General features: G+C 63.9%; 52 protein-coding genes (1 of these 52 only partly in view). 30 read left to right on the forward strand and 22 right to left on the reverse strand.

From position 1 onward, the window contains the following. Positions 1–567: 567 nt before the first annotated feature. Together AB5Y68_RS05570 and AB5Y68_RS05575 are read right to left on the reverse strand one after the other, a co-directional pair. A complete protein-coding gene (locus AB5Y68_RS05570; RefSeq protein ID WP_039041313.1) occupies positions 568–1,614 on the reverse strand; it encodes a nitronate monooxygenase family protein in 1,047 nt (348 codons plus the stop codon). A 207-nt stretch (positions 1,615–1,821) separates the two neighbouring features. Next, complete coding sequence (locus AB5Y68_RS05575; RefSeq protein ID WP_039041312.1) at positions 1,822–2,463, reverse strand: ribonuclease; 642 nt, start codon at positions 2,461–2,463, stop codon at positions 1,822–1,824. Positions 2,464–2,684: 221 nt separating this feature from the next. Here AB5Y68_RS05575 and AB5Y68_RS05580 point away from each other — a divergent pair, with 221 nt between their 5' ends. The 3 genes from AB5Y68_RS05580 (at position 2,685) to AB5Y68_RS05590 (ending at position 4,097) form a co-directional block, all read left to right on the forward strand. Continuing rightward, positions 2,685–3,245, forward strand: coding sequence for a carbonate dehydratase (locus AB5Y68_RS05580; protein ID WP_010672952.1), 561 nt, complete (start codon positions 2,685–2,687; stop codon positions 3,243–3,245). 146 nt (positions 3,246–3,391) lie between these two features. Beyond that, the gene (locus tag AB5Y68_RS05585; RefSeq protein ID WP_039041311.1) at positions 3,392–3,685 is read left to right on the forward strand and encodes a hypothetical protein; all 294 of its coding nucleotides are present in this window, start codon (positions 3,392–3,394) and stop codon (positions 3,683–3,685) included. A gap of 1 nt (position 3,686) precedes the next feature. After that, complete coding sequence (locus AB5Y68_RS05590) at positions 3,687–4,097, forward strand: DUF6515 family protein (protein WP_039041310.1); 411 nt, start codon at positions 3,687–3,689, stop codon at positions 4,095–4,097. Between the two features lie 89 nt (positions 4,098–4,186). Here AB5Y68_RS05590 and AB5Y68_RS05595 read toward each other — a convergent pair whose 3' ends face one another. Together AB5Y68_RS05595 and AB5Y68_RS05600 are read right to left on the reverse strand one after the other, a co-directional pair. Then, positions 4,187–5,506 (reverse strand): ATP-binding protein, encoded by a 1,320-nt coding sequence (locus AB5Y68_RS05595; protein WP_234704050.1) that lies wholly within the window; start codon positions 5,504–5,506, stop codon positions 4,187–4,189. A 14-nt stretch (positions 5,507–5,520) separates the two neighbouring features. Further along, positions 5,521–6,201: a response regulator transcription factor gene (locus AB5Y68_RS05600; protein WP_039041308.1), complete on the reverse strand. Its 681-nt coding sequence runs from the start codon at positions 6,199–6,201 to the stop codon at positions 5,521–5,523. Between the two features lie 147 nt (positions 6,202–6,348). Here AB5Y68_RS05600 and AB5Y68_RS05605 point away from each other — a divergent pair, with 147 nt between their 5' ends. Next, the gene (locus AB5Y68_RS05605; RefSeq protein ID WP_039041307.1) at positions 6,349–7,509 is read left to right on the forward strand and encodes an efflux RND transporter periplasmic adaptor subunit; all 1,161 of its coding nucleotides are present in this window, start codon (positions 6,349–6,351) and stop codon (positions 7,507–7,509) included. A gap of 2 nt (positions 7,510–7,511) precedes the next feature. Beyond that, complete coding sequence (locus AB5Y68_RS05610; RefSeq protein ID WP_039041306.1) at positions 7,512–9,461, forward strand: MacB family efflux pump subunit; 1,950 nt, start codon at positions 7,512–7,514, stop codon at positions 9,459–9,461. Between the two features lie 219 nt (positions 9,462–9,680). Here the strand turns inward: AB5Y68_RS05610 and AB5Y68_RS05615 are convergent, their stop codons facing one another. Further along, positions 9,681–11,576 (reverse strand): PhoX family phosphatase, encoded by a 1,896-nt coding sequence (locus tag AB5Y68_RS05615; protein WP_039041305.1) that lies wholly within the window; start codon positions 11,574–11,576, stop codon positions 9,681–9,683. 270 nt (positions 11,577–11,846) lie between these two features. After that, a complete protein-coding gene (locus tag AB5Y68_RS05620; RefSeq protein WP_039041304.1) occupies positions 11,847–12,755 on the reverse strand; it encodes an S-adenosyl-l-methionine hydroxide adenosyltransferase family protein in 909 nt (302 codons plus the stop codon). A 150-nt stretch (positions 12,756–12,905) separates the two neighbouring features. On the opposite strand from AB5Y68_RS05620, the gene AB5Y68_RS05625 reads away from it, so the two are divergent. Further along, on the forward strand, positions 12,906–13,367 hold the full coding sequence (locus AB5Y68_RS05625; RefSeq protein WP_039041303.1) for a hypothetical protein: 462 nt from the start codon (positions 12,906–12,908) through the stop codon (positions 13,365–13,367). A gap of 7 nt (positions 13,368–13,374) precedes the next feature. On the opposite strand, the gene AB5Y68_RS05630 is transcribed toward AB5Y68_RS05625, so the two are convergent. Next, positions 13,375–14,601, reverse strand: a complete 1,227-nt coding sequence (locus AB5Y68_RS05630) for an MFS transporter (RefSeq protein ID WP_039041302.1) — start codon at positions 14,599–14,601, stop codon at positions 13,375–13,377. Between the two features lie 246 nt (positions 14,602–14,847). Between AB5Y68_RS05630 and AB5Y68_RS05635 the strand changes: the two genes are divergently transcribed. From AB5Y68_RS05635 to AB5Y68_RS05695, 13 genes are all read left to right on the forward strand, one after another. Next, positions 14,848–15,756 carry a LysR family transcriptional regulator gene (locus AB5Y68_RS05635; RefSeq protein ID WP_039041301.1) on the forward strand — a complete coding sequence of 303 codons (909 nt, stop codon included), beginning with the start codon at positions 14,848–14,850 and terminating at the stop codon, positions 15,754–15,756. An 89-nt stretch (positions 15,757–15,845) separates the two neighbouring features. Next, entirely contained in the window at positions 15,846–16,517 is a 672-nt protein-coding gene (locus tag AB5Y68_RS05640; protein ID WP_029313711.1) for a CsgG/HfaB family protein, read from the forward strand. An 11-nt stretch (positions 16,518–16,528) separates the two neighbouring features. Then, positions 16,529–16,888 (forward strand): DUF4810 domain-containing protein, encoded by a 360-nt coding sequence (locus AB5Y68_RS05645; RefSeq protein ID WP_010672939.1) that lies wholly within the window; start codon positions 16,529–16,531, stop codon positions 16,886–16,888. Further along, positions 16,885–17,538, forward strand: a complete 654-nt coding sequence (locus tag AB5Y68_RS05650; RefSeq protein ID WP_039041300.1) for a DUF799 domain-containing protein — start codon at positions 16,885–16,887, stop codon at positions 17,536–17,538. Before AB5Y68_RS05645 ends, AB5Y68_RS05650 begins: the two co-directional genes overlap by 4 nt. 218 nt (positions 17,539–17,756) lie before the next feature. Continuing rightward, positions 17,757–19,223 (forward strand): GGDEF domain-containing protein, encoded by a 1,467-nt coding sequence (locus AB5Y68_RS05655; protein ID WP_039041299.1) that lies wholly within the window; start codon positions 17,757–17,759, stop codon positions 19,221–19,223. 110 nt (positions 19,224–19,333) lie between these two features. After that, on the forward strand, positions 19,334–20,587 hold the full coding sequence (locus AB5Y68_RS05660; protein ID WP_039041298.1) for a DEAD/DEAH box helicase: 1,254 nt from the start codon (positions 19,334–19,336) through the stop codon (positions 20,585–20,587). A gap of 221 nt (positions 20,588–20,808) precedes the next feature. After that, entirely contained in the window at positions 20,809–22,122 is a 1,314-nt protein-coding gene (locus AB5Y68_RS05665; protein ID WP_039041297.1) for a ferric reductase-like transmembrane domain-containing protein, read from the forward strand. Positions 22,123–22,266: 144 nt separating this feature from the next. Further along, complete coding sequence (locus tag AB5Y68_RS05670) at positions 22,267–23,094, forward strand: AraC family transcriptional regulator (protein WP_039041296.1); 828 nt, start codon at positions 22,267–22,269, stop codon at positions 23,092–23,094. Positions 23,095–23,110: 16 nt separating this feature from the next. Then, a complete protein-coding gene (locus AB5Y68_RS05675) occupies positions 23,111–23,716 on the forward strand; it encodes a LysE family translocator (RefSeq protein ID WP_010672933.1) in 606 nt (201 codons plus the stop codon). Positions 23,717–23,884: 168 nt separating this feature from the next. After that, positions 23,885–24,394, forward strand: a complete 510-nt coding sequence (locus tag AB5Y68_RS05680; protein WP_052258941.1) for a hypothetical protein — start codon at positions 23,885–23,887, stop codon at positions 24,392–24,394. A gap of 235 nt (positions 24,395–24,629) precedes the next feature. After that, entirely contained in the window at positions 24,630–25,025 is a 396-nt protein-coding gene (locus tag AB5Y68_RS05685) for a hypothetical protein (protein WP_039041295.1), read from the forward strand. 627 nt (positions 25,026–25,652) lie between these two features. Next, positions 25,653–26,105: a Panacea domain-containing protein gene (locus AB5Y68_RS05690; protein WP_039041314.1), complete on the forward strand. Its 453-nt coding sequence runs from the start codon at positions 25,653–25,655 to the stop codon at positions 26,103–26,105. A gap of 3 nt (positions 26,106–26,108) precedes the next feature. Beyond that, positions 26,109–26,552 carry a hypothetical protein gene (locus AB5Y68_RS05695; protein ID WP_200886042.1) on the forward strand — a complete coding sequence of 148 codons (444 nt, stop codon included), beginning with the start codon at positions 26,109–26,111 and terminating at the stop codon, positions 26,550–26,552. A gap of 119 nt (positions 26,553–26,671) precedes the next feature. On the opposite strand, the gene AB5Y68_RS05700 is transcribed toward AB5Y68_RS05695, so the two are convergent. Together AB5Y68_RS05700 and aguA are read right to left on the reverse strand one after the other, a co-directional pair. Continuing rightward, positions 26,672–28,375 carry an amidase gene (locus tag AB5Y68_RS05700; RefSeq protein ID WP_039041293.1) on the reverse strand — a complete coding sequence of 568 codons (1,704 nt, stop codon included), beginning with the start codon at positions 28,373–28,375 and terminating at the stop codon, positions 26,672–26,674. A gap of 127 nt (positions 28,376–28,502) precedes the next feature. Further along, positions 28,503–29,600 carry an agmatine deiminase gene (gene aguA / locus AB5Y68_RS05705; protein ID WP_039041292.1) on the reverse strand — a complete coding sequence of 366 codons (1,098 nt, stop codon included), beginning with the start codon at positions 29,598–29,600 and terminating at the stop codon, positions 28,503–28,505. 145 nt (positions 29,601–29,745) lie between these two features. Between aguA and AB5Y68_RS05710 the strand changes: the two genes are divergently transcribed. After that, on the forward strand, positions 29,746–30,657 hold the full coding sequence (locus AB5Y68_RS05710) for a LysR family transcriptional regulator (RefSeq protein WP_039041291.1): 912 nt from the start codon (positions 29,746–29,748) through the stop codon (positions 30,655–30,657). Between the two features lie 155 nt (positions 30,658–30,812). Here AB5Y68_RS05710 and AB5Y68_RS05715 read toward each other — a convergent pair whose 3' ends face one another. After that, entirely contained in the window at positions 30,813–31,379 is a 567-nt protein-coding gene (locus tag AB5Y68_RS05715; protein ID WP_039039416.1) for a TetR/AcrR family transcriptional regulator, read from the reverse strand. Positions 31,380–31,546: 167 nt separating this feature from the next. Between AB5Y68_RS05715 and AB5Y68_RS05720 the strand changes: the two genes are divergently transcribed. The 3 genes from AB5Y68_RS05720 to AB5Y68_RS05730 all read left to right on the forward strand — a co-directional run bounded on the left by AB5Y68_RS05720 (position 31,547) and on the right by AB5Y68_RS05730 (position 34,161). Beyond that, on the forward strand, positions 31,547–32,584 hold the full coding sequence (locus tag AB5Y68_RS05720; RefSeq protein WP_039039415.1) for an alkene reductase: 1,038 nt from the start codon (positions 31,547–31,549) through the stop codon (positions 32,582–32,584). A gap of 192 nt (positions 32,585–32,776) precedes the next feature. Next, positions 32,777–33,703, forward strand: coding sequence for a bifunctional helix-turn-helix transcriptional regulator/GNAT family N-acetyltransferase (locus tag AB5Y68_RS05725; RefSeq protein ID WP_039039414.1), 927 nt, complete (start codon positions 32,777–32,779; stop codon positions 33,701–33,703). Further along, positions 33,700–34,161 (forward strand): acyltransferase, encoded by a 462-nt coding sequence (locus AB5Y68_RS05730; protein ID WP_039039413.1) that lies wholly within the window; start codon positions 33,700–33,702, stop codon positions 34,159–34,161. The genes AB5Y68_RS05725 and AB5Y68_RS05730 overlap by 4 nt, the downstream gene beginning before the upstream one ends. Before the next feature lie 179 nt (positions 34,162–34,340). Here the strand turns inward: AB5Y68_RS05730 and AB5Y68_RS05735 are convergent, their stop codons facing one another. The 4 genes from AB5Y68_RS05735 to AB5Y68_RS05750 all read right to left on the reverse strand — a co-directional run bounded on the left by AB5Y68_RS05735 (position 34,341) and on the right by AB5Y68_RS05750 (position 39,068). Continuing rightward, on the reverse strand, positions 34,341–34,790 hold the full coding sequence (locus tag AB5Y68_RS05735; RefSeq protein ID WP_010672919.1) for an N-acetyltransferase: 450 nt from the start codon (positions 34,788–34,790) through the stop codon (positions 34,341–34,343). A gap of 73 nt (positions 34,791–34,863) precedes the next feature. Continuing rightward, positions 34,864–35,202 carry a nuclear transport factor 2 family protein gene (locus tag AB5Y68_RS05740; RefSeq protein WP_039039412.1) on the reverse strand — a complete coding sequence of 113 codons (339 nt, stop codon included), beginning with the start codon at positions 35,200–35,202 and terminating at the stop codon, positions 34,864–34,866. A 169-nt stretch (positions 35,203–35,371) separates the two neighbouring features. Next, complete coding sequence (prfC, locus tag AB5Y68_RS05745) at positions 35,372–36,961, reverse strand: peptide chain release factor 3 (RefSeq protein WP_089503670.1); 1,590 nt, start codon at positions 36,959–36,961, stop codon at positions 35,372–35,374. A gap of 244 nt (positions 36,962–37,205) precedes the next feature. After that, entirely contained in the window at positions 37,206–39,068 is a 1,863-nt protein-coding gene (locus AB5Y68_RS05750) for a diguanylate cyclase (RefSeq protein ID WP_039039410.1), read from the reverse strand. 195 nt (positions 39,069–39,263) lie between these two features. Here AB5Y68_RS05750 and AB5Y68_RS05755 point away from each other — a divergent pair, with 195 nt between their 5' ends. After that, on the forward strand, positions 39,264–40,268 hold the full coding sequence (locus AB5Y68_RS05755; protein ID WP_039039409.1) for a sensor domain-containing diguanylate cyclase: 1,005 nt from the start codon (positions 39,264–39,266) through the stop codon (positions 40,266–40,268). Between the two features lie 12 nt (positions 40,269–40,280). Here the strand turns inward: AB5Y68_RS05755 and viaA are convergent, their stop codons facing one another. Further along, on the reverse strand, positions 40,281–41,735 hold the full coding sequence (gene viaA, locus AB5Y68_RS05760) for an ATPase RavA stimulator ViaA (RefSeq protein ID WP_029313704.1): 1,455 nt from the start codon (positions 41,733–41,735) through the stop codon (positions 40,281–40,283). A 95-nt stretch (positions 41,736–41,830) separates the two neighbouring features. Next, the gene (locus tag AB5Y68_RS05765; protein ID WP_039039408.1) at positions 41,831–43,444 is read right to left on the reverse strand and encodes an ATPase RavA domain-containing protein; all 1,614 of its coding nucleotides are present in this window, start codon (positions 43,442–43,444) and stop codon (positions 41,831–41,833) included. 215 nt (positions 43,445–43,659) lie between these two features. Between AB5Y68_RS05765 and AB5Y68_RS05770 the strand changes: the two genes are divergently transcribed. Beyond that, on the forward strand, positions 43,660–44,097 hold the full coding sequence (locus AB5Y68_RS05770) for a DNA polymerase III subunit psi (RefSeq protein WP_049635924.1): 438 nt from the start codon (positions 43,660–43,662) through the stop codon (positions 44,095–44,097). A 74-nt stretch (positions 44,098–44,171) separates the two neighbouring features. Then, positions 44,172–44,621 carry a ribosomal protein S18-alanine N-acetyltransferase gene (gene rimI / locus AB5Y68_RS05775; RefSeq protein WP_103255305.1) on the forward strand — a complete coding sequence of 150 codons (450 nt, stop codon included), beginning with the start codon at positions 44,172–44,174 and terminating at the stop codon, positions 44,619–44,621. A 72-nt stretch (positions 44,622–44,693) separates the two neighbouring features. Here the strand turns inward: rimI and AB5Y68_RS05780 are convergent, their stop codons facing one another. After that, the gene (locus tag AB5Y68_RS05780) at positions 44,694–45,236 is read right to left on the reverse strand and encodes a hypothetical protein (RefSeq protein ID WP_039039406.1); all 543 of its coding nucleotides are present in this window, start codon (positions 45,234–45,236) and stop codon (positions 44,694–44,696) included. 181 nt (positions 45,237–45,417) lie between these two features. Here AB5Y68_RS05780 and AB5Y68_RS05785 point away from each other — a divergent pair, with 181 nt between their 5' ends. After that, entirely contained in the window at positions 45,418–47,208 is a 1,791-nt protein-coding gene (locus tag AB5Y68_RS05785) for a long-chain fatty acid--CoA ligase (RefSeq protein ID WP_039039405.1), read from the forward strand. 60 nt (positions 47,209–47,268) lie between these two features. On the opposite strand, the gene AB5Y68_RS05790 is transcribed toward AB5Y68_RS05785, so the two are convergent. From AB5Y68_RS05790 to AB5Y68_RS05805, 4 genes are all read right to left on the reverse strand, one after another. After that, a complete protein-coding gene (locus AB5Y68_RS05790) occupies positions 47,269–48,483 on the reverse strand; it encodes an aldose 1-epimerase family protein (protein ID WP_039039404.1) in 1,215 nt (404 codons plus the stop codon). Between the two features lie 216 nt (positions 48,484–48,699). Beyond that, the gene (locus AB5Y68_RS05795; protein ID WP_039039403.1) at positions 48,700–49,392 is read right to left on the reverse strand and encodes an aspartate/glutamate racemase family protein; all 693 of its coding nucleotides are present in this window, start codon (positions 49,390–49,392) and stop codon (positions 48,700–48,702) included. 135 nt (positions 49,393–49,527) lie between these two features. Then, complete coding sequence (locus tag AB5Y68_RS05800; RefSeq protein ID WP_010672906.1) at positions 49,528–50,118, reverse strand: LysE family translocator; 591 nt, start codon at positions 50,116–50,118, stop codon at positions 49,528–49,530. A 102-nt stretch (positions 50,119–50,220) separates the two neighbouring features. Beyond that, on the reverse strand, positions 50,221–50,817 hold the full coding sequence (locus tag AB5Y68_RS05805; RefSeq protein WP_039039402.1) for a LysE family translocator: 597 nt from the start codon (positions 50,815–50,817) through the stop codon (positions 50,221–50,223). Positions 50,818–50,933: 116 nt separating this feature from the next. Here AB5Y68_RS05805 and AB5Y68_RS05810 point away from each other — a divergent pair, with 116 nt between their 5' ends. The 3 genes from AB5Y68_RS05810 (at position 50,934) to AB5Y68_RS05820 (ending at position 54,581) form a co-directional block, all read left to right on the forward strand. Beyond that, the gene (locus tag AB5Y68_RS05810; RefSeq protein ID WP_039039401.1) at positions 50,934–52,307 is read left to right on the forward strand and encodes a PLP-dependent aminotransferase family protein; all 1,374 of its coding nucleotides are present in this window, start codon (positions 50,934–50,936) and stop codon (positions 52,305–52,307) included. Positions 52,308–52,336: 29 nt separating this feature from the next. Next, positions 52,337–52,801 carry a hypothetical protein gene (locus tag AB5Y68_RS05815; protein ID WP_039039400.1) on the forward strand — a complete coding sequence of 155 codons (465 nt, stop codon included), beginning with the start codon at positions 52,337–52,339 and terminating at the stop codon, positions 52,799–52,801. Positions 52,802–52,943: 142 nt separating this feature from the next. Then, positions 52,944–54,581, forward strand: a complete 1,638-nt coding sequence (locus AB5Y68_RS05820; protein ID WP_039039399.1) for a hypothetical protein — start codon at positions 52,944–52,946, stop codon at positions 54,579–54,581. 36 nt (positions 54,582–54,617) lie between these two features. On the opposite strand, the gene AB5Y68_RS05825 is transcribed toward AB5Y68_RS05820, so the two are convergent. Then, positions 54,618–55,875 carry the 3' portion of a sodium-dependent transporter gene (locus AB5Y68_RS05825; RefSeq protein ID WP_039039398.1) on the reverse strand. The gene runs 56 nt beyond the window's last position, so 1,258 of the gene's 1,314 nt are visible here — the last part of the coding sequence; its start codon lies beyond the right edge, outside the window — the gene reads right to left on this strand; its stop codon occupies positions 54,618–54,620.

The following is a 55,875-nucleotide window of genomic DNA, read 5'->3' on the forward strand; positions in this document are numbered from 1 at the left end:
CGTTCAATCTGAGCCATGATCAAACTCTTCAATTTAAGTTTGGTTGCTTCGAAAAGCGGCTCAATGAATTGCTGAATTAACTGCTGCAACTAAAAGTTGCTTTGGTCACTTCATCAGACATTGATATCAAAAATTGTTTTTGATGCTCGATGCTGTGAGTGCCCACACAGATTGCTTGATTCAAATTGTTAAAGAGCGGCGCAGCTTTTGGCTGCTGCGGGAGTGGCATTCTACTCAACCGCCTTCTCGAGTCAAGCCTTATTTTCAAAGGCTTTTCGAGGCTACCGACCGGCTTGTTTGCGTTGCCGCTTGCCCTGTCGATGGAGGCGCATTATAGAGACATAGATCACATTGGCAAGCTCTCATCGCAATAAAATTGCAAAAAAATGCCAATTCTTAGTTATTCATATCAAAACACAGTTTTTATACAGACTTACCCACAGGGCAAACCCAGAAAGGGCTCATTCTGCACCCTGTTACCTCCCGTTCCTCTCTGCCCGTCTCCTCTTCGAAGGGTTGCTGACCATATCAATCCACATATAAAGGAAGAGAATCGCAAAGTGACGCTCAGACCAGTCCTGCCTCAGCAACCCAGGCAGCGATCAGCTCGGCTGCCGCCATGGAGCGGCAACCCGATATGTTCTGCCCGGCCCAGAGTGGCGAGAAACCGCTGTCACCCGCCTTTTCGGCTGCGGCACGCAACGGAGCCAATGCGCCGCTGGCATACGGGAAGTCTGGCGGCAGCACCGAAAGGGGGCCGAGTTCCCGCATCAAGCGGTTGACTATCCCCCGCGCCGGACGGCCGCTGAACAGATTGGTCAGTGCGGTGTGTTGGCCATGCCTCCCCTGCAGCGCCGCACGGTGCAGGGGCGAGGTCGTCGCCTCGTGGCAACAGAGGAACGCCGTTCCCACCTGGACTGCGCTGGCCCCCAGTGCCAAGGCAACCTTGATCCCCTTGCCGTCGACTATGCCCCCGGCGGCGATGACAGGCAGATCCACTGCCGCCACTACCTGTGGCAGAAGGGTAAAGGTGCCCTGCTGCAAGCTGAGATCCTCACTCAGGAAGTGGCCGCGATGGCCACCCGCCTCCAGCCCCTGGGCGATGACGGCATCGGCTCCGTGGTCAGCAAGCCACTGCGCTTCTGCCACCGTGGTGGCGCTGGCAAACACTTTTGCGCCTGTGGCTTTTACCTGGGCAAGCAATTCGGGCTCGGGCAAGCCGAAGTGGAAACTGACCACGGCAGGCCTGAACTCTGCAAGCAGGGCCGCATGCTCGTCATTGAAGGGGGCCCGAGAGGGGGCTCGCGACGGCGCAGCGGCATCCACCCCGAACTCGGCGTAATAGGGTAACAGTACCTGGCGCCAGCGCTGCTCCGCTGCCGGTTCCGGCTCATGCTGCCGATGGCAAAAGAAGTTGATGTTGTATGGGCCCGGCCCGCTGGCGGCGAGACGGCTCAGCTCCTGGCGCAGATCGGCACCACTCAGCATGGCGGCAGGCAGGGAGCCCAGTGCCCCCGCACTGGTCGCCGCCATCGCCAGGGCGCTGTCCTGCACGCCCGCCATGGGGGCCTGAATGACGGGATAGCGCATCCCCAGTTCGGCAAAGAGCGTCATATGATGGTTTCCTGTTTCTGATGGTGAGTCTGCCTGTGCGCCAGAGGAGAGTTGAGTCGGCAGAGCGCACCTGACGTGCTGACACGTCGTCTGGCGATATCGCCTGTCCAGTTCCCGGCCAGACATCCTGTCTTCGCTTTCATCCATCAGGCCCCTTGAGGTTCATTGCACATCGGGCCCGCGAAGGGCCTGATGAAGATAACGAGCTCAGCGCACGCTGCGCAGCAGGAAGTCCGGCTGGCCACAGGAGCGGCGCTCCCGCTTCTGCATCTCGTCGGAGCAGGGGACGGCATCCGTTCCCTGCTTGTTGATGCAGATGTAGATCTCCCGCAGGAAGCGGCCCCCATCAGCGCAGGCCACCGTGATGTTATCGGGGGCCAGCCACTCGTTGGCGCTCGCCAGATCAGCCTTGAGCTGGAAGCTGTTTTTTCTCAGCGGCTCTTCCGGCGATTGATAGGCGGCCGGGATCTTCACCTTCTGGCGCAGATCGCTGGCCAATTGGTGAAATGCCTCCTGGCTCAGCCCGGAACAGGTGCCGTGCTTCTCCCATTCATGGCGATAGAGGAAGCGGCTGGGGTAGAGCCCGGCAAACTGCTGCTCCATGTCCACATCCAGCCGCTCGCGGGTGCAGCTGGCGGGGTAGCCGCGCTGATACTGGGGCCAGAGACCGTGCAGCACGAACCCCAGCTTGCGGGCGCACTGCTCCCGATCCCCTGGCTTGATGGCGCAGTGCTCGGGCGACCAGGAGAGTGCCATGGCGTAATAGTCAAACTCCCCCGCATGGCCCTTGCCCTGTGCGGCGGAGATCCACAACAGCGACCCCACCAGCCATACCATGACTTGCTTCATCTCTCGTTCCCCCTCATCTCTTTGCACCCGGTGGCGCCCCATTTTGCGCCCTCATGCTCCCATAACAGGGAGTCAAAGAACAATCGCTCAAAATGGCCTTACTCACTGTGGGTCAGACCAGTAAAAGGTTTCCCCTGCCGGATCAGAGGCGTAAGCTGGCTCTCCGGCGGGCCTTCATGACGCGCCACGTTTCCCCGATTTCATCAGCAACAGGACGTAACATGATCCGCAAGAATCCCTCAGGTCACCTGCCCGTTATCGACGAATCCGCCTATATCGACAAGACCGCCATCATCTGTGGCAAGGTGATCATCAAGGAGAACGTGTTTGTCGGCCCCTATGCCGTGATCCGCGCAGACGAAGTGGACGAGAGCGGTGACATGGAACCCATCGTCATCGGCGCCAACTCCAACATTCAGGATGGCGTCGTCATCCACTCCAAATCCGGCGCTGCCGTCACCATCGGCGAGTTCAGCTCCATCGCCCACCGCAGCATCGTCCACGGCCCCTGCGAAGTGGGTAACCGGGTCTTCATCGGCTTCAACAGCGTGCTGTTCAACTGCCACATCGGCGAAGGGTCCGTGGTGCGCCACAACTCCGTGGTCGATGGCTGCGATATTCCCCCCGGCTTCTATGTTCCCTCCACCACCCGCATCAACCAGCAGAGCGATCTGGCGCAGATCCCGCGCGTCACCGTGGACGCCACCGAGTTCTCCGAGGATGTGGCTCACACCAACATCGACCTGGTCAGGGGTTACAAGGCGCTCTCCAACGAGTTTTGATCCGGCGAGCGGTTCACGACACACAACGGGCGCCACGGCGCCCGTTGTCACAACTGTAAAGAGGGCGAAAAGAGGGTGTAAAGGTGGTTGAGCCGGGCGCACGCGTCGCGTTTGATGGGGGCGTTCCCATCAATGGAGTCATCATCATGTCACGCTATCCTGTCGCCCTTGCCCTGCTGCTGGGCACCACGCTCCTTCATGCCGGCGAGATGCCGCCCCCGATGGGCGCCCGCCAGGGAGGTCCCATGACACCGCCCTCCTCCGTGCTCTATCACGCCAGCAAGCAGGGGGCGGATCCCCAGGCCCTGATCCAGGCGCTGTCCAAAAACATTGATGCCGCCAAGCCGGATACCCGCTACGAGGTCACGGTCAGCGTGCACGAACTGCCGCCCCAGCCACTCAAACCCCAGCCCGCCGGTGCGCCGCTCAAAGGGCAGTGAGATGAGTCTGCACCGCCCTTCACTCTGGCTGCTTGCCATGGCCATCGCCCTGCCCACCATGGCGGGTCCGGGGAACATGGGCAGACCGGGCGGATGGGAGAGCCCTGCCCCGCAGTACGGCCATGGGGCTGGCCCCGGCTTCGGCCACCGCGTCGACAAGCTGCCGGGAGGGGTGGAAACCTTGCTGCTGGCCGGGCTCACCTACTATGTGCTCGACGGCATTTTCTACCGCCGGCAGGAGAACCACTATGTGGTGGTCTCCCCGCCTCCTCAGGTCCTGGTGGTGGCAGATCCAGGGCTCATCCCTCTTGATCTGGATGGCCGCCGCTATTACGTCAGGGAGGGTCACTACTACCTGCGAGAAATAGACGGGCGCTACACCGAGGTGCCGCCGCCAGCGGCACTGCGCTGAATCGCACGGAGGAACAGATACGAGCAGGGGGCCTTGGCCCCCTCTTTCATTACAGGGGTTTTACCCCACTCGGGCCCGAGCCGCGTACCTCAGGACGGGTCATGCAGGGGCAGCGTCATGGTCACTCTCAGCCCCCCCTGTGCACGATTGCGCGCCTGGATGGTGCCCCCCTGCAGAATCACCGCCTTGCGGGCGATGGCGAGCCCGAGCCCGTAGCCCTTGCCCATGCGGGGTGAGCCGATGCGCACGAAGGGGTCGAAGATCCCCGCCAGCTTCCCCTCCTCCACCCCGGGCCCCCGATCGGCGATGGAGAGCTGCACCTCCTGGCCCAGGCGCAGCAGGCGAACACTCACCATCTGGCCCGACTGCGAGAAACGCAGGGCGTTGCGCACCACGTTCTCCACGGCGCGGCGCACCAGCTCCGCATGCCCCAGCAGGAGGCAACCCTCCCCCAGCGCCTGCTCGAGCCCTATCTCGACCCCGGATTGCTGGGCTTCGAACCTGGCATCCTGGACGACGGTCTCTACCAGCGCCAGCAGGTCGTAGTGGCTCTGCTCAAGCCCGTGGCCCTGCTCGGCACGGGAGAGGGTCAGCAGCTCCCCTATCATCCTGTCCATGCGCTCCGTCTCGAGCCGGATCCGCGCCAGGGCGTCGCTTGCCTTCTCCGGGCGCTGCTCTGCCAGACCGATGGCCATCTGGATGCGGGCCAGGGGGGATCGCAGCTCGTGGGAGACGTCGTGAAGCAGTTGCTCGCGCCCCTCGACCAGTTGCTGCAACCGCTCCACCATGAGATCGAACTCCTTCGCCACCTCCGTCAGCTCGTCCCGGCGCCAGCGCAGAGCGGGCCAGAGTCTGACCCCCAGATCCCCCCTGGCTACCCGATCGAAGCTGCGCCGCAGGGCGTTCATGGGCCGGGTCAGGTGCCAGGCGAACAGAATGCTGAACAAGAGTCCCCCCAGGCCGCCAATCCAGAGCATGGGCGGGGGAATGTTGAGCCAGGAGAGGGGGCCGGGGGCCGGCCCGCCGGGGAGGACGCGCTGGTCCGCTCTGGTCTGCAGCAGATAGGTCTGCCCGTCGCTGGCAATCACGGTGCGTGTCAGCACGGTGCCCGGGCCAGGTTCCCCGGAGGCTGGCAGCCTGGATGCCCGGGGCGCTGGCCGGGGAGGCGCATCGGCGGCATCGAGGAGTGTTATCTGCAGCAACGGCGGCGACATGGCCTGACTCAATGCCGTCGCAGCCTCGATTCCCCCCTTTGCCAGCACGGCTGCCGCCATCTCCAGATGCTGGCTCGCCAACTGCTGGGCCAGGTGCTCTTCCGGGGGGTCACGCTCGGCACGAAAACCGAGCCAGAGCAGTTGGCTGACCAGCACGATGGCCAGCCAGAACCCCAGCAGAATCTTCCAGAACAAACGTCCCTTGAGGATCACCGTATCTTGTACCCTATGCTGCGCACCGTCTCTATGGTGACGGCCTCCCCCGCCTTCTGCTGCAGTTTCTGCCTCAGGTTGCAGATGTGCACATCGACGCTGCGATCATAGGCCTCCCGCGGGCGCCCTACCCCTTGCAGGGAGAGGATGTCCTTGGTAACCACCTGCTCCGGTGCTCGCACCAGCAACACCAGCATATTGAACTCGGTGGCGGTCAGCTCCAGCGGCTCCCCCTGCCAGAGACAGACCCGGTTGGCCGGGGTGACCGTCAGATCCCCCAGGATGAGGGCATCCGGCGAGGGGGTTGAGCTCCCCCCCTCGTTGACCCGCCGCAGAACGGCCCGCAGCCGGGCCACCAGCTCCCTGGGATAGCAGGGTTTGGGCACATAGTCATCGGCCCCCATCTCCAGTCCCACCACTCGATCCACGTTGTCCCCCTTGGCGGTCAGCATGATGATCGGCAGGCGGCTGCGCTGGCGCACCTGGCGCAGCACCTCGGTGCCGCTCAAGTCGGGCAGCATCACATCCAGCAGCAGGGCGCTGTAACGGCCGGAGAGGGCATGGTGCACGCCTTCCCCTCCGGTCAGCACCTGGGTGGTATCAAACCCCTCTCCCCCCAGGTATTCACTCAACATGGCGCCCAGTTCGGCATCGTCATCCACCAGCAGGATCTTCATATGCGGTCTCCCTTGTCGGCGGCCATTTTCGCCGCTTGCTCCGCCCTTGGCAGCCATTTTTACGAAACCCTTACGCTTGGCGCAAAGAGCCTTAACCCGGCTCTGGGGTAGAGTGCCGCCGTGATCGTCATTCAGGATACGGTTGTCATGCCCACGTTCTCCCCTCGTCTCTTATGGCTGCTGCCCCTGTGCGCCCTCGCCCTGTTGCTGGCCTGGCGCCCCCAAGCCAAGGCACCCGCCAGCGACTACATCACCGCCAGCGCAAAGGCCCGGGATCTGGAGCAGCTCATCTTGGCGGACGGCACCCTGAAGGCGCGCAAGCAGGTGAGCGTGGGCGCCCAGGTATCGGGCCAGATCAAGAAACTGCACGTGACTTTGGGGCAGGAGGTCAAACAGGGGGATCTGCTGGTCGAGATCGACGATCTGCCCCAGCAGAACGCCCTCAAGGATGCCCTGGCCCAGCGCGACAACCTCCAGGCCCAGCTGGATTCCAAAGAGGCCACCCTTCGCAATGCCCGCCTGGCATACCAGCGCCAGCAGCAGATCGTCGCAAGAGGCCTTGGCAGCACGGCCGACCATGACAGCGCCAAGGCGACCCTGGACGAGACCCTGGCCGATATCCGGGCCCTCAACGCCCAGCGGGTGCAATCCGAGATCGCGGTGGACACAGCCCGGGTCAACCTGGGGTATACCCGGATCCTGGCCCCCTTCTCCGGTACCGTGGTGGCCATGCCGGTGGAGGAGGGGCAGACCCTCAACGCCAGCCAGAGCACCCCCACCCTGCTCAAGATCGCCCAGCTCGATACCATGACGGTGGAGGCCAGGATCTCCGAGGCCGACGTCATCAACGTCCGGGTCGGCATGCCGGTCTATTTCACCATTCTTGGCAACAGCCAGCGCCGCTTCGAGGGTTCCCTGCGGGCCATCGAGCCCGCCCCCGACACCATCAATGACGACGACACCACCACCAGCAGCAGCGACAGCAGCGCCATCTATTATCACGGCCTGTTCGAGGTGCCCAACCAGGACGGTCAGCTCAGGATCAGCATGACGGCCCAGGTCTATCTGGTGGTCGCCCGGCTCAAAGATGCGTTGGTGATCCCGGCCATCGCCGTGCAAGGGGATCAGGTCAGGGTGGTCGACGACGGAGGCCGGATCAGCCTGCGCCGGGTCAAGGTCGGCCTGAACAACAAGGTGGATGCCCAGATCCTGTCGGGCCTGAGCACCGGTGAGCGGGTCATCGTCAGCGAAGTGAGCGCAGGCCAGAGCGACGCCGCCGGGGGCATGCCGCCCCCCATGGGGATGTGACCATGGGCGCCTTGTTGCAACTGCGGGGCATCCGCCGCCACTTCAAAGAGGGTGAGCGCACCGTCACCGTGCTCGATGGCATCGATCTGGCGATCACCCGTGGAGAGATGGTGGCCATCGTCGGCGCTTCGGGCTCCGGCAAATCCACCCTGATGAACCTGCTGGGCTGCCTGGATCAGCCGAGCGAGGGGGCCTATCTGGTGGCCGGGCGCGACACTGCCACCCTCAGCCGGGACGAGCTCGCCGCCCTGCGCCGGGAGCACTTCGGCTTCATTTTCCAGCGTTATCACTTGCTGGCGGATCTCGATGCCCGCACCAATGTGGAGGTGCCCGCCCTCTACGCCGGTCTGGATCCGGCCGAGCGACGCCAGCGGGCCGAGGCCCTGCTGACCCGCTTCGGCCTCGCCAGTCGGCTCGAACACAAGCCAAGCCAGCTCTCCGGCGGCCAGCAGCAGCGGGTCAGCATCGCCCGGGCCCTCATCAATGGCGGCGAGGTGATCCTGGCCGACGAGCCGACCGGGGCCCTCGACAGCCAGAGCGGCGCCGAGGTGATGGCGAGCCTTCAAACCCTGCATCGCCAGGGCCACACCCTGGTGATCGTCACCCACGACATGGAGATCGCCCGCCACGCAGAGCGGATCATCGAACTGAAAGATGGCCGGGTGATCGCCGATCGCCGCACCCGCGAGCCACAGGCCCTTCCCCAGGCGACCCAGGCCGCCACCAAAACGTCCGCCAGGGGGAAGACCCCGCGGATGGCGGGGCTCGGGAATGCCCTGCAGATGGCCCTCAAGGCCATGGTCGCCCAGCGTCTGCGCACCTTTCTCACCATGCTCGGCATCATCATAGGTATCGCCTCGGTGGTGACCGTGGTGGCCCTCGGCCAGGGCTCCCGGGAGCGGGTGCTGGAGAACATCAACGCCATGGGCACCAGCACCCTGGAGGTGTTCCCCGGCCGCGGCTTCGGGGACATGCGCTCCGCTACCATACAGACGTTGCGGATCGGGGACGCCGAGGCCATCGCCCGGCTGGACTACGTGCACAGCGTCACCCCCAGCCTCAGCACCAGCGCCACCCTGCGCCTTGGCAGCACCGCCGTCTCCGGCACCATCAACGGCGTCGGCGCCCAGTTCTTCCAGGTCAGGGGCTATCGCCTGGCCCAGGGCATGGGCTTTGATCGCCAGAGCGAGGAGAGCCTGGCCCAGGAGGTGGTGATCGACGAGCACACCCGGGACAAGCTGTTCGCTCCGACCCAGTCCCCCCTGGGCCAGGTGATCCTGCTGGGGGATCTGCCCTGCCGGGTGATCGGAGTCGCCATCAAGAACCAGAGCGGCTTTGGCAGCGACGAGACCCTCAACGTCTGGATCCCTCATACCACCGCCATGAGCCGCCTGCTGGGGCAGAGCCATCTGCGCAGCATCAGCGTGCGGGTGCGGGACGAGGTGAGCCTGGACGCCGCCCAGGATGGTATCAGCCGCCTGCTCGCCTCGCGCCACGGCAGCCAGGACTTCTTCCTGCTCAACACCGACAGCATCCGCCAGACCATGAGCCAGACCAGCGCCACCCTGACCACGCTGATCGCCCTGATCGCCCTCATCTCGCTCATCGTCGGGGGCATAGGGGTAATGAACATCATGCTGGTCTCGGTCAGCGAGCGCACCCGGGAGATAGGGGTGCGGATGGCGGTCGGTGCCCGGACCCGTGACATCCAGCAACAGTTCCTGATTGAAGCCGTATTGGTCTGCCTGCTGGGTGGCGTGCTCGGCATCGCCCTCTCCCTGCTGCTGGGCCAGCTGTTCGACTACGTCAGCAGCGGTGTCAAGATGAGCTACTCCCTTCCCGCCATGGGGGTGGCTTGTCTGTGCGCCAGCCTGATCGGGGTGATCTTCGGCTTCGCCCCGGCCCGCCGGGCCGCCAGGCTGGATCCCATCCACGCCCTGGAGCGCGAATAGCCCGTATTGACGCCGGGGGGATGCCACCCCGACACCGGATCTGGGGCCCATACCGGCCCCGCCACGAAAGCCTGAACGCCCGCTCTTCTTCCCAGACTGCGCGGGTTCTTTGACCGGGTCCCGTACCCGGTCTTTTTTTGTCTCCCGCCCGCCACACCCACAAAAAAAGCCGCCCGAAGGCGGCTTTTGTCATCACGGGCCAGGCGGTTATCCGGGCCATCAGGCCCCTATGATGCCGCCATCCTCCCGGGTGATGCGCAGCACGGCGGAGCGGGGAATGGCGGAGCCGCCGTCCGGGAAGTGGGAGGGAGCGCCCTCCTCTCCCGGGTGCTGCACCCCGACGAACATAGTGCGCCAGTCCGGGCTGAAGGTGAGGCCCGTTATTTCGCAGGCCACGGGGCCGGTCAGGAAGCGGCGCACCTCGCCACTCGCGGGATCGGCGCACAGCATCTGGTTGTTGCCCATGCCGGCAAACTGCTTCTCGTTGGAGTAGTCGCCGTCTGTCTGGATCCAGAGCCGCCCCGCCTCGTCGAAACCGATGCCGTCCGGGCTGTTGAACATGTTTTCCGGGTGGATGTTGGTACTGCCCGCCATCAGCCCCTCCTTGTGCACGCCGGGGTTACCCGCCAGCAGGAAGAGATCCCACTCGAAGCGATCGCTCCCGTGATCGTCCCCCATCGGGCGCCAGCGGATGATCTGGCCATAGGGGTTCTCGGCCCTGGGGTTGGCGCCATCGAGAGGTTGATTCTCCTTGAGGCCGCGGTTCTTGTTGTTGGTCAGGGTGCAGTAGACCTCGGCTCTGTGGGGATGCACGGCCACCCATTCTGGCCTGTCCATGGTGGTGGCGCCGAGCCGGGTCGCCGCCTCCCGGGCGAAGATGAGCACCTCCCCCTGATCGGCGAAGCCGTTCTCCCGGGTCAGACCGTGCTGGCCGTGCACCAGGGGCAGCCACTGGCCGGTGCCCTTGAGCTCCCCCTCCCTGGCCTCGAACCGGGCCACATAGAGGGTGCCCTCGTCCAGCAGATCCCGGTTGGCGGAGTCATTGCCCGGCGCCACCTTGTTCTTCGAGACGAAGCGATAGATGTGCTCCCCCCGCTCGTCGTCGCCGAGGTAGACCACGGCGCGGCCATCCTGGTTGATGGTGAAGGCCGCATTCTCATGCTTGAAGCGGCCAAGGGCGGTGCGCTTCTTCGGGGTGGAGGCGGGATCCTGCGGGTCTATCTCCACCACCCAGCCGAAGCGGTGCGGCTCCTGGGGATGCTTCGCGAGATCGAACCGCTCGTCAAATTTGTGCCAGCCAAAGCCTGCATCCTCGGCGGCCAGACCGTAGCGGGCGGCGCGCTGGTCCAGCGCCGGCTTGCCCTCGCTGCCGAAGTAGCCGTTGAAGTTCTCCTCGCAGGTGAGGTAGGTCCCCCAAGGGGTCTGGCCATTGGCGCAGTTGTTGAAGGTGCCAAGGGCGGTGCGCCCCTCGGGATCGGCCTGGGTCTTGAGCAGGGCATGGCCCGCCGCCGGGCCGCTCAGGGTCATGGGGGTCGTGGCGGTGATGCGGCGGTTGAGGGCCCCCTTGGGGTTGGCCTGCCACTTGCCATCGATGCGTACCAGCTCCACCAGGGAGACCCCGTGGGCCGCCTGGGCCTTGGCGACGGCGCCGGCACTTAGGGCCTTGCCGCCATCCGCAAACAGGTATTCGTAGTTGGTGTATTCGTTGTTGACGGCGAGCAGGGCGCGATCCGGGCCCAGGGGGAAGAAGCTCATACCGTCGTTGTTGTCGCCAAACTGGCGGGCCTGGGCCTTGGCGTCGTTGCTTTGGGCAAAGGCGGGGGCATCGGGGAAGAGGGCATCTCCCCAGGCGATCAGCACCTCGGCCTTGTAGCCGGGCGGCACCACTATGGTGTCGGCCACCGAGGCGGGCACGGCCTGGAAGCCAAGCAGCGGCCGGGTGGCGGCAGCCACGGCCTGAGCCACGGGGCTCGCGGCAAAGAAGGCCACCATGCTGGCGGCGCCCACCCCTTTGAGGAAGCCACGGCGGCTGAGACCCGCCTCGATGAGGCGGTTGAACGCCGGCTCCTGCTCCCGGGGGTGGTTGGCACTGTCTTTCTCGTCAAAACGGCTCATCGGCTTTTCCTTGTTATCTCGGCGCAATCATTGCGTCATCACGGCGTCCGGTCACAGCATGGCAGCGTTTTATTAAACGAGGATGACAAATGATGAGATAACCGCCTGGCCCGGCAAGACGCCACCGCCAACGACAAGGGGCGGTGGACACCAGTCCCACCGCCCCAAGAGACACATCGCCGACAGAAGCTCTCCCCTCTATCTAGCCGCACGTCTTCAGACTGCTATGCCCGTTTGTACCGGATAGCACCCGCTGACAGCTGGCAGCCTCTAGCCGCACTTCTTCAGGCTGATATGCCAGTTGGCGCCGGATTGCACCTGATGTTTGGCGGCGAAGCTGTCCATGTTCAGGGCCACCGACACCTGCAACAGGCTGTTGAGGTAGACCAGGGGCTGGCCCTCCGGCACATCGCCAAAGCTGCTGACGTAGGGGGCCTTGCCCTCGTATTTCAGCGCATCCCCTTCGCTGATCCTGATGCAGGCGTTATCCCCCTTGTGGATACCCGCCTTGGTCAGCAGGCTGTCGTCGATATTGGTCCAGACGTTGCCGTACTGCACGTCCAGGATCGGAATGGTGCCCTTGAGGGTACCGTCTTGCTCGGCCACCGCGGGCTGATAGGGGATGGTCACCACCTCGGCGGGCAGCAGAGGCCCCACCTGCTCGAAGCTGATGGCACCGGAGGCGAGGCGCGCGCCGGTGTAGGCGTAGACGTCGCGGCCGTGGAAGGTGTAGGACTTCTCGGAGCCCTTGAGGCGGTTGGTCTTCTCGTCTATCTGGCGCACCGCCTCGATGCCGAAGTGCTCCGCGACCAGGGTCAGGGTGCCGTTGTCAGGGCTGACGATGTAGTGGCCGCTCCTGGTCTTGAGTACCACCGACTTGCGTTCGGTGCCGACACCGGGGTCCACCACGCTGACGAAGACGGTGCCCGCGGGCCAGTATTGCAGGGTCTGATAGAGACGGTAGGAGGCTTCCCAGATGTTGTAGGCCGGGATCTCGTGGGTCAGGTCATGGAGCGGCAGGGTGCGGTCCACCCCGAAGGCGACCCCCTTCATGGCCGAGACGGCGCCATCCTTGAGACCGAAGTCGGTCTGGAACACCAGGGCCTCGTTGGCAAGGGCACTCGCCCCCACCAGAGAGAGGGCGAGCACGAGGGCGCGGGGGACGATACGAATATCCATGTCAGGGCTCCTTTAAAGACGTTTGGACGTCCAGATTGCCACTCATGGCGATCTTTGCAACCCCTGATGCCCGAATGGGGGGCGAAATGACTCGCCAATCCGCCCCGTGCGGGTGTATCCATGGGGCATCCAACGCCAGGAGCACATCAGATGACCAGAGAGCATCACGACACCATTTTGCTGAGCCTGGGCAATACCCGAAGCCAGGTCGCGCTCACCGCGGCCGATGGCACCAGCCAGACATTTGCATTGACACTGGGGCTCGATGCCCTGACCCCGGGACCCTTTCGCCAGGATCCACCGACGCCCCTGGAGCTTGAGCAAGCCATCATGGTGGTGGAGGATGTGCTGATGCCCCTCGCGGCACGGATCCCGCCCCACCCCGTGCTGCACCTGCAAAGCCCGGAGCCCCTGGCCGAGGTGCTCGGCAACCGGGTGCAGAGCCGGGAGAACATAGAGCGGTTGTTCGGCCAGCTTGCCGCCATGGTGGAGGGGGATCCCCTGGCATCGGCCCAGTTGCCGAGGGAGAGGCGCGTGGCCGCCGCCCTGCTGATCCTGCGGGAGTGGATGCACCACCTGGATGCCGGGAGCGTCGTCCTGGTCGATGGGTGATGCCCTGTCACACAGCGGGTTCGAAGCGCCGCCGAGACACCGCCCAGGCCAACCAGAGGCTTGTCAGGGTGCTGCCGACGAAGAGCAGATCCAGCGCGACGCCAAGACCGGCCCCGTCGCTCACCCAGCCCAGCAACACGGGTACCCAGTTCGCCACATAGGCGATCACATAGAAAAGGGAGAGCAGCCGCGCGTGGCTGGCCGGGGGCGCGATGCGATTGATCAGGGTCGCACTGCCCACGAACACGGCCCCCTGGGCATAGCCCGCCACCAGCAGCCCGAGTCCCGCCAGCCAGCTGGGCAGGCCGTGAACGGCCCCGGCAAAGAGCAGCACGCACAGCGCCAGGGCCAGCACGCCACTTTGCAGGGTATGGCGGGCATCGAGGCGACGGGCCCAGAGCTGGCAAAGCCCAGAGAAGACCAGATAGGTCGCGACAAGATAGCCGAACAACCCCAGATCCGTCATGCCCAGCATCTCGCTCACCACCTTGGGACCCATGGCCAGCAAGCTGGCCGCCACCGCCCAGGCGGTGAAAAGCGCCAGGGCGCAAAGGAAGAACCCGGCCCCTGTGGCCCTGAGCCCCTCTCCCAGGGATCCGCCACCCTGCCTGCTCGGGGCAGCCTCCGTCGCCCTCGCCCCTTTGGGCCAGCTCAACACCAGCCCCCCGATGGCGCAGCCCGCCATCCCCAGGATCAGCAGAAACGGCAGCGTGGTCGGGTAGAGATCCTGCTGCAGCGCCAGCCCGCTGAACACGGGGCCAAGGGCCAGTCCGGCGGTGAAAGACAATGTGGCGCTCAGCGCCGCCCGCTTGCCCCCATCCCTGGGGCCAAAACGCAGCAGCGCCACATTGGCGGCACCGGTCAGGCTGCCCGTGCCAATCCCGGCCAGCAGCCGCGCCAGCAAAAGGGTCCAGAAGCTGTCGGCCAGGGAGAAGAGCAGTGCCCCGCCCCCGACCGCCACCAGGGCAGGCAGGATCAGGGTGCGCAGATCCGCCACTCGTCCTGCCAGGTTGCCCACCCCGAACAAGGCGATGAGCACGCCCCCCGCATAGCCGCCATAGATGAGGCTGAGGCCGAGATCGCTTAGAGCCAGCGCCGCCTGGTAATGGGGATAGAGCGGGGTAGGCACGCTGCTGTTGAGCAGGGCCGACATCAGGGCGAGGGAGAGAAACCAGCGCAGACGAGGATGGACAACCTGACCTGGCTCGCAAGCCGGGACGCTTGAGACAGACATGGACACTCCAGTGGCAGACGAATGAAACCGCAATCGGGAGCGACATCATAGCGATCCCGCCCACCCCGGACTGCGGCAGTTCTGCATCACGCCGACTCAATCCTGCATCACGTCGAGGTGGCGCGCGCCCTTGGCCGGGGAGCCGCAGGCACGCACCGGACCCGGTCTATCCCCTTGTGCTGCCATCCCCGCTGGCATCTAATATTGCGGCGCCAATCGGGCGTTCTGCTTGAGTGAGGAGCAAGCATGATCAACTGGGACGATGCCCGCTTCTTCCTGGCCCTGGCACGGCGGGGCAGCCTGCGACAGGCCGGACTCGAGCTCGGGGTGGATCAGGCCACCGTCGGGCGGCGGATCACCCTGCTCGAGCAGCAGCTGGGGGCCAAGCTGTTTATCCGCACCCCCAGACACTATCGGCTCAGCCCCCTCGGGGAAGCGCTGCAGCCCCAGGCCGAGGCCATGGCGCAGGCGGCCCTGGCCATGATGCGCACCGCAAGCCTGGGGGAGCTGGAAGGGGAGGTTTGCATCGCCACTACGGATACCCTGGCCCAGGGCTTCGTGCTGCCCGCGTTCACCCTGCTGCGCCAGCGCCACCCCGGCATCCGCCTCAAGTTGCTGACCGCCGTCAGCGTGAGCGACATCCCCAATCAGGAGGCAGATCTCGCCATTCGCAGCGTGCGTCCCGAGCAGGGAGATCTCGTGGTCAAACGGCTCGCCACCATCAAGATGGGGCTCTACGCCTCTCCCGACTACCTGGCCAGGCGAGGCACGCCCCGCTCGGGTCAGGCACTGCAAGAGCACGACCTGTTGCTCTTTCCCAGAGAGCTGGTGGCCCGTCACTGGCTGAGTCTGTGCGGCGAACCGCTCCACGAGCCCAACGTGGTCCTGCAGAGCAATGCCCAGCTGGTGCTGATGGCCGCCGCCCGGCAGGGGCTGGGCATCGCCCTGCTCTCCACCTTCCTCGCCGAAGAAGACCCCGCCCTGGTGCGCCTGCTGCCCGGCCAGCACGATCCCATCGACATCTGGATGGTGCTGCACCCGGACGTGCAGAAGACGGGCCGAATGCGCGCCCTGGTGGCAGCCCTGGAGGAGGTGTTCCTGCCCCTGCAACAGACCCGGTCACCCGCCACCCCCTGTCAAACGCACAGGGATTGAGCGGGTATGCCCCCCATACGGGGCACTTTCTTCGCAACGAACCATGTTAGAGTCCGCCGCTGTTTTTTCCTTTGATAACGGGGCCTTACATGAAGAAGTTTGTTGTTTCATCCAGTGTCATCCTGATGGCGGGCTTGCTGACAGCCTGTGCGAGCGAGTCGTCGCGCACCCTGGAGGTACCCAAGGTTGCCTCCTATCAGAGCCACTATCAGGGCGCACGCAGCCCCATCGCCGTCGGCAAGTTCGACAACCGTTCCAGCTACATGCGTGGCATCTTCTCCGACGGCGTGGACCGGCTGGGCAACCAGGCGAAAACCGTGCTGATCACCCACCTGCAGCAGACCGGCCGCTTCAGCGTGCTGGATCGCGACAACATGGCGGAAATCCAGGCCGAAGCCGGGATCAAGCAACAGGCTCAGCAACTCAAGGGCGCCGACTACGTGGTCACCGGCGACGTCACCGAGTTTGGTCGCAAGGAAGTCGGTGATCATCAGCTGTTTGGCATCCTGGGTCGCGGCAAGTCACAGATCGCCTATGCCAAGGTCAACCTGAACATCGTCAACGTCACCACCTCGGAAGTGGTCTTCTCTTCCCAGGGTGCCGGGGAGTACGAACTCTCCAACCGCGAGATCGTCGGCTTCGGCGGCACCGCCAGCTACGACTCCACCCTGAACGGCAAGGTGCTGGATCTCGCCATCCGCGAGGCCGTCAACAATCTGGTGAACGGCATCGAGACCGGTGCCTGGCGCCCGGCTCAGTGAGGAGAGACGAGATGACGCTGTTCCGTCCTTCCCTGCTGCTGGTCAGCGGCCTGCTGCTGAGCGCCTGCGCCCAGGGGCCGCAGACGCTCTACAACTGGGATCAATATCAGGGAGTGGTTTACCAGCACATGCAGGGTGACGACACCGGGGTCGAAGCGCAGATCGATGCGCTGGAGAAAAACCAGCAAGAAGCGAGCGCCAAGGGGCAGGCTGTGCCACCGGGCTTTCACGCTCACCTCGGCATGCTGTACGCCCAGCTCGGCAAGGATGCCCAGACTCGCGAGCAGTTCGAAACCGAGAAGCGCCTCTTCCCCGAATCGGCCCCCTTCATGAACTTCCTGATGTCCAACAAGAAGGGAGAGACCCAATGACCCTACGCACCCTCCTTGCCCTCACGCTGGGCGCCCTCCTCCTGGGCGGCTGTGCACAGGGCCCCGGCTACGACTACAGCAACTTCAAGGAGAGCAGACCAACCTCCATTCTGGTGCTGCCGCCGGTGAATCACTCGCCGGACATCAAGGCGGGCCCCAGCCTGCAATCCCAGATCACCTATCCGCTCGCCGAGTCCGGCTATTACGTGCTGCCGGTGGCGGTCACCAACGAGACGTTCCGGCAGAACGGCGTGACCGAGCCCGCCGACATCCAGGCGCTGCCCATCAAGAAGCTCCACGAGATCTACGGTGCCGATACCGCCCTCTACCTCGACATCAAGGAGTACGGCACCAGCTATCTGGTCATCTCCAGCGAGACAGTGGTCACCGCCAGTGCCCGCCTGGTGGATCTGCGCACCGGCAAGCTGCTGTGGGAAGGCAGTGCCAGCGCCAGCAGTGCCGAGCAGCAGGGCAATTCGGGGGGCGGCCTCATCGGCATGCTGGTGGTGGCGGTGGTCAATCAGATTGCCAACACCCTGACCGACAAGGGCCATGAAATCGCCGGCATCACCAGCGTCAGGCTGCTCAGTGCCGACATGCCCAACGGCATCCTCCCTGGCCCCCGCTCGCCGAAATACCAGGCTCGCTAAGGCGTGTCGTCTCACTCCACGCAAGAGGGCGCCATGCCCTCTTGTTTCAGTCCCCCCCCTTCCCCCGCCCACCATCGAATGCGATCTTATCGTCTATCTTTTTGATATTGCTGGCTCATTTTTGTGCACACCCCATGGCGCCCCACCAACTTCATCTGGTGATGCCCGGTAAAATCAGTTACAAAAAAGGCCTCTGTCACCACGGGAGCGCTCACGCCATGGCCGCCTCACTGCTGCGTTTCCTCCCCCGTCGATGGTTCACCCGGCTTGGCTGGCTCTGCCTGGCCCTGATGGGGCTCGGATTGGTGTGCAACTACACCTACCTTCGTATCAGGCACGACATGGCGCTCATCACCGCCAAGCAGCCCAACCTGTTCGAGGTGTTCTATCAGCGGGCCCGCATCCTGGCGCCAGAGAAACTGGCCGCCTTCATCGACAACAGCAGCATCAAGATGCCCATCTTCAGCGAGAACGGGGATGCGACGGCCTATGCCTATGGCTATGATCTCCCCACCCTGAAGCGCCTGGCGGTCATTCCCGTGTTGCCCCCGGCCAACCAGATGCTCCTCGCCTACCAGTACGTCATCTCCAACCCCGAGGTCCTCAACCTCTACGCCTTCTATGATGATCGCCGCATGCTTGGCATGGTCGCCAGCAAGGGGATGCTGCCGAGCCAGTTGTTGCCCATCAACACCGACCTCAGCGACATCGAGCCCTGGACCCACTATTTCGGCTGCGCCTTTTTCGCAGCCACCCATGTCCCCTGCAGCACGGATGAAGCCTGGGTCTCCGGTCTCTATACCGACACCTTCACCGGGTTGCAGGCCATCACCCTCTACTTCCCCTTCATCTATTACGAGCCCGCCATCAAGGACTACCGCTATGGGCTCAAGGGCATCGACATCGCCGTCGACCGGGCGTTCAAGGAGGTGCTGCGCCCCTTCGAACATCTCAACCCGACCCGGACCGTCCTCTCCTTCGAGGAGGTCGAACCCTGCCGTCCGTTCCACCTCTGCCTGAGTACGCCGCTGATGCGCACCAAGGCGGGTAGCGACCTCTACCTCAAGTGGTCATACAGCTACGGTGACTTTGCCCGGGCCGTGCTCTACGGGCCGGCCTTCAAGATCTATCTCATCGTCATGCTGCTGCTGATGCTGACGGGGCGCAGCCTGGTTACCCGCCTGCGCACCCTGGCCCAGACCGACCACCTGACCCGACTGCCGCGCCGTGACATCCTGAACGAGGCGCTGCTGCAGGAGCACGACTACCTGATGATCCTCGACATCGACAACTTCAAGTCCGTCAACGATACCCATGGCCACGGGGTAGGTGACCTGGCGCTCGTCGCCTTCGCCGCTCACCTCAAGGCCAATATCCGCAAGGGCGATGTCGCCATTCGCTGGGGCGGGGAAGAGTTCATCGTGCTGTTCAAGGGGATGGACGATGACAACATGATGCATCACTCCGCCGCCCGTCTGCTGGAGCGGCCATTGCGCATCCCCGAACTGCCCGCCCCCATCACCTTCTCCGCCGGAGTGACCCGCATTCGCGATTACCTGACGGTGACCGAGGCGGTGCAACTGGCCGACGACCTGCTCTATCACGTCAAGCAGCACGGCAAACGCAATATCGCCTATTACCAGGGGCAGACCATCCGCCTTGTCCGCGATCCGGGCGCCGATTAGGCCCCCTGAGCGCCCCGGCTTCTGCCGCGCCCCCGCTATCTGTTACCATCCCGCCACGCTGATTGTTTCCGTCCCTGCCACGGGGCGGGATAACCCCATACTGGTGCCCTATGTCCATTGCCTCCTTCGCCGAACTGGCCCTCTCCCCCCGCTTGCAGCAAACCCTGACCGAGCTCGGCTACGCCGCCCCCACCCCGGTGCAGGCCAGCGCCATCCCCCTGATCCTCGCGGGGCGGGATCTGATGGCGGGCGCCCAGACCGGCACCGGCAAGACCGCCGCCTTCGTGCTGCCACTGCTGGAGCAGTTGCTGCAACACCCGACGAGCGATGGCCCTCGCCCCATTCGCGCCCTGGTGCTGGTGCCGACCCGCGAGTTGGCGGTGCAGGTTGCCGAGAGCGTCACTCGCTACACCAGGGGCACCGACCTCACCAGCACCCAGGTCTACGGCGGGGTGAGCATCGCCGCACAGGTGGAGGCGCTGAACGCCGGGGTGGATATCCTCATCGCCACCCCGGGCCGCCTGCTCGATCACCTGCGCCAGGGGGCGCTGAGCCTCGCAGCCCTGCGCCATCTGGTGTTTGACGAGGCGGACAGGATGCTCGACATGGGCTTTATGGACGAGATCAAGGCGCTGCTAAAGCAAATCCCGGCGGATCGCCAGACCCTGCTGTTTTCGGCCACCTGCGACGACAACCTCTTTGCCCTCTGCAAGGTGCTGCTGCGCGACCCGGCGCTGGTGGAAGTGGCACCGCGCAACACCACGGCGGCCGAGGTGGAGCAGCGGGTCTATGCGGTGGACAGCGATCGCAAAGTGGCACTGGTCCAACACATGCTGACCGTGAAAGGCTGGGCACCGGCGCTGATCTTCAGCCGCACCCGCCAGGGGGCCGACAAGCTGGCCCAGCAGCTTGGCAAGGGGGGCATCAATGCGCTCGCCTTCCACGGGGATCTATCACAGAGCGCACGGGAAAACGTGCTGCTGGCGTTTCGCGCCGGCACCTTGCAGGCGCTGGTGGCCACCGACGTGGCGGCTCGCGGCCTCGATATCAGCGATCTCAACCATGTAATCAATCTGGAGTTCCCCCATCAGCCCGAAGATTACGTCCACCGCATCGGGCGCACCGGCCGCGCCGGCAACAAGGGACTCGCCATCACCCTGTTCAGCCCGGAAGACGCGCCGCTTCTAGAGAAGGTGGAGGCAGTGCTCGACACCCGTCTGCCCCAGCAGTGGTTCCCGGGATTTGAGCCGGATCTCACCCGCTTCGACCCCGAGCCGCGCCGCGCCAGCAAGGGCGCCCAGAAGCAGAAGGCCAGAAAGCAAGCCCTCGCGGGCAACAAGGGCGGTAAGGGACGAAAATCCTGACACGACTGTTTGCTGGGGCAGCCATGCGGCTGCCCCAGCATCACCACTCTCCAGACCCAGGCCTGTGGGGTGACGCCAACCGCTTTCCTGCCCCCCTGTTCTGCTCCGCGCCCTCCTCCTCAGTCCGCTTGCCCTGACCCGGCGACCCTTTGCCACACTCTGCTACAAAAGAGGTAGTCAGGGGGCACACTTTCGCCACAAAGCAGGCGTGCAATGGAGGCATGGACAAGGAGGACATCATGAAACCCGCATCCCTCGTCTGGGCCCTGCCCCTGACCCTCACCCTGCTCTGGCTCGCTGGCCTCACCCAGTGGCCCGCCAGCGTCTGGCCTTGGCGCCACGAGCTGCTGATCCTGACCGGCCTGATTGGCCTTGGCGCCATGACCCTCTCTTTGCTGCTCGCCCTGCGCCTGCCGAGGCTCGAAGCCTGGTGCGGCGGGCTGGATCGCATGTTGCACCTGCACCGCAGCAGCGCCCTCTGGGCCACCGGCACCCTGGTGGCCCACTGGCTGCTGGTGGAAGCCCCCAAGTGGGCCGTCGCCGCCGACTGGCTGACCCGGCCGGCGCGCCGCGGTGCTGGTGCTGGTGCTGGTGCTGGTGCTGGTGCTGGCAACGATGCCCTGTGGCACAGCCTCGGCAATACCCTGGGGGAATGGAGTTTCTATCTGCTGCTGGCGCTGGTGGTGGTAAGCCTGCTGGCGGTGGTGCGCTACGAGCGCTTCAAGGTGGTTCACCGGCTGGCCCCGGTCATCTATCTGATGGGCTGGCTGCACGGGCTCTGCCTGCTGCCGCGCATCGGCGCCCTGACCCCGGTCGGCCTGACCCTGCTTATCGGCGGCGGGCTGGGAGCTCTGGGGGCGCTCTACTCCCTGTTTGGCCGGGTGGGACGGGACGCACGCCGCCAAGGGGCGGTCAGCGCCCTCACCCCTCTGGACGAGCGCACCCTGGAGATCCGGGTTGGCCTCACCGCGCCCCTGCACGGCTATCGCCCGGGGCAGTTCGCCTTCTTCGACTTCGCCGGGCGCGGCGAGCCCCACCCCTACACCCTGGTCGATGTCTCGGCAGATGGCTGTACCCTCACCCTGGCGGTGCGCGCCCTCGGGGATCACACCCGCTGGCTGCACCGCCACCTCAAGGTGGGGGATACGGTCACCGTGACCGGCCCCTATGGCGCCTTCGCCCTGCCGGATCCGGCCCCCGCGCTCTGGGTGGGCGCCGGTATCGGCATCACCCCCTTCGTCGCCTGGCTGGAGGCCCTGGTACGCCGCGGTGAAAAACGCCCCGGCACCACCTTGCTGCAATGCGCCCCCACCGCCGAGGCCGCCCCCTATCACGCCCGGCTGGCCGAGCTGTGCCGCCGGGCCGGGGTCGAGTACCAATTGCACCTGGAATCCGAGCGCGGCCGACTGGATCTGGCCGCCCTGGGCAAACGCCAGCACACCCCGGTGTGGTTCTGCGGCCCCGAGCCCATGGCCCAGAGCCTGGATGCCCACCTGGCCACCCCGCTGCACCGGGAGCTGTTCCGCTTCCGTTGACGGGCCAGTCGGTGCAGCCAGCCATCGGCAGCGCCGTTTTTCTCGGTGCGAGGCGCACTCGGGCCGGCAAACAGCAAGATTGTCCAAGCGGGCGACACAGGCTTGGGGCTAGATTAGGGGGGCAGTCTGGTACAGGAGGGAAAGATGGCGCAGGACAACCAGTTCATATTCGCACACAGTCAGCACCTGGCGAGCCTGACTGCGCTGCGGGTCAACATGACGGAATTTCGCTACGACCGTCACGCCCACGAGGAGTACTCCTTCGGGGTCACTCTGGCCGGGCGGCAGAACTTCTTCTGCCACGGCGGAGCCCACTCCAGCCCGGCAGGCAGCGTCATCCAGTTCAATCCCGGGGATGTCCACGACGGTCATGCCGGTGACAACGCCAGCCTCGACTACACCATGCTCTACATTCCGCCCCACGAACTCACCCCGCTGTTTGCCGATGCTGCGGGCGAGCGGGCAATGGGGACCTACCGATTGTTGAAGCCCCTGGTGCGCGATGAGGCGCTGAGCGCCTGCATCCTCGAGCTGGCCCAGGCGGTGCGCGGCCAGGCCGACAGCATAGAGCAGGAGTTTGCCCTCTATCGCCTCGCCACCCGGGTGATGCAGCAGGCGGGACGTTTTGAGCCCAATGGCCGGGTGAGTCGCATCGATCGCCTCCTGTTGCAGGCCAGGGACTTTATCCACGCCCACTTTCAGCAGGATATCTCCCTGGCCGACATCAGCGCGGCGGCCAACATCTCCAAGTACCACTTCCTGCGGCTGTTTCGCCAACAGCTTGGCATCACACCCCATCAATACGTGATCAACTGCCGCATCAATGCCGCCCGGCGCGCCTTGGCCGCCGGAGAGTCAGCGCAGGATCTGGTGTACCGCTTCGGTTTCACCGATCTCAGTCACCTCAACCGTCGCTTCAAGCGCATCTATGGCATGACCCCCACCCAATACAGCGCCAGCCTGATCCGCTGAGCCCAAGGAACACCCCATGATTGAACTTCTCGCCTATGCCATCGGCATCATGTATACCCCTGGCCCCGTCAACCTCATCGGCCTCAATGCAGGCCTGGGTGGCCGCACCCGCGCCTCCCTTGGCTTCTTCCTCGGGGTCGGCTTGGCGATGTTCGTGCTCCTGCTGCTCTTTGGCTGGGCGGGCACCCGCCTGGTGCGGGAAGATACCCTGATCTATGTCAGCCTGGTGGGGTGCCTCTATATCGCCTATCTCGCCATCAAGATCGCCAGCGACAGCGGCGAGCTCGGTGCCAACGAGGCGCCTGCCCGCCCTCTGGGGGTGCGCAGCGGCTTCGTCATCCAGTTGCTCAACCCCAAGGCCATGATCGCCACCCTGCCCATCACCAGCATCCAGTTCCCGGCAGCCCAGATCCACGGCTGGAGCCTGCTGCCCTGGTCCCTGCTGCTCGGCCTGCTGGCCGCCGGCGCCCCCGGCAGCTACTCGATGGCGGGCAGTCTCATCGGACGTCATCTTCAACATCCTCGCTGGTTCAGGTACTTCAACCTGCTGATGGCCGCCCTGCTGCTCTACAGCGCCATCGCCCTGGCCTACCAACATGTCTATCTACCGCTGGCCGGCTGATCCGGCGAAGCGCTCCATCAAGAACCCCGGTGACACACCCACCTATGCCGGGGTTTCGCCTTCACAGAGCAGACAAAGGCCGGGCACCGCTGCACCGGCCTTTTCGGGTCATTTTCGCCATGGGCTGACTATCCTCAACAGGGTCTCTTGCCCAATGTGGAGCTACCCATGGATCGCTACTACAAACACCTGGCCATCAGCGGCCTCATCTCCTTCGGAGGCCTTGCCCTGATACTGCTGCTGCAAACCATCCCGCTCATTTCCAACATCATGACCGCCATCTTCTTCGCCGGATCGGTGGGGGCCGTCATCAACAACTATTACCGTCTCGCCAGGCTGCACGACAGCGGTGCCATTACCCACATCAGCCAACCCCGGGTGATCGTGACGCAGTTTTATGTCTCCCTGCTCTTTTCCGGCATTCTCGGTTTTATCGCCTACGGGCTCTTTGCCAGCAGCCTGCTCCAGGGGGACCTGTTTCCCAAGTTCAAACACATGGAGCACCCCTATGTCTCCTTGCAGACTCTGCTGACCCTGTCCTCTCCTGCAACCAATCTGGATGCCGCCAAAGCCGTCATCTGGGCCTTTATCGCCGGTTTTTCCGAGCGATTCGTCCCCAATGCCATCGACGCCCTGACCAAGGCCGTCCCCCCTTCCGGACAAGACACCCCGGGATAAGGGCCCGGGCAAGCAGGAGCATTGCCACCCCGGGTGCAGACCGGACTACCCGGCATCCGGATGCAACACGCTGGCGCCACCTGTTGTTCTCGTATCGCCATCACGGGCCAGCACTTTATCTCCTGGTGTCAACGCAGCAGTACAGCTGCCACGAGCAAGCCCTCATTCGGGTATTGATGCATACGCAATGAATAAGCATCATCTTGCCGCCCCTGGTCATGGATAAGAATGTTGTATGTCCTTTGATAAAAAGCACGGTGAGTTCATCTTCAATGTGCAGGAACACCTGGTCACCTGCGAGCTGATCGGCCCTTTCAATGAAGAGGGTATGCTGACGTGGATTACGGAGATTAAGCGCGTGGTAAACAGTCTCGATGGTAAGCGTTTCTGCGCCCTGGTGGACCATCGTCAGCATCAGGGGGTGGTGCTATCTGCCCTGCCCCATCTGCAGGAAACCTATCAGTGGCTGACCCAGAAGAATCTGGTGGCCATCGCCTCCCTCTATTCGGCCAAGGTGCTCCATCACATCGCCCTCTCCTGCCTCTCCCTCACCCACCCGGACCATATCCGGGCATTCAACGACCCCCAAGAGGCCATCGCCTGGCTGGATGCCCAATATCAGACGCGGTAGGCCACCCGGACTGGCGTGATACCCACTGCGCCGCGCACCAACCGGCCTGTGTAGATAAGCAATATGCCGCGCAGTCACCGCCATGGTCTGGATTAAAGGCCGCTATCCATGCCCTGAAGTGCTGCGCCCGGCAGCAAGCGATGGTTGACCCCCCAGAGACAAGAAATACGTGCCACTCGGGAGAGCCGCAGCCTGGGCGACTATCTGCCCCGGCAAGGCGCCATCCAGGCCAAGGGGCATCTGCGCCGCCCGCACGCTGCCACCCCAGAAGCTCGCCACCAGTATCAAGGCCCCTGCCAGCCCGTATTTGATCCAGGATTTCATCGTCTTGCTCCCCTCTCTACCTGCCCCTCGCCACTCTGTGGCAAGCAGGCCCATTTATCAGTGGGCAGAAGATATAAGGGATTTGTGAAGGGAAAATGGGATTGTGTGAAGAGAAGGTGAAATCTGGGGGAAGTCAGGGAAAAGTCCGGAGCAATCAGCAGCGACCTCCTGTTCGCGAACGTCCGAATACGCTTCGCTATTCGAACCTGCAACACAGATAGCGGTCCTATCCGTATAATGTAATAGGTGAAATGACATCTATAATCAGGCACACTACTCCGTAATAGAGAAATGGGGGGGAATATGATTAGTGCACATAAAGTAGCTGACTTTTTTCTGGCGTTTGCGAGAGAACATGGTGATTTTATTAGCCAATTAAAGTTACAAAAAATGGTTTACTATGCAGATGCGTGGTTTCTTGTAAACAATAATGAACCATTGATTGAAGAAGACTTTGAAGCATGGATTCATGGTCCAGTCGTGCGCTCACTCTACCAAAGATTTAAAGAGTACCGTTGGAACCCAATTCTTGAAGATATAGAACTCCCTGAATTAACTTCTGAGCAAAAAGAACATCTGACTGAAATTTATCAGGTGTTTGGTAAATTCAGTGGCTATGAGCTAGAACAAATGACTCACAATGAATACCCCTGGATTGAAGCTCGAGGGAATTGCGCACCAGATGAAGCATGCGAAAAAATCATTAAAAAGAATATTATGTTAGATTTTTATAATAAGGTAGCTGAGGAGGAATAGTTCTTGAGCAAAAAACAACCAAGAGCCAAAAAACTTCCTGCCGTAACTGCTTCCAATGTAAAGCCTGCGACTTCAATAACAAATGAAGCGGGCGCAATGATCTTCTCATTCAAGCACTTACAGCTAGACCATCCTCAAGGTAAATTTTGTGTCAAAGCTAAAGATGGAGATTACATTTTTAAAATATTATCTAGACTCAAAGATGTATCACAGCAAAAAGCTAGTGATTTAAGACAATCTGGAGGAACATCTCTTAGAGCACATAAAATTGATTGGTCTACAACGAGTGAAAAGAAAGGTTTCTCCCATCTTAATGAACAACTGCAATCAGTTACACCATATCAATTCCAATTCAGCGCAAATGAATATGGCCGTATACATGGCTTTTTTATAGATAATGTTTTCTATGCTGTGTGGATGGATCCTTCTCATGAGCTGTATCCATAAAAACAATGCCTCCACATATAACCAAAAACAAATACAATATATGTAAAAGCCACCCATGTGATGAGTGGCTTTTTTGCTATTATCTGAAAAAACTAGTGATATTTAATTCCTGACACCAATCACCCCAACGGCGGCGTGCGGGGCGGCACCTGGCGCTTGCTGCCGGTGGACTCGAAGGCCGAGGCGACGCGCAGCAGGTTGTTGTCGTCATAGGCGCGACCGGCGAAGGTCAGGCCAACCGGCATGCCGATATCGGCCATCACGCCCATGGGGACGGTGACGGTCGGCACGCCGAGGTGGCGAATGGCGAGGTTGCCGTTGGCCACCCAGATGCCGTTGCTCCAGGCGATGTCGGCGGAGGCCGGATTCACGTCTGCGTCAGCCGGGGCGACGTCGGCCACGGTCGGGAACAGCACGGCGTCGAGCTTGAGCCCGTCCATCCACTCTTCCAGGTCCAGCTTGCGGGTCTGCTCCAGACCGCGCAGGCCGTCCGGCACCGAGGCAATCTCGTCGAAACGCTTGATGCCGCGCTTGGCCATGTTGACGTACTCGTCCATGCCCGCCGCCAGATCCCCCTCGCGGTTTGGCAGGGTGCCCGGATCGTGGGGGAAGATCTTCGGCCCATCGACATCGGCCAGCTTGTTCAACTTGGGATCGCCGTTGGCGCGCAGGAAGTCGTCGAACGCCCAGCCGGATAGCTCCCACAGCTCGTCGTTGAGAAACTCCGGGCTCACGATACCGCGATTGAACACGGTCGGCGCGCCGGGTCGGTCCCCTTCGCAGTTGGAGACCAGCGGGAAGTCCACTTCGATGACTTCGGCGCCAGCAGCTTCCAGCGCCTTGCGCGCCTCTTCCCAGAGGGCAATCACGGACGGACGGGTATGGATGCGCTGACCGGTCGGGCCGCCGATGCCGGGATTGTCGCTGGTGCCGGCCAGTTCATCCTTGTTGATAAACATGCGCGGCACGCCGAGGCGCTTGCCCTTGAGGGCATCGGCCTTGGCAGCCAGCTCCAGATAGGAAGCCGGACGCACTTCGGAGGCCTTGGGCAGTTGCACCCAGGGCTGCATGCGCCACAGATCGCCACGGGTATCGGCATCGTCGGCGACCACCACATCCAGCACTTCCAGCAGATCGGCCATGGTGCGGGCATAGGGCACGACGACATCCATGGTCGGGGTCAGGGGCCAGTTGCCGCGCACCGAGATGACGCCACGGGACGGGGTATAGGCGCACAGACCGTTGTTGGAGGCAGGGCCCCGGCCGCTCGACCAGGTCTCTTCCGCCAGACCAAAGGCGGAGAAGCTGGCGGCGGTGGCGGTACCGGCCCCGTTGGAGGAGCCGGAGGCAAAGGGCGCGGTCAGGTAGTCGGCGTTGTAGGGGCTCTCGGCGCGGCCATAGACGCCGCGCTGCATGCCGCCATTGGCCATCGGCGGCATATTGGTCTTGCCAAGGCAGATGGCACCGGCGGCGCGCAGGCGCTCAACGGTAAAGGCGTCGCGCTGGGCCACCAGATCCTTGAAGGCCGGGCTGCCGGAGGCGGCGGTCAGCCCCTTGACCAGATAGCTGTCTTTGGCGGTGTAGGGGATGCCGTCGAGCGGCCCCAGGGTTTCCCCACGGGCGCGGCGGGCATCGGAAGCCTCGGCCTCTTTCAGGGCATCGGGGTTGGGCACCACGACGGCATTGAGGCGGGTTTGTGTCTCGGGGCCGTCATAGGCGGCGATCCGGGCCTGATAGGCCTCGACCAGTTCGACCGCGGTGGTGCGGCCTGATTCGAGCGCAGCACGCAGCTCGGCAATGGAAACCTCGGTCACTTCGATCATGGGGATCTCCTGTAAAAGGGTGACTGTTTGTCATGATGATCGCCGCATCGGCGCCTGCGACCATCACATTATCAAGAGATAAAACCCCACGGCGTGGGGTTTTGAATTTCTACACTCTTCGACCAGCTTATTTGCCAGACGGGATCTGTTGGGTAATGCAGTGGATATTGCCACCCCCCAGCAGGATCTCCCGGGCCGGCACGCCGACGACCTTATGCTCCGGGAAGATCTCTTCCAGAATCCGCTGGGCTTCGCCGTCGGTGGCGGCATCCAGCAGCGGGTAGACGATGCGATCGTTGGTGATGAGGAAGTTCACGTAGGAACCGGCCAGACGGCCTTCTGCCTCGCGCGGCACACCGCTGCCGCTCTCGACGCCGGCTGACTCCTCTTCAGTGCAGAACAGCGGGCCCGGCTGGGGCAGCTTCCACACTTTCAGCTTGCGACCCTTGGCGTCCACCGCCGCTTCCAGCACCTGGAGGGCGGCCAGGGAGCGGGCGTACTGGGGATCGTTCTGGTCGTCGGTCCAGTGCAGGGCCACTTCACCCGGACGCACGAAGCAGCACATGTTGTCGATGTGGCCGTCGGTCTCGTCCATGTAGACCCCTTCGTCCAGCCAGATAACGCTCTTCACACCCAGATAGTCGCGTAAGTAAGCTTCGATCTGCGCTTTGGTCAGGTGCGGGTTGCGGTTTTCGTTGAGCAGGCACTCGGCGGTGGTCAGGCAGGTGCCTTCGCCATCCACATGGATGGAGCCCCCTTCCAGAATGAGCGGCGCGTCGTAACGATCCATGCCGTGCTGTTCCAGCATCCGGGCAGCGACCTCTTCATCCTGGTTCCACGGGTAGTAGAGACCCCCCTTGTGACCGCCCCAGGCGTTGAAGCCCCAGTCCACCCCACGGCACTCGCCGGCGGCGTTGGTGACGATGGTGGGGCCAGTGTCGCGGGCCCAGCAGTCATCGCTGGCCATCTCGACCAGGGTAACGTGGGCGGGCATGACGCCACGGGCCTGCTCCATAAACTGGGCCGGCACCCCCATAAAGACCGGCGTCGCGCCACCGATGGCATCGGCCACCTTGGCGAAGGTGGCCTGGGCGAAGCGACCGGCTTCCCGCCAGTTGTCCGGGCGGAACGGCCAGATCATCCAGACGGCCTGCTGGTGAGCCCACTCGGCGGGCATGGTGAAGCCGTCGGCGGCCGGCGTGGAATTCATGGTCTTGATGCTCATCGCAAGGCTCCTTGCATGGATTGAGGCTCCCGATTTGCCTGGGAACCCTGAAAAAATAAGAGTGGGTCGCAGTGTAAGAAGTTGCGCGCCCATCCATCAAATGAATAGGATTAATTGTCCCATAAACACGGCGAATAATCCCCCCATGAAACTGCACCAGCTCGACCTCAATCTGCTGCTCGCCTTTGACGCTCTGATGACGCAAGGGAGCGTGACCCGCGCCGCCGAATCGCTCTTTATCAGCCAGCCCGCCATGAGCCACTCCCTCGGCCGGTTGCGGGCCTTTCTCGGCGACCCCCTGCTGGTGCGCACGCCCCAGGGGATGTTGCCGACTCCCCGGGCCCAGCGCCTGCATCTGGGGGTGCAGCAGGCGCTGCGGCTGCTGGAGCAGCAACTCTGGGAGGAGGACGAGTTCGCGCCGCGTCAGTCGAAGCGCCGCTTCGTGCTCTGCACCACGGATTACGTGGAGTGCGTGCTGATCCCGCCCCTTATCCAGCGCCTCAGAAAGCTGGCGCCGGGCGTCACCATCGAGATCCGCATCCTGCGCGATACCCTGCCGGAAGCCGAGCTGGCGAGCGGCGAGATAGATCTCGTGCTGGGGTTTGACGAGTACATGCAGGTGCCGGGGTATCTGGGCAAGGAGACCTGGCTCACCGAACCCCTGGCCGGGCTGGTACGCGCCACCCTGGAGCTGGAGGAGGAGCGCATCACCCTCGAGCAGCTAATCGAGATGCCCCATGTGTTCCACTCGCCGCTCGGCACCTCGGAGGCGAGCCTCGACCGCTATTTGCAGAGCCTGGGCCATAGCCGCACCATCTCGGTCAACAGCCAGAGCTATATGTCCGCCGCCGCCATCGTGAGCCAGAGCGATCACCTGCTGGTGCTGCCCAGCATGGTGGCGGAGCTGCTCGCCAGCCACTGGCCGCTGAAAAGCCTGCCCCTGCCCGACGACGTGCCGGACTATCACCTCAACTGCGTCTGGCACCCGGTCCACGCCCAGCAACCGGCGTTGATCTGGTTGAAGGCGTTGATGAAGGATCTGGTGAATCCGGGCTAAGCGGCTGCGACTGGCAGTTCCTCCCCCTCATCCCCAACTCTTCTCCCATTCTTTTGTAAATGAGCGGGAGAAGGGGGCAAAATCCCTGCTGCGAGGGGCATTCCCAGCAACAACAAAGGCTCCCGCGGGAGCCTTTGTTGTTTCCATCCTCGCCATCACGTCCGCAGGGCGCTCATCATCCGGGCAACGACACCGGTCAGCAGAGGGCGGTCGGGGTGACACTGGGCGAAGGTGACCAGTCCCTGGATATGGACCTGCAAGAAGGCGGTCAGGGTGGGGATGTCCCCCTCTTTTGCCAGCTCTCCCTGCGCCTTTGCCAGGGCCAGCTGCCCGGCCAGATCCTGTTCCAGCTCGCCGTAGATGGCCTTGAAGCGAAGGTGCAGCTCCTCGTCCTGCTCCGCCAGCTCCATCAGGGTGCGGGTCAGCAGGCAGGAGCCCTGCAGGGCATCGTCCACCACCTGCTCGAGGAAGGCGTGCAGCCCCGCCAGCGGGCTGGGCTGTGCCAGGCAGCGACGGCGCAGGGCCCCCTTCTCTGCCACATAGTGATCGACCGCCGCCAGCAGCAGGCCGCGTTTGTTGCCAAAGGCGGCATAGAGGCTGCCCGGGTGCAGGCCGGTTGCGGCCACCAGCTCCTGCATGGTGGTCTTGGCATAGCCTTTGGCGCGAAAGGCTTCCATGGCGTTTCGCAAGACGGCATCCCGATCGTATTCGGCGCTGCGCATGGGGTCTCCGGTGGCAAGGTCCCGCGGGACGGAAAAAACAGGGCGGCAAGTTTACCCCAGCCTCCCCCGTCAATCCATGTTGAATGCTTGCTCAAAAAATACTTGCACACAAACCAAAAAACGTCTTGAATGCCCGTTCAAGAATCACTCCCTCAGGACAGACGATCATGAATACCCTGTTTCAGCCCTATCGCCTCAACGACACCCTCACCCTCGCGAACCGTTTCATGATGGCCCCCCTCACCCGCTGCATGGCTGGCCCGGGTCTGGTGCCCACCGAACAGATGGCCGCCTACTACGGCCGCCGCGCCGACATCGGCCTCATCATCTCCGAAGCCACCATCATCCGTCCGGACGGGCAGGGCTACCCCAATACCCCGGGGCTCTACAGCGCCGAACAGATCGCCGGCTGGAAGAAAGTGACCAGCGCCGTGCATGCCAACGGTGGCAAGATCTTCGCCCAGCTGTGGCACGTGGGCCGTCTCTCCCACCCCTTCTTCCACCACGCCGAAGTGCTGGCCCCCTCCGCCGTCGCCCATGAGGGCACGGTGCCGCGCATGCGCGAGCTGGTCTATCAGGTGCCCCGCGCCCTGACCGGGAGCGAAATCGCCCAGCTGGTCGAGGATTACGCCCAGGCCGCCGCCAACGCCATCGAGGCGGGCTTTGACGGGGTGGAGATCCACGGTGCCAACGGCTACCTCATCGATCAGTTCCTGCACCACGCCAGCAACCTGCGCACCGACAACTACGGCGGCAGCCCCGAGAACATGAGCCGCTTCGCCCTCGAGGTGGTGGATGCCATCGCCGCCCGCATTGGCGGGGATCGCACCGGACTTCGTCTCTCCCCCGGCGCCTATGTGCACCTGGAAGGGGATGCCCGGGATCGCGCCGTGTTCGACCACCTGCTGGCCGAGCTGAACCAGCGCACTCTGGCCTATCTGCACCTGGGTATCTTCGATGACAGCCTCACCTTCGACTACCTGGACGGTCGCGCCTCCGACTACCTGCGTGCCCGCTACGACGGCCACCTGGTGGGGGTGGGCAACTACAGCGCCGAGACCGCGCTCGAGGCCATCGAGGCGGACCGCTTCGACCTCGTCGCCATCGGTCGCCCCCTCATCGCCAACCCGGACTACCTCGCCAAGGTGAAGCAGGGAGAGGCGCTGACCCCCTATGCCGACACCATGCTGGCGGAACTGGTCTAACCCTCGCCGGCGCCTTGCCTGACCAAGGATGGGATCCGCGCCCCCGCGCGGGTTTCCAATGTTTGGGCCCTCTCCCGGGCCCTTTTTTCTGCCTGCCTTTCGCCCTTTTTCACGCAAATAGTTGTCATCAACAACCAAAAGATGGTATTGGTTGCGCATAACAACCAAATACCATCACTAGGAGACAACCCCATGGATCCCCGCCCCCTGCGCGCCCTGTCGAGGGAACTGGTACGCGAACTCGGCATGCTCTCCCAGCAGTGCGGCTCGCTGGCCCTGAGCCCCCTGGAGGCCCACCTGCTCATCGAGCTGGAGAACGGTCCCGCCACCAACCAGCAGCTTGCCGAGCGCCTTCGCATCGACAAGTCCAACGCCAGCCGCCCCCTGGCCCGCCTCGCCGAGCGGGAGCTTATCGCCTGGCAACCCCACCCCTCGGACGGGCGCAGCAAGGAGGCGAGCCTCACCGAGCCGGGCAAGGCACAGCTTGAGGAGCTGCACCGGCAGATGGACGAGACCATGGCGGGGGCCCTGGCCCAGCTCTCCCCCGCCGAGTGCGAGCAGATCTGGGAGGGCATGCGGCTCTATCGCAGCGCCCTCTCCCGCGCCCGCCGCCAGCAGGGGTTCGTCATCCGCCCCATCACCCCGGCCGACAATCCCCGGATCGCCGCCGTGGTGCGCGCCGTCTCCGCCGAATACGGCCTCACCGCCGACAAGGGGTACGGGGTGGCGGATCCCAACCTCGATTTTCTCCACGAGACCTATCAGGGGGAGCGCAGCCGCTACTGGGTGATTGAGGGACCGGACGGCACAATTCTTGGCGGGGGCGGCATAGCGCCGCTGGCGGGGGCACCGGATGTGTGCGAGCTGCAGAAGATGTACTTCCTGCCCGCCCTGCGAGGGCTGGGGCTGGGACGGCGGCTGGTGTTGCAGGCGCTGGCCGAGGCTCGCGCCCTGGGTTACCAGCGCTGCTATCTGGAGACCACCGCCGTGCTGCGGGAAGCCACCGCCCTCTATGAATCCCTGGGCTTCGAACACCTGCCGGGGCCCCTTGGCTGCACGGGCCACGACGCCTGCGAGATCTGCATGGTACTGGCGCTCGACGGGAAGGAGGGGAGATGAGTGAACCAACCCGACTCTCTGTCGGCATACGAGATGTCAGCTTCGGTGAAAGGGTGAAGCTGGTTGAGCCTGTCAATCTCTACGGCTGTACCCTGGCTGACGATGTCTTTGTCGGCCCCTTCGTGGAGATACAGTCGAACGTCTCCATAGGTCGCGCAACCCGCATCCAGTCCCACAGCTTTATCTGTGAGCATGTGACCATAGGTGAGCGCTGTTTTATCGGTCACGGCGTCATGTTTGCCAATGACCTCTTTCAAAGCGGCGCCCCCGACCCGGATCCCGCCAGTTGGGGCCGAACCCACATCGGGGATGGGGTATCCATCGGTTCAAACGCCACCATTTTGCCGGTACGGATATGCCAGGGAGCCGTCATCGGTGCCGGCGCAGTGGTGACCCGGGACATCACTGTCCCTGGCACCTATGCCGGCAACCCCGCCAGATTGCTGCGTACTTTCTAGCCAGAAGCGCCAATTCCCCCCTCCCCCCCCTTCTCCCGCAAGGATAGAAGGGGGCCGGACAGGCAATCTGTCGATACCCCGCGAGCCCGTTTACCCCGTATCACGGCCCCAAGCTGACACCGCGCCTCCCCAGAAGAGCGATTGCCATCCATCTCATGGACAGTGACACATAACGCCTGTCAGGCTCCAACCCGCTGGGTATAGTGATCAAAGGCGATTACCTTTTGATACCCCTCTGATTCATAAAGTAATTTTGCAGGTTGATTGGAGACAGCCGTCGCCAGTTTGACGGTCAGGGCATCTGTCTCCCTGGCAAAGCTGGCCACCCGTTTCAGCAGCGCTCTTGCCACACCCTGCTGGCGAGCTGACTCGACGACATAAAGATCATTGAGGTACCACATCCTCTTCATCGCGACGGAAGAGAATGCCGGATACAACTGGACAAAGCCTGCCCACTCTCCCGCCTCGTTGCGTGCCAGAAAGATAACTGAATCCGCCCCCTGAAGGCGTTCTCCGATGAATCGGGTTGCCTCATCTCTGTCCGGCGCTTGCCCATAAAACTGCCGATAGGCATCAAACAGACGGCTGGTTTCTTCAATGTGGGCCAACGTGGCCTGGAATATCTGCATGGCATCTCCTTGTCACCCTTCCCTGCACAGCGGTGCAATAGGATGGGGCCGTATGGCAAATACAGTGTCGGGTTTAAGAGGGGAAATAGAACCAGGCGGTCTGGATAAGACCCTCCTTCACCTCGAACACCGCCACGCTCTCGATGGGCTCGGGGGAGAGGCCGTGGATCAGCTCGTGATCGAACACCTTGTTGCCCAAGACGGTGCGTGACAGCAGCTCGGCCTTGAGCAGCGGGTTGTTGAATCTGTGCTGCGCATAGAAGGCCCGCAGCGCCCCCTTGCCGACTGTGCTCGGCGTCTCGGTCGGCATGCGATAGCCTTTGAAATCCGGGGCAAAGCAGGCCACGAAGGCATCGAGGTCGTGGGCATTGTAGGCGGCAAACTGCGCCTCTACGGGTTGGGTGACGGACATGTCTCTCTCCATGCATGAAATTTAAATCACTTATCCTTGATTTTTATTCACCAATCAAGCCCCGGATGGGGATCGCCGCCCCTTCCAATGAAACGCCTCATAACAAAAAAACCCCGCCGAAGCGGGGTCTCTCTGGTCATCAGCCACCCGCTGGGCGCGGGCGGGGTGATCAGTGTTCGCGGGTCTGGCGGAAGTGAACGTCCGGGTGACGCTCCTGGGCCAGGCGCAGGTTGACCATGGTCGGCGCGATGTAGGTGAGGTTGTCACCCCCATCAAGGGCCAGGTTGACCTCGTTCTTGCGCTTGAACTCCTCGAACTTCTTGACGTCGGTCCCTTCCACCCAGCGGGCGGTGGCGACGTTGACCGCCTCGTAGATGGCCTCGACGTTGTACTCGCTCTTGAGGCGCGAGACCACCACGTCGAACTGCAGCACACCGACCGCACCGACGATGAGATCGTTGCTGATGAGCGGACGGAACACCTGCACCGCCCCCTCTTCGGAGAGCTGCACCAACCCCTTGAGCAGTTGCTTCTGCTTGAGGGGGTCACGCAGGCGGATACGGCGGAACAGTTCCGGCGCGAAGTTCGGGATACCGGTGAACTTGAGATCTTCACCCTGGGTGAAGGTGTCGCCGATCTGGATGGTGCCGTGGTTGTGCAGACCGATGATGTCGCCGGCACAGGCCTCGACCGCCTGTTCACGGTCACCGGCCATGAAGGTGACGGCGTCGGAGATGTTCACGTCCTTGCCGATGCGCACGTGGCGCATCTTCATGCCCTTGCTGTAAGTACCTGACACGATGCGCATAAAGGCGATACGGTCGCGGTGTTTCGGGTCCATGTTCGCCTGGATCTTGAACACGAAGCCGGAGAACTTCTCCTCGGTGGCTACCACTTCGCGGCTCTCGGCCTTGCGCGGCATGGGGGCTGGCGCCCAGTCGGTCAGGCCGTCCAGCATGTGGTCGACACCGAAGTTGCCAAGGGCGGTCCCGAAGAAGACCGGGGTCATCTCGCCGGCGATGAAGGCATCGTGATCGAACTCGGGAGAGGCGCCCTGCACCAGCTCCAGCTCGCCACGCAGCTGGGCCGCCAGATCGTCGCCGATGGCGGCATCCAGCTCGGGGTTGTTCAACCCCTTGACCACCCGCTTCTCCTGGATGGTGTGGCCCTGACCGCTCTGATAGAGGTAGGTCTCGTCCTTGTAGAGGTGATAGACACCCTTGAAGGACTTGCCACAGCCGATGGGCCAGGTGATGGGGGCGCACATGATGTTGAGCTCGCGCTCCACCTCGTCCATGACCTCCATCGGATCGCGCACTTCGCGGTCCAGCTTGTTCATGAAGGTGAGGATGGGGGTATCCCGCAGACGGGTCACTTCCATCAGCTTGCGGGTCCGGTCTTCAACACCCTTGGCGGCGTCGATGACCATCAGGCAGCAGTCGACCGCCGTGAGGGTACGGTAGGTATCTTCGGAGAAGTCCTCGTGACCCGGGGTATCGAGCAGGTTGACCAGGCAGTCGGCGTAGGGGAACTGCATCACGGAAGTGGTGATGGAGATACCGCGCTGCTTCTCCATCTCCATCCAGTCGGATTTGGCGTGCTGGCCCGAGCCACGGCCCTTGACGGTACCGGCGCGCTGAATGGCCTGTCCGAACAGCAGGACCTTTTCGGTAATGGTGGTTTTACCCGCATCCGGGTGCGAGATGATCGCAAAAGTGCGTCTCTTGGAGACTTCACTCAGAAATTCAGCTGACATAATTCGACGTTCTTCTATTGAGCGGCGGCCTGGAGCCACCGTGGGAAAAATGCGGGACAGCACCTTGGAATCAGGGCGCCCATGCAGACAACGACACCACGCGGGCGGGTCAGTGACCGCCGGTGGAGACAGGAGAAGCGCGTTGCATTACATGGGTCTGGCCCCGGATCAAAGCAAAATTGCGCGGCATTATACCCGCGCGAGTGAAAAATACCCAGCCCGCTATCACGGGGGCCCGGGGTCGGCCTCACCGGGCCGTCATCACCCGGTTGCGCCCCGCCAGCTTGGCCTCGTACATGGCCTCGTCGGCCCGGCGCACCAGCTCGCCCAGGTTGTCATCCTCGGGTTTGTACTGGGCGCAGCCGATGCTGATGCGGATGGGGTGATCCGCAGGCACCCCCTCAATCTCGAGGCAGGCGACGGCGAGGCGGATCCGCTCCGCCACCTCGACGGCCTCGTTCAGGAGGGTATCCGGCAGCAGCACCAGAAACTCCTCGCCGCCGTTGCGCCCCACCCTGTCGAGGCTGCGCAACTGCTCCTCGATGCACTGGGCCACGGCGGTGAGCACCCTGTCACCCACGTGGTGGCCCAGCTGGTCGTTCACCTTCTTGAAGTGATCCACATCCAGCAGCAGCACGCACAGGGGTTTGCCCTCCTCCCGGGCCTGGGTGAACCATTTGCGCCCCTTGGCCTGGATCTGGCGCCGGTTGTGGATGCCGGTCAGTTCGTCCGTCATGGCGAGGCGCTGCATCTTGCGGGTGCGCCCGCGCTGATGCACCACCAGGGTACCCATCACCACCAGCAGCAGGGCCACCACCAGGTATTGCCAGTAGCGCCGCTCCTGCAACTGCTTGAGTTTCTCCGCCTGCAACTGCTGCTGGGACCTGAGGGTCTGGTTTTCCAGCTCCTTGCGGGCGAGATCGAACTCGAAACGCATCTGCAAGGAGCGCTGTTCCCGCAATCTCAGCTCGAGGGCCTGGCGGGTCTCGACATAGGTCTTGAGGCTGGTGAGGGCCGACTGGATATGCCCCTGACGCTCCAGCACCCGGGCCCGTGTCTCATGCACCCGGGCGAGGAAGCGCAGGTTCTGCTCCCGGGTAAAGATGGGCTCGGCCTCGTCCAGGTGCCGCAGCGCCTCGCCGGGTCGGTTCAGGGCCTCGAGGACCTCGGCCATGACGAGGTGCCAGTGGCCCAGGGTGACGCTGTCCGCCCCCTCCCCCTGATGAAGGGAGGCTGCCGCCTGATCTAGCTTGGTCATGGCCTGGTCCGGCTTGCCCTGTTTCTGCAGGATGGTGGCCAGCTCGATCCGGCTCCAGGCCAGGACCCCTTCCTGGTTTGACCCCAGATAGTAACGCTCCGCTTCCGCCATCAGGGGCAGCGCCTTGTCGTACTCTTCGGTGTCGATGTAGAGGAGCCCCTGCTGGCTGTGAATGTCCACCAGGTACTCCTCGACCCCGAGCTGCCGGTAGTCGTGTTCCAGCTCGTTGAAGTAGCTCTCGGCCCGCTCATAGAGCCCCATCCTGCGATAGGCATTGGCAATATTGGCGAGCACCTCGCGCCCCTTGGCCTCCAGCCCGAGCGCCTCGTAGCGCTGGTGGGCATCGATGAGATCCATGAGCCCCTCCGCTAGCTCCCCCTGGTAGGAGTACATCTCCCCCCGCAGGCTCAGGATGTCGGCACGCTGACGCTCATCCCCGAGTCGGCGAGCCAGGGTCAGGGCGGCGTCGTAATCCTCCCCGGCCCCGGCCATGTTGCCGAGTAGTTGCCGGTGATACCCGCGGCAGGCGAGCAACCCCACCTCGGTGACCCTGTCCTTGCGGGCACGGGCCTGCGCCAGCCCCTGCTCGGCAAACGCCACCGCGCGGCGAAACTCCTCGTCCCGTTCACTCGGCTGGGCCCAGCACTGCAGCCGGGCAAGGCGGCCCTGCACCTCGATCGGATAGTGTGCCTGTTCGGCAGTCAGGGCGGCGACGCGCTCGCGAAATACCTGCACCGGCATCGTCGACTCTTCCAGTCGCTGCAACGCCAGTTGCAACTCGTACCCAGCCAGTGGCGTCGCCTGGGCCAGGGCAACCCCCAGCAACAGACCACCTCCCATCAGGATCTTCATGCGGACATTTTCTCCTCTTCACTGGCCGGACGCCGCGCTCACCGCTGTCATCATATCCCCACAGACTCTGGGCGCACAGCCGCCAGAGGGTGAGAAAACTCCTCATATCGAACGAGAGCCTCCCCTATCCCCTTCTTTACAGAAGGAGAGAGTGCATCGACTATATATGCTTTCGAACAGGGGAAGGGATGAGGAATGACCTACGAGGAGCTGAGGGAGGCTTACGACAGGTTGTTGCTGGAGAACGAGCGTCTCAAACGCATCGCGGATGACGCGCGGGAGAAGCTGGACGCAGCCATGGATGGCACCGGCCTGTGCATCTGGCAGAACCATGTGCCCACCGGCAAACTCATCATCTTCAACCGGCGCTGGGGCTCCATGCTCGGTTACCAGCCCAAGGAGCTGTCGGCCCACTTCGACGTCTGGCGCGCCCACCTGCACCCGGAGGACAGGGAGCAGGTGCTGCAGGCCTTCTTCGACCATCTGGAGGGCAAGAGCCCGTTTTATCAGGCGATGCACCGCATGATCGCCAAGGATGGCAAGACCACCTGGGTGCTGGACCGGGGCCGGGTGGTGGAGCGGGATGATCAGGGCAACCCCGTCCGGGTGATGGGCACCCACATCGACATCACCCACGAAAAGGAGTACGAGCAGCAGCTCGCTCAGCTTGCCCACCGGGATCCCCTCACCGGCCTGTTCAATCGCACCGCGCTGCACCGCCACTTTCCCGGGGAGTACCAGGCCATCTGTTTCATCGATCTCGATGACTTCAAGCTGGTGAACGACAACCTGGGCCACCGGGCAGGTGACGAGCTGCTGGTCTCCCTTGCCCAGCGCCTTCGCCACTGCTGCGGCGAGGAGGTACGGCTGGGACGCATCGGCGGGGACGAGTTCGTGCTGCTGCTGCCCTGGGCGTGCGACGATCCCCGCACCAGCCACCTCGCCCGCCAGTGCATCGATGCCATCGCCACCCCCTTCGAGCTGCCCAACGGGGACGCCTCGGTGGGACTGAGCATGGGAATTGCGGCCATCCGGCCCCAGGACGATTTCGGCGCGGCACTGGCCCGGGCGGATCAGGCCATGTACAGGGTCAAGCGCAGCGGCAAGCGGGGTTTTTATATTGCCCAGCCAAGCGGTCAGCCGCTGCTGGATCAGGAGCAGGTCAACGAACGGGGGCTCTACCACAGGCCCACTCTCTGAGCCTGAGCACCCTCAATGGCGCTGCCAGCGCCGCAGCAGGCGTCCACGCAGGCCGCAATCGAGCAGCCAGCTGTTGTCGAACACCCGCAAAATGGCCGCCTTGGCGTGACGGGACATGGCGACCGCATGGAAGCGTGTCTGCTGCGCCCGTCGCCGGTTCATCCGCTCGAGCAGGGGGTGGGGCAGGTTCTGGGCGATGAAGTCGGAGATCACCAGCACGTCGGCCTTGGCAAAGGCGGGTTGTTCAAGCTGGGTCAGGGCCTGCTCCAGGCAGGGCACCAGATCGGTCCCCCCGTGAAAACTCATGGAGAGAAAGCGCTCCGCCTTCTCAAGCCCGGTGTCGGCGGTGATCTCCAGAGTCGCCACCTCGGTGGAGAAGAGCATCAGATAGCAGCCCCGCTTCTCCTCCATCGCCCCCTTGAGCAGGGCGAGAAACAGCGCCTTGGCACACTCCTCCGGATAGCCCCCCATGGAACCTGACGTATCGACGCAGACGATGAAAGGGCCACGCGGCTGCACCTCCTGCCCTCCCTGCTCGGGGGAGCGCAGCATCAGACGCTGGCGCGGCAGGGTGCCCCGCGACTGGTAGCTCAGCAGGCGCCGCTCCAGATAACGGCGATAGAACTCCAGTTCCAGCTCCGGCAGCGCCAGCATCACCGCCTCGCTCGGCAGGAGGCGCATCAGATCGCTGGCCGGGTGCACCCCCACCAGATCGTCGGGCACATCGTCACTTTGCACCTCCTCCAGCTCGTGCACAGGCACCGGCGGCAGCGTCCTGTCCTCGCTGCGCCGCTCCCGCTCGCTGCGCCCAAGCAGGGCGGCGATCTCCGCGAGCAGAGGCTCCTGCTGCAACATGCGGGCGTACTGCTTCACCAGCGCCAGGCTGCGCTTGTGCCAGCTCCCCTGGGCCAGATCCCAGAGCCCCCCGGCGGAGATCTGGTGCGGATCCAGGGCATCGGCCAGGGTCCGGTTGGCCAGCAGTTGATCCTCGATCTCCTGGCGCTGCTTCTCCCGCTCCGCCTCCGCTATCTGCTGCTGCAACTGCAACAGGCTGCCCACCAGGCTGGCACGCCACTTCTCGATGAAGAGCTGGCGCAACCCCTCGGTGGGCTGGGCCACTATCTGGCGCACCAGGCTGCGGGCATCCCCCGCAAAAGGGCTGTGCTGCTCAAGGGCTTCCAGCAGGGCGGGCAGGCGCCCCACCAGCTCCGGCAGAGGCAGTTGCCGGTGGGCCTGATAGAGCAGGTATTCCCGCTCGAGGGCCACCGGCACCGGCTTGTGGCGCATCTCCTCCCCAAGCTGTTCGCTCCAGGTCTGGATTCGCTTTCTGAGCAGCTTCCCCTGCAGGGGCGAGCGCTTGAGGAACTCGGAGATCTTGGGGGTGGAGGCAAGCAGCAGCGCCATCTCCCCCGCCAGTTCCCCCTCCCCCATGAGCAGCCCCAGGTCCATCATGCCGATCTCTAGCATGGACCACCCCGGGCACTGAGATTTGATGGAATATCATGCTGACGAAACATGTTTTTTATCCTGTTTATTTCACCAACCCCACGTCAGGCGCGACGTCACACCTGTACATCGAGAAGAGGCAGACGATCACGCCACTGCTGCAGCTCGGTCCCCAGCCGCTCCAGGTCCCGGCTCAGCACGAAGAAGCTGTCCTCCACCTGACGCAGCCAGTGGTCCCCCACGAACAGATGAGGCTGGTGACGGTCGAACAGGTTGCGCTGGCCCTTGAGGTTTTGCAGCACCCGGTTCACCTGGCCCGTCAGGTCGTCCAGGGCCGACAGCCAGGGGGCCATCACCACCTCGGGGATGGGGGTGCGCTCCACCAGCATCAGGGGCACGGGCTGGCGCTGGATATCCAGCACGTGCAGCCGCAACTGCTCGTCCAGCACCAGCTCGTAGTGCCCCTCCTTGGGGTTGCCGAGGGGCCAACCCACCAGCGCCTCCCCGGTGGGGTGCCAGTGAGAGAGCAGGGTGCGATCAAAGGTGAGGGTGGCGGTGAGGCGCTCGGGATCGCTGCCATCCAGGGGCGCCGGGGTGAGCAGCTGGAAGTGCACCAGCTTGCCGAACGGCCTGGCGTTGGCCAGCGGCAGTTCGGTGCCGCGGGCGCGGCGGCCGAACCACTGCTTGCGCTTGACCGCCTTGCAGCCGATGCGCAAGGCGACCGCCCCCTGCAACTGCTTGAACTGCTCGCGCAGGGAGAGCAGCTCCCGGGTCAGCGCCAGTTGCTGGTAGCCGTAGAGGCGGGAAAACTCGCCGATCATCTCCAGCAGCGCGGTGCGGGAAGCCTCGTCGTGCCAGAGGCAATCCTTGAACAGCAGCAGATCCAGGGGAGCCACCTCGTCGCGGCCATTGAAGAAGGCGCTCGCCTTGATGAGCCGCACCGCCTTCTTCCAGCGCCGATCCGAGACATAGCAGCCGTGCCCGAGCTGGCTGTCGAGCTGCTGGCGCAGCTGGTAGATGAGTTCGAAACAGGCGTCCGGCAGGCGCACCTGCTCGATGGCATCCTGCCAGGCGTCGTACTCTTCCCCCCGAATCTGCACCGAGGGGGTCAGGTTCTGATGGGATTGGCCATCGCTCGCCAGCATGGCCTGGAAGTTGGATTTCTCCTGCACCCTGTCCATCCAGACCCGCACCAGCATGCGGTCGTAGAGCGCCTCCAGCCCGCTGTCCGGGGCAGGCAGCTCGTTCGAGGCGGTGACCAGCAGCCGCATGGGAATGGGGTGCTGGCTGTCGCCGTTGCGAAACTGCCGCTCGTTGATGGCGGTGAGCAGGGTGTTGAGGATGGCGGGGCCCGCCTTCCAGATCTCGTCGAGGAAGACCACCTCGGCCTCCGGCAGGTAGCCGCTGGTCAACCGCAGGTACTTGCCATCCTCCTTGAGCGCCTGGATGGAGAGGGGACCGAACACCTCCTCCGGCGTACTGAAACGGGTCATCAGGTATTCGAAATGGCGGGCATCCTGAAACGCCAGCTTGAGGCGCCGCGCGATCAGGCTCTTGGCGATGCCCGGGGGGCCCAGCAGAAAGACGCTCTCGCCACTCAGGGCCGCCAGCAGGCCGAGCCGCAGGGCATCCTGGCGCTCATACAGTCCCTCACCAAGGGCGGAAAGGAGCCGTGGCAGGCGCTCATGAATGGGGGTGGCACGAACAGTATTCTGGGCTAAAGGCGGCATAGGCACAGTTCCGAAGCTGATAGGTCATTCGTGGTGACGGGGTCCGGCCTCTGGCCCCGCCCCACTCTCATTGTCTGTCATCTCTGCCCCCGGGGGGCGCTCGTTTGCCATCGCCACAGGGCGAAAAGCGCACGTCCGGGGTGCAGCAAATCCCGCGAGAGTGTACTCTGCGCATCATTATTTACCCCAACGCAGATCAAGAGTGAGCCTTCGCCATGCAAGATCCCCTGCTGGACCCGCTGCGCCAGCGCATCCTGGCCCGCATGGGCATCCCCCTCTGGCAGCAAAGAGGCCGACTCCTGGCGGGAGGCACCAGCCCCGACGGCGCCGCACAGCCGGCAAACACACCCGCCGACGAGGTGCTGGCCCCGCAGGAGACTGCCCCTCTGCCGACCGGCAAGCTCTGGCTGCTGGCCGAGACGCTGCCCGCGCCCTCCCTGCTCGGGGACATCTGCCGCTGGCTCGGCCTTGGCACGGACGAGGTCTCCCTGCTGTCCGAGATGCCTTCCCTGCCCGCGGGGGCCACTTCGCCCCTGCTCTGGCTGACGGCGCCGGACCCTCGCTGGCCCGATGCACTGGTCTGCCCGCTCAAGCCCGATGGGGCGCACAAGCGCGCCCTCTGGCAGCAGTGCCGGCAGCGCCACACCCCTTGATGCTCACGACCATGGCACGGCCATGGTGTCCATCGCAAGCCTGAATCCCGTCCGGAGTGACCATGTCTGACCTCTTGCCCCACTTTCGCCCCCTGCTCGAATCGGACTTCGAAGCCATCTACCCCATCGAGCAGGCCGCCCACCAGGAGCCCTGGAGCCAGGCCAACCTGCTCTCCTGCTTCGGGCCGCGCTATCTCAACGGCCTGATGCTGGTGGACGGACGACCGGCCGGTTTCTACATCTCGGATCTGGTGGCGGGAGACAGCTCCCTGATGAATCTCTGCGTGCACCCCGATTTTCAGGGCAAGGGGCTGGGGCGGGCGCTGCTCAGGGAGTACCTGGCCCGCAGCAAGGCCGGCAAGGCCGAGGCCTGGTTCCTGGAGGTCAGGGCTGGCAACCGCACCGCCATCAACCTCTACGAGAGCGAGGGGTTTGCCGAATATTGCCGCCGCGCCGACTACTACGGCACCGGGCAGGAGAGGGAGGATGCCGTGCTGATGTCCCGTCTGTTCGACTTCGGCTGACAACCCGCAGCAGACCGCCGTCAGCGGGCGCCCCCCTCTGACCTCCCTGACTCCCCCGCTTCGCTTCCCCCCTCAGGGCAGGGGCGCGTTGTCGATGGAGGGGTCTTCCAGGCTCAGGGTCACCCTCAGCACGGCCTCGAAGGCGGCTCCCGAGAGGGGCATGAAGAAGCCGCGACCATAGGTGACGCCGGGCATCCAGATCTGTTCGATATCCACCGCGATCTTGATGGGGCGAAGCGGCTCACCCGGTCGCTGGACATAGATGCCAGGGGCCGTCGCAACCTGGGGGAAGCGGCGCAGAATGTGCTCGCTGCCATCCCCCGCATCCGGGTTGAGTCGCACCTTCACCAACTTCGCCAGGGCGGATTGCATCTCGGGGGCACGCCACAGCCTGGTATTCAGCGCCTTGCAGCGTCGGCACTTGGCGCGCTCGATCACGTAGAGCAAGGGGTATCCTTCCCTCAGCGCCAGCCGCTGCGCCTGCTCATAGCCCTCGGCGCCACTCAGCCAGGGATTATCCTGCTCCCCCGCGCCCCCCAGCAAATACCAGAGGGCGCCAGCCCCCGCCAACAGCAGCAACACGCCGGTGAACAGGCTCTTGATCCCGATATTCATGGTGCAACTCCCTGAATGAATCCGATCCCTGCCCCCTATCATGCCTCACTCTCATCTGGTTGACGACTTTGTGATCCAGGACAAATGGCGCACACTTGTAAGCTGTAATGTTAGAGTTTAAACTCCAGCCCCGATTTTGGTGCCCCTGCGGGCGCACAACTGTTACTTGAGGATGCGTGAGATGTCGCAGTTTCATCTGGTTAGAGTGATGCGTGAGCGTATTGCCCGCCTTGGCAACAAGGCCGCCCTGCGCGTCCAGCAGGATGGCCAGTGGCGCGCCATCGGCTGGCGAACCCTGGGTCAGGCCATGGATTATTGCGCCCAGGGCCTGATCCGGGCGGGCCACCAGTCCGGCGAGATGGTCGGCATCTATGCCCGCAACATGCCCGAGTGGACCCAGGCCGACCTCGGCATCCTGGCCGCCCGCGGCGTCAGCGTGCCCATCTACCCCACCAGCACCCTCGATCAGCTGCGCTACATCGTCAAGGATGCCGGCATCAGGATGCTGTTCGTGGGGGAGCAGCCCCAGTTCGATCAGGCGCTGCACCTCATCGACAGCGGCGAGATAAGCCACATCGTCGCCCTGGACGGCACCGTCGATCTGCGCGGCTGCGCCTCGGCCAGCCACTTCCAGACCTTCCTCGTCTCCGGCAACCACCAACCCAGCGAGCTGGTGCTGCGCGAGCGCGAGCGCCACTACCGCATGGACGACCTGCTGACCCTCATCTACACCTCGGGCACCACGGGCGAACCCAAGGGGGTCATGCTCGATTTCGCCAACATGGCCGCCTGCTTCGAGATGCATGACGCTCGCCTCGACCTCAGCGAGCAGGATGTCTCCCTCTGCATGCTGCCGCTGAGTCATGTGTTCGAGCGTGCCTGGAGCTACTACGTGCTCTATTGCGGCGCCGAGAACGTCTACATTCGCGACCCGCAGAAGGTGATGGATGTCATCGGCGAGGTGAAGCCCACCGTGATGTGCGCCGTGCCCCGCCTCTACGAGAAGGCCTACGCCATGATCCAGGCCAAGGTCGCCCAGGCTCCTCGCCTGCGCCGCGCCCTGTTCGGCTGGGCCACCCGGGTGGGCAAGCAGATGGTCGCCACCCGTCAGGCGGGCAAGTCCGCCTCTCCCCTGCTCTATGGCCAGCTCTGGCTTGCCGAGAGCCTGGTGTTTCGCAAGCTGCGCGCCCGTTTCGGCGGTCGCACCCGCTTCCTGCCGGTGGCGGGCGCCCGTCTCGCGGACGAGGTGAATCTCTTCTTCCAGGCCATGGGGCTCAACCTCAAGTACGGCTACGGCATGACCGAGACCACCGCCACCGTCTGCTGCTATGAAGACACCCAGTTCAGGCTGGGCTCCATCGGCACGGCGCTAAACGGCATCGAGGTTAAACTCGGCGAGAACAACGAACTGCTGGTGCGCGCCCCCACCGTGATGCGTGGCTACTACAACAAGCCGCAAGCCACCGCCGAGGTGATGACCGAGGATGGCTTCCTGCGCACCGGCGATGCAGGCGAGCTGGATGACGAGGGCAACATCTACTTCACCGAGCGCTTGAAGGAGCTGATGAAGACCTCCAACGGCAAGTACGTGGCGCCGCAACTGGTCGAGGGGACCCTCGGCAAGGATCGCTTCATCGAGCAGATTGCCATCGTCGCCGATGCCCGCCACTTCGTGTCGGCGCTCATCGTGCCCTGCTTCGAGTCCCTGGAGGAGTACGCCCGCTCCATCAACCTGCAGTACCAGTGCAAGACCGAGCTGCTGCGCCACTCCCGGGTAATGGAGTTCTTCGAGGCCCGCATCGCCGATCTGCAAAAAGAGCTGGCCAAGTTCGAGCAGGTGAAGAAGTTCACCCTGCTGCCGAGCGCCTTCTCCATGGAGCTCGGGGAGATCACCCCCACCATGAAGCTGCGCCGCAAGATCATCGAGGCCAAGTACCAGCGCGAGATAGAAGCCATGTACAGCCACGTCTGATCGACGGGCCTGATATGAAAAAGCCGCTCATGGAGCGGCTTTTTGCTGGGCGTCTCTCCCTTATGGCAGCTTGACCAGGGGTTGCTCGCGCAGCTCGGTGGCCCGACCGCCCTGGATCTTCTCCACCTGGGCCAGGGCCTGCTTCACCTCGTCGGCATTTTGCAGCAGGCGATAGGTCAGATCGAAGGTCTTGGTCTCCCCCGGCTGGATCTTGGGGACCAGCCCGAGCGGGCGCTGGTACTTGGTGCTGTAGGCATAGCTGGTACCGGGTTCGATGCCGGTCACATAGCCCTGGGCCCGGGTGTCGGTGTTCTTCCACAGGGTCAGCACCGGCAGCTGTCTGGTGTTGTAGCCCACCGCCACTCCGGCGTTGCCGGCCCGGTTGTTCAGCACTGCCAGGGTATTGCCGTCGGCGTCGCTGTAGGGCACCAGGTTGAACACCATCTCGTCGAAACCCTTGGTGGGCCCCAGATAGGTTTGCCAGCCCTTGAGTCCGGCCTTGGCGTAGTCATTGAACGGGGAGATCTGCTTCACCGGCGTGCTCACCCTGGCTCCCTCCTCCAGAATGGGGGCCCCGAAGTTGCCGTGATAGATGATCTGGTACTCGTTCTCGTAGTCCGCGTGGTTGGTCAGCTTGTCCTGCAGGGCAAATTCCGCCTGACCGGGCACCACGCTCAGCTGGGTCCAGGTGACCAGTTCGCTCATCTTGAAGGTGCGCTCGTCCACCCGGCCCAGCACGTGGATGGCATAGGGCGGCTCTTCGTCCACGGTCACGCTCACCACGGAGGCGGGAATGTTCTGCACCCGGCCATGCAGGCTCTTGAGGCGGCCGTCGTCATCCACTCCGGGATGACCCGTCCACTCGTAGCCGCAGCGCACCAGCATCTCGTTGAAGCCGTCGAGCCAGCCGAGGCCGCCACGGCTCTCGAGATCGATGAAGGCGGGATTGACCACCTCCTTGACCGGTGAATCCCAGCCGAGGCGCAGATCCGCCGCCTTGACCTCCTTGATCCCCATGCCGCGGGTCGGCACCAGGGTGATCTTCATGACGCCGTTGTCGACGATGAGCAGATCCACCCCTTCCTGGCGGCCGCCGTGCAGGCGTTTCTTCTCGATGGTGAAGGGAACCGGGCTCTTGATGCCGAGCTTCTCGCTGGTGATCTTCCAGTCGCCCACATCCAGCCCTTGCTGGGAGTCGGTCAGCAGAAATTCGGCGGCGTGACCCGCGGTGGCGCCCAGGGCGAGCAGCACGGCAATGGAGAGTTTCTTCAACATGGATTTATCCTCGTGTCTCTTGTTTTTGTGAAAGCTGAATCGATTCAGTGATCGAAAACTAGGCGTCTGACGCCCAGTACTCAAGAGACAAAAAGAGGAAATGTGAGCCGATTGACAATAAAAACGGCTTCAGCCCTGCTGAAATGAAGGCTGACTCACAGTTATGAAAGGAGGAAAAAACAGGCGGGCGCCGAGAGGGGCGCCCCCCTCACCACATCAGGCAAGTGCCAGCGTCACCGCGGCTTCGGCGTGGATGGCGGTGGTGTCATAGAGAGGCACGGCGGCCTGGCACGCCCCCACCAGCAGGGCGATTTCGGTGCAACCCAGGATCACCGCCTGGGCACCGGCCTGTGCCAGATCGGCGATGATGGCCAGATACTCGGCCTGAGACGACTCGCGAATATCGCCGAGGCAGAGCTCGTCATAGATGATGCGGTGCACCCGCTCCCGTGCAACGTCATCAGGCACCAGCACCTCCAGCCCGAAGCGCTCCTGGAGCCGCCCCTTGTAGAAATCCTGCTCCATGGTGAAGCGGGTGCCGAGCAAACCCACCCGGGTCACCCCGTCGGCCTGGAGGCGATGGGCCGTGGCATCGGCGATGTGGAGCAGGGGAATGTCGATGGCGGCCTCGATCTCCGGCGCCACCTTGTGCATGGTGTTGGTCCCGATCAGCAGAAAATCGGCGCCACCGGCCTGGATGGCCCTGGCCTCGGCCGCCAGCAGACGGGCGGTGGCGGGCCAGTCACCGGCGTGCTGCAACCGCTCTATCCCGGCAAAATCCACGCTGCTCAGCAGCACCCGCGCCGAGTGCAGACCGCCGAGCCGCTCGCGTACCCCCCGGTTGAGGGCCTGGTAATAGCTGACGGTGGACTCCCAGCTCATGCCACCCAGCAGACCGATACATTTCATGGGATCTCCTTATGTAACCCGATGGTGCAAACCAATGCTGCAATCCCTCAGGGGGCGCGTTTGATCGCACCGCCCCGGCAATAAAAAAGGCCCCGAAGGGCCAACAAGACAGCCGGTAAAGGCTCAGGCCGAGGCCTAAACCCAGATCATCAGCACGCAGGCCGCCGTGGCGAGCCCCATGCCCAGATTGAAACGACGCCAGCCGGTGGCGGTGCGGATGAGGCGGCGCACCTGGGCACCGAACAGCACCCAGAAGGCACCAGTATAGAGGCCGGTCACGAAGAAAATGCCGAGCACCCAGCCCGCGGACGGCCAGTAAGCCTCCCCCGCCAGGGTGAAGCCGCTGATGGCGGAGAGCGCCATCATCCAGGCTTTGGGATTGAGCAGTTGCAGCATGGCCCCCTGATGGGCCGGGATGAGCGGCCGGTTCCCCTCCGCCGGGCCACTGGCGTTGGCCACCTTCCAGGCCAGCCAGAGCAGGTAGGCCGACCCCACCAGCTTGAGGCCATCGTGCAGCAGGGGCAGACGCTCGAACACCACCCCAAGCCCCAGAGCCGTGGCCAGGATCATCAGGTTGATGCCCCCCACCACCCCCACCAGCAGAGGCACGGAGCGGCGAAACCCCTGGGCGGCACCGGCACTGGTGAGCAGCATGTTGTTGGGGCCCGGCGTGCCACAGGTGATAAGGGCAAAGCCCGCCAGGGGGAGCAACCAGTTCAGATCCATCTCAACCTCGTTCAGATACGGCAAGCCTCCTAATATGCAGAGCCGACGCCCTGACGACAAGGTCAGCAATGCATTTTCTTTGCATGAATAATCAAGACGCTGTTAATACCAGAGCATCACCACGCACAGGGCGGTCAAGGCACCCAGGCTGCCGTTGAGACGACGCCACCCCTTGTCCGAGTTGATCCAGCGGCTGAGCTGATGGCCAAACATCACCCAGGCGAAGCAGACCGGGAACCCCGCCATGGGGAAGACACTCATGATGCCCCACATGCTGGGCCAATAGTCGCTCCCCGGCAGGCTGAACAGACTGATGGCCGAGATCCCCATCATCCACGCCTTGGGATTGAGGAACTGGAAGCCCAGCCCTTCAAGCAGGGTCAAGGGGCGGGCACGGCTGGCGGGATCTCCGGGAGCGCCTGCCACCGCGATGCGCCACGCCAGCCACAGCAGGTAAAGGCTGCCCAGCACCTGCAGGCTCAGCTTGAGCAGGGGCCAGCGCTCGAACAGCGGATAGAAACCGAGCGCCAGCACCAGTTGCAACACAGGCTGGCCCACCGCCACCCCGATGAGATGGGGCAGGGTGCGCCGCACGCCGAAGTTGGCGCCGGACGCCGTCAACATCAGGTTATTCGGCCCGGGCGTGCCGCAGGTGAGCAGGGCGAAGCCAAACAGGGTGGCATACCATTCGATGGTCATGGGGAGACTCCTTTCTCGCCACATTGTACCGATACAATGTGTGCTTGTTGGTTGTGTACAGGCTGATAATCACGCTATATTGCGGACAATCTTGGATCAATGGATTTATTGTCACCATGACAATCTGGACGCCCGACCTCACCCCTTTCGAGGGGCCCCTCTACCTCAAACTGGTCAAGGCCATCGAGCAGGCCATCTCCACCGGCATCCTCTCACCCGAGACCCGGCTGCCGACCCACAGGGCCCTGGCAGATAAGCTGGGGGTCACCGTGGGCACCGTCACCCGCGCCTACACCGAGGCGGAGCGACGGGGCCTGCTGGCGGCCCGGGTCGGGCACGGCACCTGGGTCAGGGGAGCGGCGGATCCCGCCAACGAATGGGTGATCCGCAATGAAGACAGCCAGCGCATCGAGTTGTGGCAGAACCTCCCGGTCCAGCTGGACAGGGGCGCCATCATCAGGCCCCTGCTCACCGATCTGGCGCAGGGGGATCTCAACGGCCTGCTCGGCTATGACAAGGAGGCGGGACGCCCCGCACAGCGCCAGCTGTTCGTCGACTGGCTCGCCGAGCAGGGCATCACGGCGAGCGAAGATCGCCTGCTGTTCAGCCATGGGGCCCAGCACGGCATCATGCTGGCCCTGCTGGCCACCGGCTGCGTGGGAGAGACCCTGTTTTGCGAGGGACTGAGCTACCCCGGCATGCTGGGCAATGCACGCCAGCTCAAGAATCAGGTGGTGGGACTGGCGATGGATGAGGAGGGACTGCTGCCAGAGGCGCTGGATGCCGCGTGCCGTACCCGCCGGGCCAAGCTGCTCTACCTCACCCCCACCCTGCAAAACCCCACCACGGCCACCATGAGCCTGGCGCGGCGCGACGCCATCGTCGCCATCGCCCGTCGCCACGATCTGCTGATCGTCGAGGACGACGTCAACGGCCTGCTGCCCGAAAGTGCGCTCCCTCCCCTGGTCAACCTGGCACCGGAGCGGGTCATCTACCTCGGCAGTCTCGCCAAGATCGCCTGCGGCGGCCTGCGGGTCGGCTTCGTGTTGTCCCCTCCCGCCCTTCGCAACGGCTTCGCCCAGGCGATGCGGCTGTCGAGCTGGATGGTGAGTCCGCTGCTCATTGAGCTGGCCTGCAAGCTGGTGAGCCAGCGCCAGATCATGCCGCTCATCGAACACCAGCGAAAAATCCTGGCGCGCCGGGGTGAGCTACTGCGCCACCTGCTGCCGGGAGCGCGCTGGCAGGCGGGGTCCATGCACGCCTGGCTGCCGCTGCCCGAGCCCTGGCGCAGCCAGGAGTTTGCGGAGGCCGCCAACGCCCTTGACGTGGGGGTCGCCAGCGGAGAACACTTCGCCGCCGGCCAGTTTGCCGCCCCGCAGGGAGTACGCCTCAGCCTGAGCCAGCCCGCCACCGACGCCCGCGTCGCCGAAGGGCTGGAGCGCCTCGCCGGGCTGCTGAGGGGCTCGCCGCCCACCAATCCCCTGCTATAGTCATTGACCCTGGCACCCGAGGAACCTTCATGTCCGCCGTCCGTCCCGCCCTGCTCATCGCGACCCTGCTGCTGGGAGGCTGCGCCTCCCCGGCCCATCAACAGCTTGGCGCCGCCCTGAGCGGACTGGAGGGGGAGCTGACGCGGCTGGAGGAGGAGTTGGCAGCCATGAACGGCCTTCACTATCAAAAAGCCATCGACGCCCCGGTGGCGCTGCGCCGCTATCTCAAGGCCCCCGCACCGACGGCGGAGGGGCTGGTGCCCGTGCAAAGCCGGCTGCAAGATGGCCCTCTGCTGCGCTACGACTACCGGCTGCCCGCCGGGATGACACAGCTGCCCACCGACAACCCCTGCCTGCGCTACGAGTTCGAGCTGCGCCACCTCGGGCGCCTGGGCCAGCTCGAGCTCGCCTGGCAGGGAGAGGCGGGCGCCGGGGAGCTGCATGTCCCCCAGCGGGACTGCCCCTTCTCGGCCAGGGGGCCTGGCCTTCAGTGATGCTTTCTTTGCCCCGCCCGAGGCCGGCACTGAGCCATCCCTGACCCAGGTGGGGTATTGACCCCCCCTGGCTCTCGCGGGAGAGTGGAGGCTAACTTTGAATCCAACCTCGCCACCCCCGACCGGCGAAGGAGCGTCAAAGATGCAGATCCTCCTCATCGAAGACGATGCCATGATGGGCTCGACCCTCACCCAGGGACTGAGTGATCTGGGGCTGCCCCCCACCGAGCTGTTCCACTGCAAAGAGATAGCAAGCCTGCCCGCCCTGCTGCGCCAGCACGCCTTCGATGCCATTCTTTGCCGCCAGTATCACCACCAGGCCCACGAGGGCGTCAGGCTGCTGCATGAAGCACACCACCTGGGCCTGCTCGCGCCCGGCTGCGTGCTCCTGCTGCTGGAGCAGGATGAGGACACCGGCCAGTTCCCCCCCTCCGACCTCTATTTCGCCCTGCGTCTGGCCGTGCCCTTCACCACGGAGCAGCTGGCGCACAGCCTGCAAGCGCTGTTGACACTGACCACGGTGACCCGCCCCCTGGCCACCCCCATGGCGCTCAGGGAGTGGCGCAGCGCCTGCGCCCAGTGCGAGGATCTGCTTTACCGGCACGCCAGCCACAAGGGGCTGGAAGCACAGATGGACAGGGTAAAGGGCTACATGCTGCTGCAAGCCCGGGAACGGGTGCAGGCCGCCCAGCACTACGCCATCTGCACCACGGAGCACGATGCCTGGTGGCCGCGCCAGGGGCTGAACCAGGCCCTGCTCGGGCTGAACCGGGTGGAGAGTGCCCACAAGGATCTGGCCCGCAACCAGGAGCGACTGCCCCCCGTCATCCATCAGGCGCTGGTTCTCGCCTGCCAACTGCACGAGGCGCTGTGGGATCCGGCCTGGGAAACCTTGTCAGGCTTGCTGCAACACTGCCCCTGGCAGCCGCAGTGGCGCCAGGTGGCCATTTTGCTGGCCTTGCTGCGAAGGGATGAAGATCAGGTGCTGGCGCAGGCCACCGATTTCATCCTGCGCTACTTCCCCAAACAGACGTTTCGCCACTCCGTCGAACGCTGCCTGCTGGATGCGACCCTGGCGGTGCTCTGGCATCCACCGGGAGAGGCCAGAATTCATGGGCTGCAGCAGGCTCTGGAGGAGCTCGGTCAGCAGGCCGTGACCCTGCGTGCCCACGAGGAGGGGCTGCTGCGCGCCCTGATGCTGGGTCTGGATTATCGATTCGATGACGCCTTGATGCTGCTGGCCAAGCACCCGCCGGAGGCGGCGCGGGACAATCACCTCAACCAGTTGCTCGGGGTGGCCGTCAGCCAGTTCTGCGGGCTTCCCCACCATGCCCAGCGTTATCTGGCCCAGCTCGGCCAGTATCAGGGACCGGTGGCACAGACCCCGCTGCTGCAGGGGCTCATTTTGCAGGTGGTCGACGATCTGGCGCGGCAACTGGCGCAGCGGGAGCAGCAGCTGACCCAGCTGCGCGAGGAGCGGCAACGGGCCATGACCACGGGTCAGCTCCAGCTCGCCGTGCAGAGTGCTCTGACCCTGCAGGAGCGATTCCCGGCACAGGCGGGGGATGCCTGGCAACTGCTGGTATTGCTGACCCAGTGCTGGCCCGCCGGCATGGCGGCCCCGGCGGTGGCCCGCCTGGTGGACAGGCTGGAGCAGCGTCTCAACCACAGTGCCGCCTTCCTGGAACACCATGGGAACGCCTATCGGGAGACCCTGCAACAGGTGAGATCCCACCTGGCCCCCAAACTGCCGCCCCTCGGTCCCCACCAGGGCCTATAGCCATCCAGGGCGGTGCATGCCGCCCTGGCTGGTGCGTTACAACAAGCCCCGCACCAGGATCCCCGCGATCAGCAGGGGGGCGATCAGCCGCCAGCACCAGAGCAGCGCGCCACGCATCAGCGGCGAGAGATCCGCCGGCACAATACTGTCCCCCAGCTTCCAGCCAAGCAGCAGGGTCAGCACCAGACCGAACAGGGGCATCATCAGGTTGGAGGTGAGGTAATCCAGCAGATCGAACAGGGTTTTGCCAAACAGGGTGTAGTCCGCCCAGGGGCCGAACGACAGACTGACCGGAATGCCGCAGGCCATGATGAGCAGGGTCAGTACCCGGCAGGCATTGCGGCGCGACCAGCCCCACTCCTCGGTGGTGAAGCGCACCAGGTGCTCCAGCATGGAGATGGAGGAGGAGAGCGCCGCCACCAGCAGCAGCATGAAGAAGATCACCGCCAGCCCCTGACCGAACGGCAGGTGGTTGAACACCGCCGGCATGGTCATGAAGGTGAGGCCGGGACCGGCGGCAGGATCGATGCCGGTGGAGGCCAGCACCGGGAAGATCATCAGCCCCGCCAGCACCGAGATGCAGCTCGCCAGGGTGACCACCCAGACCCCGGAGCGCAGCGCCCCGTCACTGCTCGGCAGGTAGGCGCCATAGGTGGTGTGTACCCCGAGACCAATGGAGAGGGAGAAGAACGCCAGCCCCAGGGCGTCGAGCACCCCCTGCCCCGTCAGGTGGGAGAAGTCGGGCATCAGGAACTGGCGTACCCCGGCCATGGCCCCCGGCATGGAGAGCCCGGTCACCACCAGGAGCAGCATCATCACGAACAGGGCCGGCATCATCCAGCGCAGCGCCCGCTCCACCCCCTGTTGCAGCCCTCCCTGCACGAACCACCAGGTGAGCCCGGCGAAGACGAGATGGGTGAGGGCCGGCCAGAGAGGATCGCTCACATAACCGGTAAAGAGTGCGGTGAGGGTGCTCGCCTCACTCAGGTTGAGCTCGCCGCCCACGGCCAGGGCCGCATAGCCGACGGTCCAGCCCCCCACCACGCTGTAGAAGCTGTAGATGAAGAAGCCACACAGGATCCCCATGTAACCCATCCAGCGCCAGTTCGGCCCCACCAGCTTGTGGAAGGCGCCGAGCACGCCGCGCTGGCTGCGGCTGCCGAGCAGGGTCTCCCCCACCAGCACCGCGACCCCCAGGGTGAAGCTGAAGAGCAGGAACACCAGCAGGAAGGCACCGCCCCCGTTGGTGGCTGTCACATAGGGAAACTTCCAGATGGCGCCAAGGCCGATCGCC

The organism is Aeromonas sp. R6-1, from assembly GCF_040908165.1.
GTDB classification, from domain to species: domain Bacteria; phylum Pseudomonadota; class Gammaproteobacteria; order Enterobacterales; family Aeromonadaceae; genus Aeromonas; species Aeromonas caviae.

What these genes read in the sequence shown, in the direction of transcription:
- AB5Y68_RS05580 (WP_010672952.1), top strand. Translation starts at nt 2,685, where the DNA reads ATGATCCGCAAGAATCCCTCAGGTCACCTGCCCGTTATCGACGAATCC.
- AB5Y68_RS05635 (WP_039041301.1), top strand. Translation starts at nt 14,848, where the DNA reads ATGATCAACTGGGACGATGCCCGCTTCTTCCTGGCCCTGGCACGGCGG.
- AB5Y68_RS05645 (WP_010672939.1), top strand. Translation starts at nt 16,529, where the DNA reads ATGACGCTGTTCCGTCCTTCCCTGCTGCTGGTCAGCGGCCTGCTGCTG.
- AB5Y68_RS05750 (WP_039039410.1), bottom strand. Translation starts at nt 39,068, where the DNA reads ATGAAGATCCTGATGGGAGGTGGTCTGTTGCTGGGGGTTGCCCTGGCC.
- AB5Y68_RS05575 (WP_039041312.1), bottom strand. Translation starts at nt 2,463, where the DNA reads ATGAAGCAAGTCATGGTATGGCTGGTGGGGTCGCTGTTGTGGATCTCC.
- AB5Y68_RS05690 (WP_039041314.1), top strand. Translation starts at nt 25,653, where the DNA reads ATGATTAGTGCACATAAAGTAGCTGACTTTTTTCTGGCGTTTGCGAGA.
- aguA (WP_039041292.1), bottom strand. Translation starts at nt 29,600, where the DNA reads ATGAGCATCAAGACCATGAATTCCACGCCGGCCGCCGACGGCTTCACC.
- AB5Y68_RS05650 (WP_039041300.1), top strand. Translation starts at nt 16,885, where the DNA reads ATGACCCTACGCACCCTCCTTGCCCTCACGCTGGGCGCCCTCCTCCTG.
- AB5Y68_RS05605 (WP_039041307.1), top strand. Translation starts at nt 6,349, where the DNA reads ATGCCCACGTTCTCCCCTCGTCTCTTATGGCTGCTGCCCCTGTGCGCC.
- AB5Y68_RS05685 (WP_039041295.1), top strand. Translation starts at nt 24,630, where the DNA reads ATGTCCTTTGATAAAAAGCACGGTGAGTTCATCTTCAATGTGCAGGAA.
- AB5Y68_RS05740 (WP_039039412.1), bottom strand. Translation starts at nt 35,202, where the DNA reads ATGTCCGTCACCCAACCCGTAGAGGCGCAGTTTGCCGCCTACAATGCC.
- AB5Y68_RS05790 (WP_039039404.1), bottom strand. Translation starts at nt 48,483, where the DNA reads ATGTTGAAGAAACTCTCCATTGCCGTGCTGCTCGCCCTGGGCGCCACC.
- AB5Y68_RS05720 (WP_039039415.1), top strand. Translation starts at nt 31,547, where the DNA reads ATGAATACCCTGTTTCAGCCCTATCGCCTCAACGACACCCTCACCCTC.
- AB5Y68_RS05805 (WP_039039402.1), bottom strand. Translation starts at nt 50,817, where the DNA reads ATGACCATCGAATGGTATGCCACCCTGTTTGGCTTCGCCCTGCTCACC.
- AB5Y68_RS05585 (WP_039041311.1), top strand. Translation starts at nt 3,392, where the DNA reads ATGTCACGCTATCCTGTCGCCCTTGCCCTGCTGCTGGGCACCACGCTC.
- AB5Y68_RS05590 (WP_039041310.1), top strand. Translation starts at nt 3,687, where the DNA reads ATGAGTCTGCACCGCCCTTCACTCTGGCTGCTTGCCATGGCCATCGCC.
- AB5Y68_RS05815 (WP_039039400.1), top strand. Translation starts at nt 52,337, where the DNA reads ATGTCCGCCGTCCGTCCCGCCCTGCTCATCGCGACCCTGCTGCTGGGA.
- AB5Y68_RS05800 (WP_010672906.1), bottom strand. Translation starts at nt 50,118, where the DNA reads ATGGATCTGAACTGGTTGCTCCCCCTGGCGGGCTTTGCCCTTATCACC.
- AB5Y68_RS05780 (WP_039039406.1), bottom strand. Translation starts at nt 45,236, where the DNA reads ATGAATATCGGGATCAAGAGCCTGTTCACCGGCGTGTTGCTGCTGTTG.
- AB5Y68_RS05610 (WP_039041306.1), top strand. Translation starts at nt 7,512, where the DNA reads ATGGGCGCCTTGTTGCAACTGCGGGGCATCCGCCGCCACTTCAAAGAG.
- AB5Y68_RS05710 (WP_039041291.1), top strand. Translation starts at nt 29,746, where the DNA reads ATGAAACTGCACCAGCTCGACCTCAATCTGCTGCTCGCCTTTGACGCT.
- AB5Y68_RS05715 (WP_039039416.1), bottom strand. Translation starts at nt 31,379, where the DNA reads ATGCGCAGCGCCGAATACGATCGGGATGCCGTCTTGCGAAACGCCATG.
- AB5Y68_RS05615 (WP_039041305.1), bottom strand. Translation starts at nt 11,576, where the DNA reads ATGAGCCGTTTTGACGAGAAAGACAGTGCCAACCACCCCCGGGAGCAG.
- AB5Y68_RS05625 (WP_039041303.1), top strand. Translation starts at nt 12,906, where the DNA reads ATGACCAGAGAGCATCACGACACCATTTTGCTGAGCCTGGGCAATACC.
- AB5Y68_RS05785 (WP_039039405.1), top strand. Translation starts at nt 45,418, where the DNA reads ATGTCGCAGTTTCATCTGGTTAGAGTGATGCGTGAGCGTATTGCCCGC.
- AB5Y68_RS05670 (WP_039041296.1), top strand. Translation starts at nt 22,267, where the DNA reads ATGGCGCAGGACAACCAGTTCATATTCGCACACAGTCAGCACCTGGCG.
- AB5Y68_RS05735 (WP_010672919.1), bottom strand. Translation starts at nt 34,790, where the DNA reads ATGCAGATATTCCAGGCCACGTTGGCCCACATTGAAGAAACCAGCCGT.
- AB5Y68_RS05765 (WP_039039408.1), bottom strand. Translation starts at nt 43,444, where the DNA reads ATGCCGCCTTTAGCCCAGAATACTGTTCGTGCCACCCCCATTCATGAG.
- AB5Y68_RS05725 (WP_039039414.1), top strand. Translation starts at nt 32,777, where the DNA reads ATGGATCCCCGCCCCCTGCGCGCCCTGTCGAGGGAACTGGTACGCGAA.
- AB5Y68_RS05620 (WP_039041304.1), bottom strand. Translation starts at nt 12,755, where the DNA reads ATGGATATTCGTATCGTCCCCCGCGCCCTCGTGCTCGCCCTCTCTCTG.
- AB5Y68_RS05660 (WP_039041298.1), top strand. Translation starts at nt 19,334, where the DNA reads ATGTCCATTGCCTCCTTCGCCGAACTGGCCCTCTCCCCCCGCTTGCAG.
- AB5Y68_RS05630 (WP_039041302.1), bottom strand. Translation starts at nt 14,601, where the DNA reads ATGTCTGTCTCAAGCGTCCCGGCTTGCGAGCCAGGTCAGGTTGTCCAT.
- AB5Y68_RS05665 (WP_039041297.1), top strand. Translation starts at nt 20,809, where the DNA reads ATGGACAAGGAGGACATCATGAAACCCGCATCCCTCGTCTGGGCCCTG.
- AB5Y68_RS05730 (WP_039039413.1), top strand. Translation starts at nt 33,700, where the DNA reads ATGAGTGAACCAACCCGACTCTCTGTCGGCATACGAGATGTCAGCTTC.
- AB5Y68_RS05680 (WP_052258941.1), top strand. Translation starts at nt 23,885, where the DNA reads ATGGATCGCTACTACAAACACCTGGCCATCAGCGGCCTCATCTCCTTC.
- AB5Y68_RS05570 (WP_039041313.1), bottom strand. Translation starts at nt 1,614, where the DNA reads ATGACGCTCTTTGCCGAACTGGGGATGCGCTATCCCGTCATTCAGGCC.
- AB5Y68_RS05640 (WP_029313711.1), top strand. Translation starts at nt 15,846, where the DNA reads ATGAAGAAGTTTGTTGTTTCATCCAGTGTCATCCTGATGGCGGGCTTG.
- AB5Y68_RS05655 (WP_039041299.1), top strand. Translation starts at nt 17,757, where the DNA reads ATGGCCGCCTCACTGCTGCGTTTCCTCCCCCGTCGATGGTTCACCCGG.
- viaA (WP_029313704.1), bottom strand. Translation starts at nt 41,735, where the DNA reads ATGCTAGAGATCGGCATGATGGACCTGGGGCTGCTCATGGGGGAGGGG.
- AB5Y68_RS05820 (WP_039039399.1), top strand. Translation starts at nt 52,944, where the DNA reads ATGCAGATCCTCCTCATCGAAGACGATGCCATGATGGGCTCGACCCTC.
- AB5Y68_RS05770 (WP_049635924.1), top strand. Translation starts at nt 43,660, where the DNA reads ATGCAAGATCCCCTGCTGGACCCGCTGCGCCAGCGCATCCTGGCCCGC.
- AB5Y68_RS05810 (WP_039039401.1), top strand. Translation starts at nt 50,934, where the DNA reads ATGACAATCTGGACGCCCGACCTCACCCCTTTCGAGGGGCCCCTCTAC.
- AB5Y68_RS05700 (WP_039041293.1), bottom strand. Translation starts at nt 28,375, where the DNA reads ATGATCGAAGTGACCGAGGTTTCCATTGCCGAGCTGCGTGCTGCGCTC.
- AB5Y68_RS05675 (WP_010672933.1), top strand. Translation starts at nt 23,111, where the DNA reads ATGATTGAACTTCTCGCCTATGCCATCGGCATCATGTATACCCCTGGC.
- AB5Y68_RS05600 (WP_039041308.1), bottom strand. Translation starts at nt 6,201, where the DNA reads ATGAAGATCCTGCTGGTGGATGACGATGCCGAACTGGGCGCCATGTTG.
- AB5Y68_RS05755 (WP_039039409.1), top strand. Translation starts at nt 39,264, where the DNA reads ATGACCTACGAGGAGCTGAGGGAGGCTTACGACAGGTTGTTGCTGGAG.
- AB5Y68_RS05795 (WP_039039403.1), bottom strand. Translation starts at nt 49,392, where the DNA reads ATGAAATGTATCGGTCTGCTGGGTGGCATGAGCTGGGAGTCCACCGTC.